Source organism: Paraplanobispora takensis, from assembly GCF_016863195.1.
GTDB classification, from domain to species: Bacteria; Actinomycetota; Actinomycetes; order Streptosporangiales; family Streptosporangiaceae; genus Planobispora; species Planobispora takensis.
This window is the reverse complement of sequence record NZ_BOOK01000035.1, coordinates 57,672-114,594: the sequence shown is the minus strand read 5'-3', so window position 1 is coordinate 114,594 and position 56,923 is coordinate 57,672. Positions and strand designations below refer to the sequence as shown.

At 72.7% G+C, this 56,923-nt stretch carries 50 protein-coding genes (2 of these 50 only partly in view); 28 read left to right on the top strand and 22 right to left on the bottom strand.

The window, feature by feature from the left end; genetic code table 11:
- The 4 genes from Pta02_RS23945 to Pta02_RS23930 all read left to right on the top strand — a co-directional run.
- Window positions 1-267 carry the final stretch of an MMPL family transporter gene (locus Pta02_RS23945; RefSeq protein WP_203877164.1) on the top strand. The gene continues 3,822 nt to the left of window position 1, outside the view, so 267 of the gene's 4,089 nt are visible here — the last part of the coding sequence; its start codon lies beyond the left edge, outside the window; its stop codon occupies window positions 265-267.
- Window positions 264-1,658 carry an MFS transporter gene (locus Pta02_RS23940; RefSeq protein ID WP_239131187.1) on the top strand — a complete coding sequence of 465 codons (1,395 nt, stop codon included), beginning with the start codon at window positions 264-266 and terminating at the stop codon, window positions 1,656-1,658. The genes Pta02_RS23945 and Pta02_RS23940 overlap by 4 nt, the downstream gene beginning before the upstream one ends.
- Window positions 1,655-2,872 (top strand): glycosyltransferase, encoded by a 1,218-nt coding sequence (locus tag Pta02_RS23935; RefSeq protein WP_203877162.1) that lies wholly within the window; start codon window positions 1,655-1,657, stop codon window positions 2,870-2,872. Before Pta02_RS23940 ends, Pta02_RS23935 begins: the two co-directional genes overlap by 4 nt.
- A 181-nt stretch (window positions 2,873-3,053) precedes the next feature.
- Window positions 3,054-4,418 (top strand): hypothetical protein, encoded by a 1,365-nt coding sequence (locus tag Pta02_RS23930; protein WP_203877161.1) that lies wholly within the window; start codon window positions 3,054-3,056, stop codon window positions 4,416-4,418.
- Between the two features lie 16 nt (window positions 4,419-4,434).
- On the opposite strand, the gene Pta02_RS23925 is transcribed toward Pta02_RS23930, so the two are convergent.
- Complete coding sequence (locus Pta02_RS23925) at window positions 4,435-5,547, bottom strand: alpha/beta hydrolase (RefSeq protein WP_203877160.1); 1,113 nt, start codon at window positions 5,545-5,547, stop codon at window positions 4,435-4,437.
- A 256-nt stretch (window positions 5,548-5,803) separates the two neighbouring features.
- Here Pta02_RS23925 and Pta02_RS41980 point away from each other — a divergent pair, with 256 nt between their 5' ends.
- Both Pta02_RS41980 and ccrA read left to right on the top strand, forming a co-directional pair.
- The gene (locus Pta02_RS41980; RefSeq protein WP_203877159.1) at window positions 5,804-12,151 is read left to right on the top strand and encodes a type I polyketide synthase; all 6,348 of its coding nucleotides are present in this window, start codon (window positions 5,804-5,806) and stop codon (window positions 12,149-12,151) included.
- Complete coding sequence (ccrA, locus tag Pta02_RS23915) at window positions 12,148-13,458, top strand: crotonyl-CoA carboxylase/reductase (RefSeq protein ID WP_203877158.1); 1,311 nt, start codon at window positions 12,148-12,150, stop codon at window positions 13,456-13,458. The genes Pta02_RS41980 and ccrA overlap by 4 nt, the downstream gene beginning before the upstream one ends.
- Window positions 13,459-13,542: 84 nt before the next feature.
- Here the strand turns inward: ccrA and Pta02_RS23910 are convergent, their stop codons facing one another.
- From Pta02_RS23910 to Pta02_RS23895, 4 genes are all read right to left on the bottom strand, one after another.
- Window positions 13,543-14,796 carry a PucR family transcriptional regulator gene (locus tag Pta02_RS23910; protein WP_203877157.1) on the bottom strand — a complete coding sequence of 418 codons (1,254 nt, stop codon included), beginning with the start codon at window positions 14,794-14,796 and terminating at the stop codon, window positions 13,543-13,545.
- Between the two features lie 116 nt (window positions 14,797-14,912).
- Window positions 14,913-15,155, bottom strand: coding sequence for an EF-hand domain-containing protein (locus tag Pta02_RS23905; protein ID WP_373872413.1), 243 nt, complete (start codon window positions 15,153-15,155; stop codon window positions 14,913-14,915).
- A 91-nt stretch (window positions 15,156-15,246) separates the two neighbouring features.
- Window positions 15,247-17,613, bottom strand: a complete 2,367-nt coding sequence (secD, locus tag Pta02_RS23900; RefSeq protein WP_203877155.1) for a protein translocase subunit SecD — start codon at window positions 17,611-17,613, stop codon at window positions 15,247-15,249.
- A gap of 69 nt (window positions 17,614-17,682) precedes the next feature.
- Entirely contained in the window at window positions 17,683-18,057 is a 375-nt protein-coding gene (locus tag Pta02_RS23895; RefSeq protein WP_203877154.1) for a hypothetical protein, read from the bottom strand.
- Between the two features lie 143 nt (window positions 18,058-18,200).
- Between Pta02_RS23895 and Pta02_RS23890 the strand changes: the two genes are divergently transcribed.
- From Pta02_RS23890 to Pta02_RS23880, 3 genes are all read left to right on the top strand, one after another.
- Window positions 18,201-19,859 (top strand): alpha-amylase family protein, encoded by a 1,659-nt coding sequence (locus Pta02_RS23890; protein ID WP_203877153.1) that lies wholly within the window; start codon window positions 18,201-18,203, stop codon window positions 19,857-19,859.
- Between the two features lie 79 nt (window positions 19,860-19,938).
- On the top strand, window positions 19,939-20,445 hold the full coding sequence (locus Pta02_RS23885; protein WP_203877152.1) for an SRPBCC domain-containing protein: 507 nt from the start codon (window positions 19,939-19,941) through the stop codon (window positions 20,443-20,445).
- A 40-nt stretch (window positions 20,446-20,485) separates the two neighbouring features.
- Complete coding sequence (locus Pta02_RS23880) at window positions 20,486-21,148, top strand: TetR/AcrR family transcriptional regulator (protein ID WP_203877151.1); 663 nt, start codon at window positions 20,486-20,488, stop codon at window positions 21,146-21,148.
- Here the strand turns inward: Pta02_RS23880 and Pta02_RS23875 are convergent.
- From Pta02_RS23875 to Pta02_RS23855, 5 genes are all read right to left on the bottom strand, one after another.
- Window positions 21,120-21,314: a VOC family protein gene (locus tag Pta02_RS23875; protein WP_203877150.1), complete on the bottom strand. Its 195-nt coding sequence runs from the start codon at window positions 21,312-21,314 to the stop codon at window positions 21,120-21,122. The genes Pta02_RS23880 and Pta02_RS23875 overlap by 29 nt on opposite strands.
- A 342-nt stretch (window positions 21,315-21,656) precedes the next feature.
- Entirely contained in the window at window positions 21,657-23,522 is a 1,866-nt protein-coding gene (locus tag Pta02_RS23870; protein WP_203877149.1) for a CASTOR/POLLUX-related putative ion channel, read from the bottom strand.
- 99 nt (window positions 23,523-23,621) lie between these two features.
- Complete coding sequence (locus tag Pta02_RS23865; RefSeq protein WP_239131186.1) at window positions 23,622-24,512, bottom strand: hypothetical protein; 891 nt, start codon at window positions 24,510-24,512, stop codon at window positions 23,622-23,624.
- A complete protein-coding gene (locus tag Pta02_RS23860) occupies window positions 24,509-25,051 on the bottom strand; it encodes a DUF4262 domain-containing protein (protein WP_203877148.1) in 543 nt (180 codons plus the stop codon). Before Pta02_RS23860 ends, Pta02_RS23865 begins: the two co-directional genes overlap by 4 nt.
- A 38-nt stretch (window positions 25,052-25,089) precedes the next feature.
- Complete coding sequence (locus Pta02_RS23855; protein ID WP_203877147.1) at window positions 25,090-26,031, bottom strand: LysR family transcriptional regulator; 942 nt, start codon at window positions 26,029-26,031, stop codon at window positions 25,090-25,092.
- 76 nt (window positions 26,032-26,107) lie between these two features.
- Between Pta02_RS23855 and Pta02_RS23850 the strand changes: the two genes are divergently transcribed.
- The gene (locus Pta02_RS23850) at window positions 26,108-26,845 is read left to right on the top strand and encodes an aspartate/glutamate racemase family protein (RefSeq protein ID WP_203877146.1); all 738 of its coding nucleotides are present in this window, start codon (window positions 26,108-26,110) and stop codon (window positions 26,843-26,845) included.
- Here the strand turns inward: Pta02_RS23850 and Pta02_RS23845 are convergent.
- A complete protein-coding gene (locus Pta02_RS23845; RefSeq protein ID WP_203877145.1) occupies window positions 26,826-27,197 on the bottom strand; it encodes a VOC family protein in 372 nt (123 codons plus the stop codon). The two genes, Pta02_RS23850 and Pta02_RS23845, sit on opposite strands and share 20 nt — an antisense overlap.
- A gap of 119 nt (window positions 27,198-27,316) precedes the next feature.
- A complete protein-coding gene (locus tag Pta02_RS23840; RefSeq protein WP_203877144.1) occupies window positions 27,317-28,291 on the bottom strand; it encodes an NAD-dependent epimerase/dehydratase family protein in 975 nt (324 codons plus the stop codon).
- A 38-nt stretch (window positions 28,292-28,329) separates the two neighbouring features.
- Between Pta02_RS23840 and Pta02_RS23835 the strand changes: the two genes are divergently transcribed.
- On the top strand, window positions 28,330-28,914 hold the full coding sequence (locus tag Pta02_RS23835) for a hypothetical protein (RefSeq protein ID WP_239131185.1): 585 nt from the start codon (window positions 28,330-28,332) through the stop codon (window positions 28,912-28,914).
- A 107-nt stretch (window positions 28,915-29,021) separates the two neighbouring features.
- Entirely contained in the window at window positions 29,022-30,026 is a 1,005-nt protein-coding gene (locus Pta02_RS23830) for an anti-sigma factor RsbA family regulatory protein (RefSeq protein WP_239131184.1), read from the top strand.
- A gap of 66 nt (window positions 30,027-30,092) precedes the next feature.
- On the opposite strand, the gene Pta02_RS23825 is transcribed toward Pta02_RS23830, so the two are convergent.
- From Pta02_RS23825 to Pta02_RS23815, 3 genes are read right to left on the bottom strand one after another with little or no spacing between them, the layout of a single operon-like run.
- On the bottom strand, window positions 30,093-31,421 hold the full coding sequence (locus Pta02_RS23825) for a sugar ABC transporter permease (protein WP_203877143.1): 1,329 nt from the start codon (window positions 31,419-31,421) through the stop codon (window positions 30,093-30,095).
- Window positions 31,414-32,214 carry an ATP-binding cassette domain-containing protein gene (locus Pta02_RS23820; protein WP_203877142.1) on the bottom strand — a complete coding sequence of 267 codons (801 nt, stop codon included), beginning with the start codon at window positions 32,212-32,214 and terminating at the stop codon, window positions 31,414-31,416. Before Pta02_RS23820 ends, Pta02_RS23825 begins: the two co-directional genes overlap by 8 nt.
- 5 nt (window positions 32,215-32,219) lie before the next feature.
- Window positions 32,220-33,368: a sugar ABC transporter substrate-binding protein gene (locus Pta02_RS23815; protein ID WP_239131183.1), complete on the bottom strand. Its 1,149-nt coding sequence runs from the start codon at window positions 33,366-33,368 to the stop codon at window positions 32,220-32,222.
- A 335-nt stretch (window positions 33,369-33,703) separates the two neighbouring features.
- Between Pta02_RS23815 and Pta02_RS23810 the strand changes: the two genes are divergently transcribed.
- The 4 genes from Pta02_RS23810 (at window position 33,704) to Pta02_RS23795 (ending at window position 36,874) form a co-directional block, all read left to right on the top strand.
- A complete protein-coding gene (locus tag Pta02_RS23810) occupies window positions 33,704-34,552 on the top strand; it encodes a hypothetical protein (RefSeq protein ID WP_203877141.1) in 849 nt (282 codons plus the stop codon).
- On the top strand, window positions 34,549-34,950 hold the full coding sequence (locus Pta02_RS23805; RefSeq protein WP_203877140.1) for a phage holin family protein: 402 nt from the start codon (window positions 34,549-34,551) through the stop codon (window positions 34,948-34,950). The genes Pta02_RS23810 and Pta02_RS23805 overlap by 4 nt, the downstream gene beginning before the upstream one ends.
- Window positions 34,926-35,699: a DUF3618 domain-containing protein gene (locus tag Pta02_RS23800; RefSeq protein ID WP_203877139.1), complete on the top strand. Its 774-nt coding sequence runs from the start codon at window positions 34,926-34,928 to the stop codon at window positions 35,697-35,699. The genes Pta02_RS23805 and Pta02_RS23800 overlap by 25 nt, the downstream gene beginning before the upstream one ends.
- 68 nt (window positions 35,700-35,767) lie before the next feature.
- Window positions 35,768-36,874, top strand: coding sequence for a YihY/virulence factor BrkB family protein (locus Pta02_RS23795; RefSeq protein ID WP_203877138.1), 1,107 nt, complete (start codon window positions 35,768-35,770; stop codon window positions 36,872-36,874).
- Here Pta02_RS23795 and Pta02_RS23790 read toward each other — a convergent pair whose 3' ends face one another.
- The 3 genes from Pta02_RS23790 to Pta02_RS23780 form a co-directional block, all read right to left on the bottom strand.
- A complete protein-coding gene (locus Pta02_RS23790; protein ID WP_203877137.1) occupies window positions 36,875-37,480 on the bottom strand; it encodes a TetR/AcrR family transcriptional regulator in 606 nt (201 codons plus the stop codon).
- 14 nt (window positions 37,481-37,494) lie between these two features.
- Entirely contained in the window at window positions 37,495-38,325 is an 831-nt protein-coding gene (locus Pta02_RS23785) for an oxygenase MpaB family protein (protein ID WP_203877136.1), read from the bottom strand.
- Window positions 38,326-38,472: 147 nt separating this feature from the next.
- Window positions 38,473-40,179 carry a histidine kinase N-terminal 7TM domain-containing diguanylate cyclase gene (locus tag Pta02_RS23780; RefSeq protein WP_203877135.1) on the bottom strand — a complete coding sequence of 569 codons (1,707 nt, stop codon included), beginning with the start codon at window positions 40,177-40,179 and terminating at the stop codon, window positions 38,473-38,475.
- Between the two features lie 223 nt (window positions 40,180-40,402).
- On the opposite strand from Pta02_RS23780, the gene Pta02_RS23775 reads away from it, so the two are divergent.
- On the top strand, window positions 40,403-41,764 hold the full coding sequence (locus Pta02_RS23775; protein ID WP_203877134.1) for an erythromycin esterase family protein: 1,362 nt from the start codon (window positions 40,403-40,405) through the stop codon (window positions 41,762-41,764).
- Between the two features lie 181 nt (window positions 41,765-41,945).
- A complete protein-coding gene (locus tag Pta02_RS23770; protein WP_203877133.1) occupies window positions 41,946-42,299 on the top strand; it encodes a DUF3140 domain-containing protein in 354 nt (117 codons plus the stop codon).
- A gap of 116 nt (window positions 42,300-42,415) precedes the next feature.
- On the opposite strand, the gene Pta02_RS23765 is transcribed toward Pta02_RS23770, so the two are convergent.
- Entirely contained in the window at window positions 42,416-42,772 is a 357-nt protein-coding gene (locus Pta02_RS23765) for an MmcQ/YjbR family DNA-binding protein (RefSeq protein WP_203877132.1), read from the bottom strand.
- Between the two features lie 132 nt (window positions 42,773-42,904).
- Between Pta02_RS23765 and Pta02_RS23760 the strand changes: the two genes are divergently transcribed.
- A complete protein-coding gene (locus Pta02_RS23760) occupies window positions 42,905-43,504 on the top strand; it encodes a TetR/AcrR family transcriptional regulator (RefSeq protein ID WP_203877131.1) in 600 nt (199 codons plus the stop codon).
- 86 nt (window positions 43,505-43,590) lie between these two features.
- Window positions 43,591-44,493, top strand: coding sequence for an HNH endonuclease (locus Pta02_RS23755; RefSeq protein WP_203877130.1), 903 nt, complete (start codon window positions 43,591-43,593; stop codon window positions 44,491-44,493).
- Between the two features lie 113 nt (window positions 44,494-44,606).
- Here Pta02_RS23755 and Pta02_RS23750 read toward each other — a convergent pair whose 3' ends face one another.
- Together Pta02_RS23750 and Pta02_RS23745 are read right to left on the bottom strand one after the other, a co-directional pair.
- The gene (locus tag Pta02_RS23750) at window positions 44,607-45,167 is read right to left on the bottom strand and encodes an LGFP repeat-containing protein (protein ID WP_203877129.1); all 561 of its coding nucleotides are present in this window, start codon (window positions 45,165-45,167) and stop codon (window positions 44,607-44,609) included.
- 139 nt (window positions 45,168-45,306) lie between these two features.
- The gene (locus Pta02_RS23745; RefSeq protein WP_203877128.1) at window positions 45,307-45,771 is read right to left on the bottom strand and encodes a MarR family winged helix-turn-helix transcriptional regulator; all 465 of its coding nucleotides are present in this window, start codon (window positions 45,769-45,771) and stop codon (window positions 45,307-45,309) included.
- Between the two features lie 122 nt (window positions 45,772-45,893).
- On the opposite strand from Pta02_RS23745, the gene Pta02_RS23740 reads away from it, so the two are divergent.
- Window positions 45,894-46,985, top strand: a complete 1,092-nt coding sequence (locus Pta02_RS23740; protein WP_203877127.1) for an SMP-30/gluconolactonase/LRE family protein — start codon at window positions 45,894-45,896, stop codon at window positions 46,983-46,985.
- Window positions 46,986-47,055: 70 nt separating this feature from the next.
- On the opposite strand, the gene Pta02_RS23735 is transcribed toward Pta02_RS23740, so the two are convergent.
- Window positions 47,056-47,481: a hypothetical protein gene (locus tag Pta02_RS23735; RefSeq protein ID WP_203877126.1), complete on the bottom strand. Its 426-nt coding sequence runs from the start codon at window positions 47,479-47,481 to the stop codon at window positions 47,056-47,058.
- 478 nt (window positions 47,482-47,959) lie between these two features.
- Here Pta02_RS23735 and Pta02_RS23730 point away from each other — a divergent pair, with 478 nt between their 5' ends.
- The 7 genes from Pta02_RS23730 to Pta02_RS23700 form a co-directional block, all read left to right on the top strand.
- On the top strand, window positions 47,960-48,316 hold the full coding sequence (locus tag Pta02_RS23730; RefSeq protein ID WP_203877125.1) for an ArsR/SmtB family transcription factor: 357 nt from the start codon (window positions 47,960-47,962) through the stop codon (window positions 48,314-48,316).
- Window positions 48,313-48,822, top strand: a complete 510-nt coding sequence (locus tag Pta02_RS23725) for an SRPBCC family protein (protein WP_203877124.1) — start codon at window positions 48,313-48,315, stop codon at window positions 48,820-48,822. Before Pta02_RS23730 ends, Pta02_RS23725 begins: the two co-directional genes overlap by 4 nt.
- The gene (locus Pta02_RS23720) at window positions 48,819-49,283 is read left to right on the top strand and encodes a VOC family protein (RefSeq protein WP_203877123.1); all 465 of its coding nucleotides are present in this window, start codon (window positions 48,819-48,821) and stop codon (window positions 49,281-49,283) included. Before Pta02_RS23725 ends, Pta02_RS23720 begins: the two co-directional genes overlap by 4 nt.
- A gap of 128 nt (window positions 49,284-49,411) precedes the next feature.
- Window positions 49,412-52,762: a DUF4132 domain-containing protein gene (locus tag Pta02_RS23715; protein ID WP_203877122.1), complete on the top strand. Its 3,351-nt coding sequence runs from the start codon at window positions 49,412-49,414 to the stop codon at window positions 52,760-52,762.
- The gene (locus tag Pta02_RS23710) at window positions 52,759-53,844 is read left to right on the top strand and encodes an ATP-binding protein (protein ID WP_203877121.1); all 1,086 of its coding nucleotides are present in this window, start codon (window positions 52,759-52,761) and stop codon (window positions 53,842-53,844) included. Before Pta02_RS23715 ends, Pta02_RS23710 begins: the two co-directional genes overlap by 4 nt.
- Before the next feature lie 2 nt (window positions 53,845-53,846).
- Window positions 53,847-56,138 (top strand): DUF5682 family protein, encoded by a 2,292-nt coding sequence (locus Pta02_RS23705; RefSeq protein ID WP_203877120.1) that lies wholly within the window; start codon window positions 53,847-53,849, stop codon window positions 56,136-56,138.
- 55 nt (window positions 56,139-56,193) lie between these two features.
- Window positions 56,194-56,923, top strand: the 5' portion of a protein-coding gene (locus Pta02_RS23700) for a VWA domain-containing protein (protein WP_203877119.1). 404 nt of this gene lie beyond the right edge of the window; only the first 730 of its 1,134 coding nucleotides appear in the window; the start codon lies at window positions 56,194-56,196; the stop codon falls past the right edge of the window.

Sequence of the window (56,923 nt, the reverse complement as noted above, 5' to 3'; positions counted from 1 at the left end):
GCTCCTGGGACGCCGCCTCCGGTGCGGCCGGTTCCCGAGCCGTTGCGGCCGCGGCGTGAACCCCCACGGCCGGAGAACCCGCCCGCTCCGCCTCCCGCGCCGGAGCCTGAGCCTGCTCCGCCGCCCGTGCCTGTTCCCAGGCAGGAACCGGAGCGGAAGCCGGGACGGGCCGCGGGATGGGTGGCCGTCGAACGGCGGACCACCAGGGTCGTACGGCCCAAGGCCGGTGGGGCCGGATGGGAATGGGTGGAGGTGGAGGAGGGGTGAGCGACCTCACCGCCCGGCCGTCCCCGCCCGGGGGAGCCGTCCTCTCCTCCCCGCCGCGCCCGGGGGACCGGCGGGGGCTGCTCCTGCTGGTCGTCGGGCTGGCCGGGTTCGTGACGACCCTGGACAACACGGTCGTCACAGTCGCTCTGCCCACCATCCAGAGTGAACTGCGTACGACGCTGGCGGCGCTGGAGTGGGTCGTCACCGGGTACGTTCTCACCTTCTCGGGGCTGATGCTCGCCGGGGGCAGGCTGGCCGACGTGTACGGCCGTCGCACGGTCCTGATCGCCGGGCTCGCGGTCTTCACGGCGGCCTCTCTCGGGGCGGGGCTGGCGACCTCGGCGGGTGGGCTGGTCGCGGCCCGGCTGGTGCAGGGGTGCGGGGCCGCGCTGATCCTGCCCGCGATGCTGGCCGTGGTGTCGGTCGGCGGCGACGACCGGCGGAGGTCGGTCGGCGTCGCGGTCTGGATGGCCTCCGGGGCGGCCGCCCTCGCGCTCGGGCCGGTCGTCGGCGGCTGGATCGCCCAGCATTTCCACTGGAGCTGGATCTTCCTGCTCAACGTCCCCCTCGGCGTATTGATGATCGCTCTCGCGATCGCCGCCGTGCCCGACTCCCGGGACGAGGCCGCCGCCCGCGTGGACGTCCCCGGGGTCGCGGCCTCGGTCGTCGCACTCTCGGCGGGCACGTTCGGGCTGACCTTCGGGCCCGAGCTGGGCTGGGCCTCGCCGGTGATCGTCGCCGCGCTGGCGGTCGCCGCGGTCGCCGCGGCCGTCTTCGTCACGGTGGAGAGGATGGGCCGGGAGCCCATGGTCGACCTGGCGCTGTTCCGGGCGCGGGCGTTCACCGGCGGGGTGATCGCCCAGGTGCTGTGGGGGCTCGGCGTCAACGGCGTGTTCTTCTTCACGGCGCTGTTCCTGCAGGGGGTGCTCGGCTTCAGCCCGGCGATGTCGGGCCTGGCCTTCGTGCCCCTGGCCCTGCTCGTCGTGGTGGTCACCCCGCTGGTCCCGGCGCTGGAGCGCCGTCTCGGCGCGGCCCGCACGGTCGCGCTGGGCCTGGTGCTCGTGGCGGCGGGCATGGTGGCGGTGGCCTTCCTGCGGCCGGGGGACGGCTGGGCCGGGCTGCTGCCCGCCGTGTGCGTGATCGGGATCGGCTCGGCGCTGACCATGCCGCTGGGCTCGGCGGTCCTGGGCGCCGTCCCGGAGGCGCGGGCGGGCGTCGCGGGAGGGGTGTTCAGCGTCGCGCGCGAGGTCTCCGGGCTGTTCGGCATCGCGGTCGTCGGTGTGATCGTCAACGGTTCCGCCAGCTTCACCCTCGGCTACTCCGCCGGTCTGCTCACCGCGGCCGGGCTCGTCACGGTGGGGGCCGTCGTCAGCCTGGTGACCCTCCGGTGAGGGTCGCGATCCTGGCCTTCGGATCGCGGGGGGACACTCAGCCGTGCGTGGCCCTCGGCGCGGGGCTCGCCGCGCGCGGGCACCGGGTGACGGTCGTCGCGGCCGGGCGGTACGGCGGGCTGGCCGGGGAGGCGGGGCTGGGATTCAGCCCGATCAGCGTGGATCCGCTGCGGATCGTGGAGTCCGAGGAGGGGCAGGCGTGGCTGCGCAGCGGGCCCGCCGGGTTCGTCCGGGGATTCCGCCGGGTCGTGGAGCCGCTGGCCGAACGGCTCGCCGCCGAGGTGGACGCGGCCTGCGCGGGCGCCGAACTGGTCCTGGCCCCGGCGCTGGGCGGGTTCGGGCACCACCTGTCGGAGCGGTACGGCATGCCGTACGCGCTCATGCACTTCCAGCCCAGCGAGCCCACCCGGGCCTTCCCCAACCCGCTGGTCCCCCTGCGCACGCTCGGGGCCTGGGGCAACAGGGGCAGCTACGCCCTGATCGAGGGGCTGAGCTGGCTGCTGCTCGGCCGCATGGTCAACCGGCTCAGGGGCCGGGTGCTCGCGCTGGACCCCATGCGCGACAGCCCGTTCCGGAGCGCGCGGGCCGGTGCGGTGCCGGTGCTGTGCGGGGTGAGCCCGGTGGTCGTCGGCCGCCCGGCGGACTGGCCGCCGTATGTGCACCTGACCGGCTACTGGCCGCTGGAGCGCCCGTGGAGCCCGCCGCCGGAGCTGGAGGTCTTCCTGAAGGACGGGCCGCCCGTCGTCTACGCGGGTTTCGGCAGCATGGCCCCGGCCGATCCGGGCGCGACCGCCGAGACGGTGGTGGCGGCGCTGCGCGCGGCCGGGGTGCGCGGGGTGCTGCAGGGCCTGCCGTACGGCGGGGCGGACGACATGTTCGTGATCGGCGAGGCGGACCACGCCTGGCTGTTCCCCCGGGTGGCGGCCGTGGTGCACCACGGGGGCGCGGGCACGACGGGGACCGCGTTGCGGGCCGGGGTGCCGGGTGTGATCTGCCCGTTCTTCTCCGACCAGCCGTTCTGGGGCGCGAGGGTGGCCGCGCTGGGAGCCGGGCCCGTCCCGCTGCCGGTGCGGCGGCTGACGGCGGAGGCGCTGGCCGCGCGGGTGGCGGCGGCCGTACGGGACGGGGGGATGCGGGCGGCGGCGGCGCGGCTGGGAGAGCGGCTGCGGGCCGAGGACGGGGTCGCGCGGGCGTGTGACGCGCTCGGTATGTGAAGGGCGCCGGGAGCGGCGGGGCGCGGGGCCGCGGGATGTGGGAAGGGCGGCGTGGCTGGGGCTGCGGGGGCCGGGGTGCCGGAAGTTTGACGAATCCCTTACCGGATCTGTTCGGACAGTGATGATCTGGATAGGGTTCAATGCGGTTGTTTTGACCGGCTTTCCCGGGGAGTTTCAGGACATGCGAATCACTCTGCGGCGGGCTGTCGCCGTCGGCTCGATGCTCACCCTGATCGGTGTCGTGACCCCCGCCGCGGCGGCCTCCTCACAGGACGACCCCCGCAGCTGCCGGGACCTGATGGGCGCCGACGCCCCGGCCTTCATCCAGTGCCGCTGGCTGGCCAAGCCGGAGGAGGCCTACGACGTCGTGAAGTTCTGGGCGGAGAACGACAACGCCCACCTCAAGGAGGCCAACCCGTACGAGGGCAAGTTCATCGACTGCTCGGCCCCCGGGAACTCCTGCCCCGAGCTGGAGGGCGACGGCGCCGTCGGCGACGAGAACTCCCCGATGCCCGAGGGCGGTGAGGACACCGGCGCTCCGCAGTGCGAGGTCGGTGAGAACTGCTGGGTCGATGGGCACGAGGAGGGCGGCGACGGCACGGTGAGCGCGCCGGAGCCGGGCAGTCCCGCCGACCCCTCCGCGCGGAGCCGGACGACGCCGACCGCGCAGCCCGCCGCCCCCGCCGTGCAGCCGGCGACGGCGCAGGAGATCGCCGCCGCCGCGCGGACCCCGGCCGGGCAGGCGGTCGCCGCGGCCGGGGCCAACGGGCTCCGGGTCTGGATCGACACCGAGCTGGCCGACGACTGGAAGGCGGGCACCGCGGCCTTCACCGCGGCCGTCAGGCGGATCGGCGCGCTGGCCGCGCGGCCCGAGGTGGCCGGGATCCGCTACACCTCGCAGCTCGGCTACAACACGACGTTCGCGACCCAGGAGGAGATCACCGCCTTCGTCTCCGCCGCCTCCGCCGCGCTGCGCCAGGCGGCCCCCGGCAAGCAGCTCGGGCTGCACACGGTCGTGCCCGTGTTCGCCTGCGGCGCGCAGGAGGAGTGCAAGGCCGAGATGGTCAAGCGCCACCCGCTGCTCGCGCCGGAGAAGGTCGAGTCGCACCTGATCGCCGGGTACGCCGACCAGATCACCCTCGACACCGGCCTGCTGTACGGGGGCTACGAGACCTGGAAGATCGACGCCGAGGCGGCCGGGAAGAACCAGTGGATCCAGGTCCGCGCCCGCGCCTGGGACGTGCTGGCCCAGGTCGCGGCCGAGGAGACCGGCCTGGCCGGTGACGTCACCGCCGAGCAGGTCGCCACCCGGGTCTCCGCGCCGGTCATGGACGGCGCCGCCCAGCAGGTCAACGTGTGGACCCGCGTGCCGGACGCCCAGGGCGCCGTGCAGAACCTGACCGCCTGGGACGCGCTGGAGAAGCTGGGCCCGATCCAGCGCCGCATGGCCGCCGTCTACAACCCGTCGGCGCCCATCACGGACGTGGCCGCCGACCTGAAGAAGGTCGGCGGAGTCTTCGGCCAGGTCTACCTGACCGCGTCCTGAGGGTCCTGAGGGCTCTTCACGGCTCCTGGTCCAGCAGGCCCCAGCCGGAGTCCTCGCCCGGCGCGGGGGCGGCCTTCAGCCCGAGGGCCTTCAGGATCATCGGGAAGGAGCGCTTGAACTCGCGTTCCCAGTAGGGCCAGGTGTGCGTGCCCTTCTTGTACAGGTGCACCACCGGCTTGATCCCGTACAGCCGGAGCTTGGCGACCAGGTGCCTGGCGGTGTAGGCCGAGACCGGCTCGCCCAGGTGGGCCGGGTGCCAGGGGGCGCCGGGCGGGTCGAGCTCGCCGTTGAGGCTGGTCGTGCCGCTGGAGATGTAGATGCTCGTGCCGCGCAGGTTCCCGGCCAGATGGGCCGGGTCGTTGGCCCGCCAGATGTCCCGGTTCCTGATCGGGTCGCCCCACAGCGCCTTCGGGTCCTGCCCCTCGGCGGCCTGGGCGTTCATGATGATGTCGGGGATGCCCGGCAGGCGGGTGGACATGACGCCGCTGTAGGAGCCGACGAAGCGGAACATGCCGGGGTGCCGCGCGCCGTACTTCATCGCCCCGTAGGCGCCCATCGACAGGCCCGCGACGGCTCTGCGGGTCCCGGCCCGGTAGCCCACCTCAAGAAGGCGGCGCACCTCGTAGGTGTGGAAGGTCTCCCACGCGGGCGGGCCGCCCTTGCCCTTGTTGTACCAGTTGCTGTAGTTGCCGGCCCGGCCGGCCTCGGGCATGACGATGATCGCGTCGACGTTCTCGGTCAGCTCCTCCACCCCGGTCATCCGGGTCCAGGAGGTGTAGTCGTCCGCGCCGCCGTGCAGCAGGTAGAGCACCGGCCAGGTCCGCTTGGCCCGCTTCGACCAGCCCTCGGGCAGCAGCAGCCGGACCGGCAGCATCGCGTTGACCGAGGGCGAGGAGATCGTGATGTCGAGCGTGCGCGAGTCGAGCCGGCGCTCCTTGACCACGCGCGCGCCACCGGGGTACGCGGCCTGCCACGGGCCCGACGGGCTCTTGCCCTTCGGGGCGGGCTCCGCCTGCCGGGTCCCGTCCGTCGCGGCCGGGTACGGCGGTGCGGCCGCGTGCGCCGCTCCCGGCAGGCCGACGGCCACCGCGGTCGCGAGCGCGAGGAGCCCGTGTCGAACAGCTCGCATCGTCTTTCCCTCCACCGGCCTGAAGACAGGGGCCGTGGCAGGCGACCCTAGACCCGGTGATCGAGGGTGCCTATACGTGCGCGCAACGAAACCGGGAGGGCACGTTGAGCCCCGCGCACAAATCGCCCCTCCCCTGTGGTCGTTATCACAACCGTGACAAAACGCCCTGGTGGATTGTGGGTTGACAGGTCTGCCTCACAACGAGGCCTCTCGCGTAAGTTGGCCGATCACTTCGGCTGTTCTGGGGAGTCGCCTCGTGGACCTGCTCGGTGAAGACGAGATCCGCCGCTTCCTGACGGAACGGATCGCCGCCCGCTGCCGCCTTCCTCTCACCGGCGTCGACCCCGACCGTCCCCTGGAGGAGTTCGGCCTGTCCTCGCGGGACGCGGTCGCCGTGGCGGGGGAGCTGGAGGGGCTGCTGGGCCGGGAGCTGGGGCCCACGCTGGTCTGGGAGTACCCGACGATCAACCGCCTCGCCCGGGGGCTCGCCTCCGGCGCGGCGCCCGCCCCCCAGGCCGTACGGAGCGCCGACCCCGACGAGCCGATCGCGGTGATCGGCGTCGGCTGCCGCCTGCCCGGCGGGGTGCGCGGGCCCGGCGACTTCTGGCGGCTGCTCATGGCGGGCGGCGACGCGGTGGGCGAGGTGCCCGAGGGACGCTGGGAGGCCTTCGACGACGGGTCCGCGCACACGGCCGAGGTGCTGGCCGGCACCACCCGGCACGGCGGTTTCCTCGACGACGTGACCGGGTTCGACGCCGACTTCTTCGGGATCGTGCCCGGTGAGGCCGAGACCATGGACCCGCAGCAGCGCCTGCTGCTGGAGACCGCCTGGGAGGCGCTGGAGCACGCCGGGCTCGCGCCCCGCTCGCTGCGCGGCAGCCGTACCGGGGCGTTCGTCGGCGTCTCCGGCAACGAGTACGCGTATCTGACCACCGCCGACCTCACGAAGGTGGACGCCTGGACGGCGACGGGGGCGGCCTTCAGCATCGCCGCCAACCGGCTGTCCTACGTGCTCGACCTGCGCGGGCCCAGCCTGGCGGTGGACACCGCCTGCTCCTCGTCCCTGGTGGCCGCGCATCTGGCGGTGCGGAGTCTGCGGTCGGGCGAGAGCGACCTGGCGCTGGCGGCCGGGGTCAACCTGCTGCTGTCACCGGTGGTCACCGTGGCCTTCGATCGGGGCGGGGGGACCGCGCCCGACGGGCGGTGCAAGGCCTTCGACGCCTCGGCCGACGGGATGGTCCGCGCCGAGGGGTGCGGGGTCGTGGTGCTCAAGCGGCTGTCGGACGCGCGGCGCGACGGGGATCGGGTGCTCGCGGTGGTCCGCGCCACGGCGGTGAACCAGGACGGCCGCTCCAACGGCCTGGTCGCCCCCAACCCCGAGGCGCAGGAGGAGCTCCTGCGCACCGCCTACGCCGGTCTGGAGCCGCCGGACTACATCGAGGCGCACGGCACCGGGACCTTCCTCGGCGACCCCATCGAGGCCCGCGCGATCGACGCGGCCCTGCCCCCGGGGCACCGGGTGCTCCTCGGGTCGGCCAAGAGCAACCTCGGCCACCTGGAGGCCGCCGCCGGGATCACCGGCCTGATCAAGACCGTGCTCGCGCTGCACCACGGGGTGATCCCGCCGAGCGTCCACTTCCGCGAGCCCAACCCGCACATCCCGTGGGACCGGCTGGAGGTCGTCACCGCCCCCACGCCGTGGCCGGGCGGGCGGGCCAGGGCGGGGGTGTCCTCCTTCGGCTTCGGCGGGACCAACGCCCACGTCGTGCTGGACCGCGCCGAGACCCCGCAGGCCCCGCAGGTCCCCGGCGGGCCTCGCTCCGGCGGAGAGCGGGAGCCGGACGCCGCGCGGGTGTTCCTGCTGACGGACGCCTCGGCGGAACGGGTGCGGGCGTACGCGGGGGTGCTGGCGGACCGGCTCGGACCCGGCGCCGGGCGCACCGCGGGCGGCGCCGGGGAAGACGCAGCCGATGACGGGCGCGCACCGGGCGACGCCGAGGATGCGCCCGCGCCGGACGACGTCGCGTACACGCTCGCGCGGCGGGCCGGCCGGGGCCGGATCGGGGCCGCCGTGGTGGCGCGGGACACCGGGGAGCTGGTGGCCGGTCTGCGGGCCGTACACGAGGGGCGGGTCCCTACGGGACCGGCCGCGGCGGGCGGGGGACCGGTGTGGGTGTTCTCGGGGTACGGCTCGCAGTGGACCGGGATGGGCGCCCGCCTGTACGCCGGCGAGCCGGTCTTCGCCGCGGCGATCGACGAGCTCGACCCGCTGTTCCTGGCGGAGGCGGGCATCCCGTTGCGGGAGATCGTCGCCGGAGGTCGCGAGGTCGAAGGCGTGGCCGTCGTCCAGCCGGTGATCTTCGCGGTGCAGGTGGCGCTGGCCCGGCTGTGGAGGGCCTGCGGGGTACGGCCCGCCGCGGTGATCGGCCACTCGATGGGCGAGGTCGCCGCGGCCGTGGTCGCGGGCGGGATCGGCCCGGCCGACGCGGTCCGGGTGATCTGCCGCAGGGCCCGCCTGCTGGGCACGCTGGGCGGCGGCGGCGCCATGGCCGTGCTGGAGGTGGCCGCCGAGGAGGTCCCGGACGACCTGCACGTGGCGGTCCACGCCTCGCCGCGGCAGTGCGTCGTCACCGGCGACCCCGGCCGGGTCGCGGCCTTCGCCGCCGAGGTGGAGGCGCGGGGCCTGCTGGCCCGGCTGCTGACCGCCGAGGGCGCCGGGCACTCGCCCCAGGTCAAGCCGCTCCTGCCGAAGCTGCGCGAGGCGCTGGAGGGCATCGCGGGCGGTAAGCCGGAGATCCCGTTCTACTCGACCGTCTTCGACGACCCCCGGGAGATCCCCACCTTCGAGCCCGCCTACTGGGCGGCGGGGGTGCGCCGCCCGGTCCGGCTGCTGGCCGCCGTCCGGGCCGCCGCCGAGGACGGCCACACCGTCTTCACCGAGATCAGCCCCCACCCGGTCCTGGCGGCGCCGCTGCGCGACACCCTCGGGCGCGACGCGGTCGTCACCCACTCCCTGCGCCGCGGCCACGACGAGGAGTTCCCCCTCCAGCTGGCCGCCGTCGCCGTCGCCGCGCCCTCCGCCGTGCTCGCCCGGCCCGGCGCGGTCGTCGACCTCCCCCCGTCACCCTGGCGGCACGAGCGCCACTGGGCCCCGGCCGCGCGCCGCTCCGCGCTCCCGCCGGGCGCCCACCCCCTGCTCGGCGTGCACGTCGAGGGGCCCGCCGGGCACGTGTGGAGCACCGTCGTGGAGGATCTGTCGGACGCCCCCTGGCGGCTGGACCCCGCGATCTGGCGCCCGCACGGCCTGCCGGTCCTGCCGCTGGCCGCGGTGGCCGCGCTCGCCCAGGCCGCCGCCGCCGAGGTGTACGGCGGAGCCGAGCTGACCGACGTCACCCTGGACGCCCTGCTGCCGCTGCCCGCCACGATCACCACCACCCTGACCCCCTCGGGCGGGGTCGAGATCGACGCCAGGAACGCCGCGGGGATCTGGGTCCGCCACGGCACCGCGACCGTCGCCGTCGACTCGCCCCCCGCGGACGCGCCTCCCCGCCCCGCGGAGCTGGCCGCGCGCCTGGGCGCCGCCTCCCCGGCCGACCCCGCCGAGATCCCCGTCGAGATCGAGCACCTCGCCGCGGACGGCACCCCCACGGGCGTGCAGACCCGGCGGATCCCGCCCACCGCCGTACCGGTCCCGCTGGCGGCCAAGCTCCTGAAGCGCGTGTGGGCGCAGAGCCCGCTCGCCCCGGAGGCGCGGCCGGGCCGGAGCTTGATGATCATCGCCGATGAGGGGGACACGCGGGCCGAACGACTGGTCCCGGCTCTCGGCGCCGCCGGGCACACCGTCCGGCGCGCCCCGCTGCCCCGGATCTCCGCGGCCCGCAACGTCTCCCAGCCGGTCCCCTCCCTCCTCGTCCCGGCCCAGCGTCCCGCGCCCGCCGCGCAGCCCGCTTCCCCCGGAACGGCGTCCCCCGTCTTCGACCCCGAAGAAGATGTGGTGATCATGGTCCCCGCCGGGCTCGATCCGGCCGGGGCGGAGAGGCTGCTGCTGGCCGTCGCGATGATCGTCGGTGACCTCCCGGGATCCGGCGGGACACGCCTGCGCCTGGTCACCGAGCGGGCGCAGGCCGTACGGGAGGGGGAGCGGGGCGACCCCGGCGCGGCGGCACTGCGCGGCCTGGTGCGGGTCCTGGCCTTCGAGCACCCCGGGCTGCGCGCCTGCCTGCTCGACGTCGACGGCCCCGAGGCGCTCGTGGCCGAGCTCACCGGGCCGGAGGACGAGGCCCCCGACGACGAGGTCGCCTGGCGCGACGGCGTCCGGTACGGCGCCCGCCTGGCCGTGCCGCCCCCGCCGGTCCGGCGGCCGGGCCGGCCCGTCGTGCGGCGCGGCGGCGGATACCTGATCACCGGTGGGTACGGCGGGCTGGGCCTGGTGGTCGCCCGGTGGCTGGCCGAGCGGGGAGCCGGGCGCATCGTGCTCGGCGGGCGTTCGGGGCCGTCCCGGGAGGGGGCCGCGGTCATCCGGCGGCTGCGGGAGTCAGGGACCGAGGTCCGGGTGGTGACCGGGGACCTGGCCGAGCCCGGCGTGGCCGCGCGCCTGGTGGAGGCCGTCACCGAGGGCGGCCTGCGGCTGCGCGGGGTCGTGCACGCGGCCGGTGTGCTGGAGGACCGCCTGCTCGCCGACATGGGGGCCGGGGATCTGCACCGGGTCTGGTCGGCCAAGGTCCACGGCGGCCTGGCCCTGCACGAGGCGACCCGGGAGGCCGATCCCGACTGGTGGGTGGCGTTCTCGTCCGCGGCGGCGTTGCTCGGGTCGCCGGGACAGGCCGCCTACGCGGCGGCCAACGCCTGGCTGGACGCGTTGTGCGCGCTGCGCCGGACGGAGGGGCTGCCCGCCACGACGATCAACTGGGGCACCTGGTCCGAGGTCGGCGGCGCGAGCGGGGCGGCGCTGCCCGCGGTCGCGCCGATCACCCCCGAGGAGGGGGTGGAGGCGCTGGAGGCCCTGCTGGGCGGGGACGCGGACGCGGCGGGCGTGGTCCGGCTGGACGCGGCCATGGCCGTGGCGGCCTTCCCCGGCATCGCGCGCATGCCGTACTTCGCCGAGCTGGCGGGCGGCGCGACCGGTGCGGAGTGGGGCGGGAGCGAGGCCCTGGGGGAGATGGACCCGGACGAGGCCCTGGCGGCGATCACGGCCAAGGTGCGGGAGCGCACGGCCGTGGTGCTGGGGTTCGAGGAGTCCTGGCTGGAGGACGGCACGGTGCTGACCGAGGCGGGGCTCGACTCGCTGGCGGCCACGCGGGTGCGCGGGACGATCGAGCACGACTTCGGGGTGGGCCTCCCGGCGGCTCTGCTGCTCCAGGGGGCGACGCTCGGCGACGTGGCCGCGGCCGTCGCGGCGGAGCTGGGCATCCGGGGGACCGGGCCCGCGGTCCGGCCGATCGAGCCCAGGGACGCGGCGGAACGCCAGGTCGTGACCGTCCTGACGCAGGTCCTGGGGCGCACGCCCGGGGTGAACGAGGAGATCCCGGCGGACGTCCTGCCCATCGTGCTGGGCGTCCTCAGCCGCGAGGCCGGCCGTGAGCTCGTCGCGGAGGGCGTCCTGACCGGCGCCCGGATCGCCGACCTCGTCCGGGCCGTCGACGAGGAGGAGGCCGCCCAAGGGGTCGTCCGTCCCCTGACCGAGGCCGCCCGCGCCTACCTGGCCGCCCGCCGTACCGAGGCGCCGGGCGCCGCCGCACTCCCGCCCGCCGTACCGGCGCCGGCAGAGGAGACGGACGCGCGAGCGCGGGGGGTGGCGGCATCGACCGGCGAGGCGTCGGGGGCGCCGTTGTTCCTGGGGCATCCGGCCGGGGGGACGACGGGGGTGTACGCGACGCTGGCCGGGCTGCTGGGGCGGGAGCGGGTGGTCTTCGGGCTGGAGCGGCTGGAGGAGGGCGCGGGGTCCGGGGGCGGGCCGGAGGTGACCGAGCGGGCGGCCCGGTACGTGGAGGAGATCAGGAAGGTGCAGCCGGAGGGCCCCTACCGGCTGGGGGGATGGTCGTTCGGGGGGGTCCTGGCCTTCGAGATCGCGCGGCAGCTGGGGGCGGAGGACGTCGAGCTGGTCGCCATGATCGACTCGGGGCTGCCGGACGAGACGGACCCGGGGGAACGGGCGGGGATCACCGCCCGCAGGTACGCGGACTTCGCCGCCTACCTGCGCGAGACCTACGGGGCGCGGATCGAGCTGTCCTACGACGAGCTGGCGGAGCTGGACGAGGCGGGACAGCTCGCGCTCGCCGGGGAGCGCGTCGCGGCCGCCGGGGTGCCGGACATGCTGGGCGAGGCGATCCTGCGCCACCAGATCAACTCCCACGAGGACACCCGGGCCCTGGAGCGCTATCGGCCGGGGACCTACGAGGGCCGCGTGGTGCTCTACCGCTCCACCGAGCCGACCCCGTGGGCGGTCGAAGACGCCCGCTACGCCCACGCCGACGACCCCACCAGGGGGTTCGGCCCCCACAGCCCGGGGCTGGAGATCGTCACGGTCCCCGGATCGCACCACCTCAACCTGCTCGACCCGCCCCACGTCGAAGTCATCGCCGTTCACCTTGGAGGCCAGCAATGACCCTCGCCCAGGCCGTCGTCGACGGTGCCGACCCCGAAGAGCTCGCCCGCCTGGAGGTCCCCTCGACCTTCAAGGCGGCCCACACCCGCAAGGACGAGGTCGGCATGTTCGGCCGCGTCCCGCACGGCGTCGACGGCGTGGACAAGGACATCACCAAGTCCATCCACGTGGACGAGGTACCGATGCCGGAACTCGCCCCCGACGAGGTGCTGATCGCCGTCATGGCCAGCGCCATCAACTTCAACACCGTGTGGACGGCCATGTTCGAGCCGATCCCCACCTTCGCCTTCCTGGAGCGCTTCGGCCGCACCGACCCCCGGCACGACCAGGACTTCCACGTCCTCGGCTCGGACGCCTCCGGCGTGATCGTCCGCATGGGCGAGGCCGTCCGGCACTGGAAGATCGGCGACCGGGTCGTCACCTCGCCCGCCTACGTGGACGAGCAGGACCCGATCACCCACTCCGACTCCATGCTCGGCGAGGACCTGCGCGCCTGGGGGTTCGAGACGAACTACGGCGGGCTGGCCGAGTTCGCGGTGGTCAAGGCCACCCAGCTGCTGCCCAAGCCCAGGCACCTGAGCTGGGAGGAGGCCGCCTGCAACATGCTGTGCGCCTCCACCGCCTACCGCATGCTCGTCGGGGAGCGCGGCTCCCGGATGAAGCAGGGGGACGTCGTGCTGATCTGGGGCGCCACCGGCGGTCTGGGCGCGTACGGCGTGCAGCTGGTGAGGAACGGCGGCGGCATCCCGGTCGGCGTGGTCAGCTCCCCGCAGAAGGCCGACCTGCTGCGCCGGATGGGCTGCGACCACATCGTCGACCGCTCGCAGTTCGACCACCTCGACGACGAGAAGTCCTGGCGCAAGTTCGGCGCCGAGATCCGCCGGCAGGTCGGCGAGGACCCGCACATCGTCTTCGAGCACACCGGCAAGGACACCTTCGGCGCGTCCGTCTACGTCGCCCGGCGCGGCGGCTCGGTGGTCACCTGCGGCTCCTCCAGCGGCTACGCCCACGCCTACGACAACCGGCACCTGTGGATGAAGCTCAAGAGCATCATCGGCTCGCACGGGGCGAACTACCAGGAGTGCCACGAGGTCAACCGGCTGCTCTCGCTGGGCATGCTGCAGCCCACCCTGTCGACGGTCTATCCGCTGGAGCGGACCGGCGACGCGGCCCGCGCCGTGCAGTGCAACGAGCACGTCGGCAAGGTGGGCGTGCTGGGCCTGGCCCCGGCCGAGGACCTCGGGATCGAGGACCACGCGCTCAGAGAGCGCGTCGGCGAGGACAGGATCAGGATGTTCCGGGGCTGAGGCCGGATGTCCGCGGACCCGGTCTCCCCGGTCTCCCCGGCGGACCGGCCCGGCGCACGGGCCGCCGGGCGGGCCGCCGACGGGTCAGGGGGTCTCGAACCCGGTGGAGCGCCGGGCCCGCAGCACGATCTCCAGCTCGAAGCGGATGTCGGGGTCGGCCAGCTGGTCGCCGTAGAGCTCCTCCAGCTGCCGCAGCCTGTAGCGCACGGTCTGCGGGTGGACGTGCAAGCGGGCGGCGACCTCCCCGGCGCCCCTTCCGTGCCGCAGCCACGCCAGCAGCGTCTCGGCCAGCCGGTCCTGCTGGCTGGGGCGCAGGTGGGCCAGGGGCGCGAGCCGTACCTCGGCCAGGGCGTTGACCAGCTCCTCGTCCTTGAACACGATCAGCGTGGCCATGTGGTCGGAGCAGCGCACCAGGCCCCGCTCCTCGGTGAGCACGCCGCGCCTGCTGAGCTCCAGTGCCTCACGGGCCCAGCGCAGCGAGGTGGCGGCGGCGGACAGCGGTACGGCGGGGCCGACGGCGGCCTTCCAGCCGCGCAGCCCCACCTCCAGCGTCTGCGCCTGGCCGGGGCCGTTGGGGTCCGGCACGATCAGGCAGGGGTTGGGCCGGTCGAGGCCGGAGAGCACGTCCGGCGGGAGCGAGGGCGGGCGGTAGGCCCCGGAGCGCTCGTCCAGCGCGACTCCGGCGACGGTCTTGGGCAGCCGCCACCCGGCCGCCTTGGCCAGGTCCACGATGGCCTCGGGGGAGGCGGGGGGCTGGCTGAGCAGCAGGTCCATCAGGCGGTGGCGGCGGCGCTCGATCTCCCCCGCCGCCCGGGCCCTGGCCTCGTCGAAGCCCTCGGCGGCGGCGTCGGCGAGCTGGTCGAGATAGACGAAGATGGCCTCACCCAGGTCGTAGAGGTGCTGCGGGGTGAGGCCGAGGTTCTCGGACTGCTCGGTCAGCCGCCGCCAGGCCACCCGGGCGCCGAGCCGCATCGCCGTCTGCAGCGGGTCGAGGTTGCGCCCCTCGTTGGCCTCGCCGCGCCCGATCGTGCGGAAGACGTCGGGCTCCCACGGCCGGCTCGGATTCTCGATCCTGTCCACGAACTGGCGCAGCGCCTCGTCCACGGCGAGACGGATGGCCTTGATGTAGATCTCGTCGGCCGGACGGGAGTACTCCGGGATGCGGACCGTGATCTCGTCGATCACCTGGTCGGCCACCTCGGACAGGCCGGGCCGGAGCAGCCGGGCCACGTCCGCGGGGGCCGACCCCCACAGGCGTTGGTCGGACAGATCGTGGGACCTCGCCTTGCGGCCACCGAAGCCCGTGGCAGCGACCCGGGTGTGTTCCTTCGTCGGCATAGACCCTCCCGTCGGAGCGCGTCTCATGTGTGACGGTCGACACTTCGAGTTAGTAGCAAACGCTTGTTCTTGTCTCAAAGGCAACACCTGGCGCGTCCACCGAAAGGGATTGAGACCTATCCGAGATAAGCGGCGAACTCCTCCAGCGAGATGAGCCCGTCGCCGTCCTTGTCCATGCGGGCGACGGCGGCGGTGGCGGCCTCCGGGGTGATGGGCTGTCCGAGCACCTCCATCAGACGCGTCAGTTCGGTGGCCGAGATCAGGCCGTCGTCGTCGGCGTCGACGATTCTGAAGGTCGTCGTGTAGTCGCTCACAGTGCAGCCGCCTTCCTGGTGCGGATATGACAAGACGGGAAGCACATTAGCGGCATAATCCGGGAATTCGGGGCCCCGGCCCGCTGTCGTTCCGGGGCCCCGGATTCCGCCGGGCCGGCTCACGGCCGGACCGTCGTCAGACCACCGCTCCCGAGCCCTCGCGGGGGCGGGTGACGCGCTGCTTCGGCCGCGGAGGCGTGCCGGGATGACGCCGCTCGAACACGATGGCCAGCGGTGTCGCGACGAACGCCGAGGACAGCGTGCCGACGACGATGCCGATCAGCAGCGCCACCGCGAAGTCGGTCAGCGAGGAACCGCCCAGCACGGCCAGGGCGGCCAGGATGAACAGCGCGCCCAGGCCCGTGTTCACGGTCCGCGGCACGGTCTGCAGGACCGCGGTGTTGGCCGCCCCGGCGAACGACCCCCCGGGGCGGGCGCCCCACAGCTCTCGGATCCGGTCGAAGACCACGACCTTGTCGTTGACCGAGTAGCCGATCACGGTGAGCATCGCGGCCAGGAACACCCCGTCGACCGGCTTGCCCGTCCAGGCGAACGCGCCGATCACGATCGCCGCGTCGGCCGCCAGGGTGAGCACGGCCGCCAGCCCGAACGTCCAGCGGAACCGGAAGGCCAGGTAGGCCAGCTGCGCGGCGAGCGCGACGGCCAGGGCGATCAGGGCGTTGCGCCGCAGCTCGTCGCCGAGGCTCGGGCCGATGAGCTCGTCGCGGACCTCGGTGGCCTGCCCGGCCCCCCGCTCCAGCGCCGTCTCGATCCGCGCCACCTCGGCGTCGCCGATCTGGCCGGTCCGCACGGAGATGCCCGCGTCCGAGGTCTGCACCACGGCGCTGGGGAACCCGGCCCCGCCGACCAGCTCCCGGGCCGCGTCCGCGGTGATCGGACGGCTCGTGGAGTACTCGACGATCCGGCCGCCGGTGAACTCCACGCCGAAGTTCAGCCCGCGCAGCGCGATCCCGGCCAGCGCCGCGGCCACCACCGCGCCGGTGACCGCGAGGTAGACCGTACGGCGGCGCATCAGGTCGGGATCGCGCTCGTTGAGCCACCTGCGGACCCGCCCGATGTCGGCCAGGCCGGTGATCCGGGGATGGGCGGCCACGGCCCGCCGGTTGACCGCCCACTGGGCCAGGACGCGGGTGACGACCATCGCGGTGACCAGCGAGGCGATCACACCGATGGACAGGGTCACGCCGAAGCCGCGCACCGGCCCGGAGGCCAGGAAGAACAGCAGCCCGGCGGCGAGCAGTGTGGTGATGTTGGAGTCGGCCACCGCGCTCCAGGCGTTGCGAAAGCCCTTCTCCAGCGCCTGGCGCAGCTTCGTGCCCCCGCCGGAGGCCGCGGCCCGGGAGGTCCCGGCTCCGCCCGCCGTACCGGGACCGCCCGCCCTGCCCGTGTCTGATCCGGCCCGCGCCGGTCGGCGGTCGGCGGCGTACTCCTCCCGGGCGCGTTCGAAGACCAGGACGTTGGCGTCCACGGCCATGCCGATCGCCAGGACGAACCCCGCCAGGCCCGGCAGCGTGAGCGTGGCGCCGAGCGCCACCAGCGCCGCGTAGGAGATGAGCGCGTAGCAGGCCAGCGCGAAGGCGGCGATGAGGCCCACCAGCCGGTAGGTGACGACGATGAACAGCGCGGTGAGCGCGACGCCGATGACGGCGGCCTCGGCGCTGGCGGAGATCGCGGCGGCGCCGAGGGTCGGGCCGACGGTCCGCTGCTCGATGATCTCGACGGGGACCGGCAGCGCGCCGCCCTTGATCAGCACGGCCAGGTCGCCGGCCTCCTCCGCGGTGAAGGAGCCGGTGATCTGGGTCGAGTTGCCGGGCAGGCCCACGTTGCAGGCCACCCCCTCGTTCACCTGTGGGGAGATGATCACCTTGTCGTCGAGGACGATGGCGACCCGCCGCTTCGGGTCGCCCGGCGCGTTGCAGGCGGCCTCGCCGGTCAGCTTCGCCCACGCCGCGCGGCCCGAGTCGCGGAAGTCGACGGTGACGAACCAGCCGGTGCCGGTCTGGGGGTCGAGACCGGGCTCGGCCCCGCTGACTCCGTCCCCGGTCAGCCGGGCCGGGCCGATGAGGAGCCGGTTGCCGTCCTCGTCGGCGATGACCTGCTCGCCCTCACCGGGCTCGGTGGCCTGGTCGGCCACGGCGAGGACCGGATGGAAGGTCAGCTGCGCGGTCCTGCCGATGACCTCGGCCGCCTTGGCCGGGTCCAGCACGCCGGGCAGCTCCACGATGATCCGGCGCTCGCCGGAGCGCGACAGCGGCGCGTCCGCCACCCCCAGCCCGTCGGCCCGGCGGCGCAGCACCTCCAGCGCGCGGTCGGTGGTCTCGGCGTCGGCCTTGACGGTCGGGGAGTCCCGGGTCTCCAGGACGATCTGGGTGCCGCCGCGCAGGTCGAGTCCCAGGCGCGGGGTCATGGTCAATGCGATGTAGAGAGAGGTCGCGATCACGGCGAACGCCGCTATCGCGCGCACCACGGGGGCGCGTGACATGAGAAGCCTCCACGGGCTCGAAGGGACGTTTCCGGGTACGGCGAAGCGCCCGGAGAGCGTCCGGGTGCCTCAGGCGTGCGTGGAGGGAGGGGCGCGGCCCGGCCTGACCAGCAGGGCGGCGAGGGGACGGGTGTCGTCGTCCCGCTCGGGGGCCGGGCGGAAGCCGGAGGAGAGCGGGGGATGACCGGCGCCGGGAGGCAGGGCCGCGGCGGGATGGGAGCCCGCGGCGCCGACGGCGGCCAGGACGGAGGCGAACGCGTGGTGGCGCTCGCTCACGGGGAGCTTGCGGGAGAGCGGGTGCTGGCCCTGCGCGGCCTCGGCGGTGGCCGGGGCGCCGGGGCGGGCGGCGGCCGTACCGGCCGCGGGGACGCCGGAGACGAACAGCGGGAACAGCAGGGCCAGGAGCCAGCCGAAGAGCGCCTCGCGCCTCGGCTGCCGCATCATGCCCCCCGGTGGATCGCAGATCACCTGAAGGTGACCTCCTCACCATACCCGCAGAGGTGCTCCACGCAGGGAGAACGGCGGGCGGCACGGCTTTCCCCGCCGACCGTCCTCATAAACGGCCCGTCAGGGGGTAGTGCGGGCGCATGCGACTGACCTACACCGCGGATCTGTGGTGGAAGAACGCAGTGGTCTACTGCCTCGACGTCGAGACCTACAAGGACGGCAACGGCGACGGCATCGGCGACTTCCGGGGTCTGACCCAGCAGGTCGACTATCTCGACCGGCTCGGGGTGACCTGCATCTGGCTGATGCCGTTCTTCCCCACCCCCGACCGCGACGACGGCTACGACATCACCGACTTCTACTCCGTGGACCCCCGCCTGGGCACGCTGGGCGACTTCGTGGAGTTCATGAGGACCGCCAGGGACCGCGGCATCCGGGTCATCGCCGACCTGGTGGTCAACCACACCTCCGACGAGCACCCCTGGTTCGAGGAGGCCCGCTCCAGCCGCGACTCGCCCAAGCGCGACTGGTACATCTGGCGGGACGAACCGCAGCCCTTCGACCCCGAGGCGATCGTCTTCCCGGACAAGGAGGACAGCCTGTGGGAGCTGGACGAGGGGACCGGGCAGTACTACTACCACAGCTTCTACCGGTTCCAGCCGGATCTGAACACCGCCAACCCCGAGGTCCGCGACGAGATCGTCCGCATCCTCGGGTTCTGGATGGAGCTGGGCCTGTCGGGCTTCCGGGTCGACGCGGTGCCGTTCCTGATCGAGGGCATCGACGGCGGCCCGCACGAGTTCCTGGCCGACCTGCGGGCGTTCATGAACCGCCGGGACGGCACCTCGATCCTGCTGGGCGAGGTCAACCTGCCCTACCCGGAGCTGATGGAGTACTTCGGCGACGGCAACGGCGACGAGGTCACCATGTGCTTCGACTTCATCGCCATGCAGCGTTTCCACCTGTCGATGGCCCGCCGCAACCCCGGGGCCCTGGCCGAGGCGCTGCGCGAGCGCCCCAAGGCGCCCGACGACGCCCAGTGGGCGATATTCGTCCGCAACCACGACGAGCTGACCCTCGACAAGCTCACCGACGCCGAACGCCAGGAGGTCTTCGACGCCTTCGGCCCGGAGAAGGACATGCAGGTGTTCGGGCGCGGCCTGCGCCGCAGGCTCCCGCCGATGCTCGACGGCGACCTGCGACGGCTCAAGCTGGCCTACAGCGTGATGTTCTCCCTGCCGGGCACGCCGGTGCTCTTCTACGGCGAGGAACTCGGCCTGGGCGAGAACCTCGACGCCGAGGGCCGGATGGCGGTGCGCGTCCCCATGCAGTGGGGGCCGAGCGGTGGTTTCTCGCCCGATCCGAAGGTCTCCGTCCCCTCGCCGTCCGGGCGGTTCGGCCCGGAGAACGTCAACATGGAGACCCAGCGCCGCGACCCCGACTCGCTGCTGCGGTGGGTGACCATGCTGATCGAGCGCTACCGGGAGTCCCCCGAGCTCGCCTGGGGCGAGTACGAGGTGCTGGACCCGGGCGACGAGGCCGTGCTGGCCCACCGGACCGACGCCGAGGGCGGCACCGTGGTCGCCGTCCACAACTTCGCCGACCGGGACGCGGAGGTGGAGCTCACCCTGAAGGGGGTCGACGATTCGCACATCCTGGTCGACCTGCTGGTGGACGGGACGTCGAAGGTCTCCGACGACGGGCGGGTGCGTTTCACGCTGGGTCCGTACGGCTGCCGCTGGTTCCGGGTCGCCGTGCCCGACGAGCTTCCGGAGGACGCCTCGGCCAAGAGCTCCTGAGCTTCCCCGCGCGGGCCGCTTGCGCAGCTAACGCTGTTAGCCTATCTTTGTGGCTAACAGCGTTAGCCGTGGAGGAAACATGTTCGCCTGGATCGTCAGCCCCCTCGCCGTCCTGCTCGTCGTGCCCGCCCTGGTGTACCTCTGGACCCTGATCAGGCCGCACCGCATCCGCACCGAGGCCGAGATCGACGCCTCTCCCGAGAAGGTGTGGCGGGTGCTGACCGACTTCGCCGCCTATCCGGAGTGGAACCCGTTCATCGTGAGCGCCCGGGGCGAGGCGCGGGTGGGCGCGCGGCTCACCAACGAGCTCTCCAATGACGGGAAGGTCATGACCTTCTCCCCGACGGTCCTGGCGGCCGCCCCCGGGCGGGAGTTGCGCTGGATCGGCCGGTTCGTGATGCCGGGCATCGTGGACGGCGAGCACTACTTCCTGATCGAGGATCTCGGCGGCGGCCGGAGCCGGCTGGTCCAGGGCGAGACCTTCACCGGCGCGCTCGTCCCGTTCGCCGGAAAGCTCCTGGACGTGGCCGGCAACTTCGCCGCGATGAACACGGCGCTGAAGGCCCGCGCCGAGAAGACGGCCTGACGGGTGCGGTGCCGAAGGTCCACGCTGAGAAGATGCCCCGATGAACGACCATCCCAAGCCGAGCCGTCTGACCCTGCGCGCAGCGCAGATCGTCTCCGCCGCGCGGGCGCTGCTGGAGGAGGAGGGCCGTGACGCGCTCACCATGCGGGCCCTGGCCGACCGGCTCGACATGCGGGCGCCCTCGCTCTACAAGCACTTCCCCGACAAGGCCGCCGTCGAGGCCGCCCTCATCGAACAGGGGCTCGCCGAGGTGGGCGCCGCTCTGTACGCGGCCCTCGGACACGCCGCCGCGAACGACGCCGGAGCGGACGGCACAGGCACAGACGGCACAGGCACGGACGGCACAGGCACGGACGGCCGGTCCGGCGAGGCCGGTGCGGACGGCACGGGAGTGATCGGGGCCCTGCTGCGGGCCTACCGGGCCGCCGCGCTCGCCCGCCCCAACCTCTACCGCCTGACGACCGCGGGGAGGCTGCCCCGCGAGCGGCTGGCCCCCGGCCTGGAGGAGTGGTCGGGCACGCCGTTCTTCCTGGCCGCCGGCGAGCCGTACCTCGCCCAGGCCCTGTGGTCCTTCGCCCACGGCATGGTGATCCTGGAGCTCGACGGCCGCTATCCGGAGGGCTCCGATCTCGACCTGACCTGGGAGGAGGGCGCCCGCGCCTTCGCGGCCCGGCTCAGTCCTCGCCGGGACCCGGCTCGGTGAAGAGGGTGAGCTGCAGGGTGGCCCGCCCGGCCTCCGGGATCGTCACCCGGCCGTCGGGTGAGGCGCAGGCGGCGCGCTCGGGCAGGCCGAGCGTGTCACGGTAGAAACGCAGGGCTTGCTCGTAGTCGGCGGCGGTGACGATCAGGCGCAGTTCTCGGACGGTCATGACGGCTCCTCGGGGAGGTGCGGCGGCTGCTGGGATCGCTGCTCGGATCACTACTGGGATCACTATCAGGATCACGGCGCCGCGGGAGCCGCCGGTGTTCCGCGGACGCGCGGACCGCCATGAGGATTTCGGCTTTCCCTCAACCCCTTATGCTACGGGTCGACATATATGTCGACATAGCACGCTCTAGAGGGAGAGAAGTTCACCATGTACAAGGAGTTCGCGATCGAGGCCGTGGTGTGGCTGATCCCCGTCGCCGTGCTTCTGGGCCTCGCCTACATGATCACTGCCTGACCGGGTCCGCCCGTATCCCGCCCGCCGCCCGTCCGGCGGGCGGGTTCGTCAGTGCTCGGCCAGCACGATCACGGAGTCGCCGGGGCCGAGGCGGAACAGACGGGACTTGTCGGGGTTGAGGACCACCCCGAAGTGGGGCGCCTCGTTGATCCGGTCGGCCAGGCGGTAGCCGATGGCGGTCTCGCCGCGGCGGCGGGCCGCCTCGATCACCGTGGCGAAGCTGATCGGCACCCCCGCGCGGACGTACTCGCCCGCGGGCCGCGGATAGATCTCCGAGCCCTTGGAGTCGAAGAGGTAGCCGAAGACGTCGGCCAGGTGCCGGTTCTCGGTGAGCTGGGCCAGCAGCAGGCCGATGACCGTGTCGCTGATCACGATGTCGTCGGCCCGGGTGACCTCGGCCAGGGAGCGGTTGTTCTCGTCGTGCATCTCGCTGACGATCGAGTAGCGCTCGCCCAGCGTGGTCTGGATGTCGCGGAGCTGGAGCAGCGTCATCAGGGTCCGGGTGTCGGCGTGCGCGGGGCTGTAGCGGTCGTCGGACAGCACGATCACGTGCTGGTAGACCCCCAGGCCCAGGGCCTCCAGCGCGTAGCGGTCGGCGGTGTCGCACTCCTTGACGTTGACCCGCAGGTTGACCAGGTCGTCGAAGCCGGCCGCGGCGTCGGGGTGGTCGGAGGCGATGTCCAGGACGGAGCCGGGGGCGGCGTAGCCGTCGAGGCAGCGGATGATGTGGTGGCCCCGCCCGTTCCAGTTGAGCACCAGGGTCCGCACCGGGCCCTGCGGGACCGGTTCGGCCGAGACGATCGCGTCCTCCTGGGCCTTCGGCATGCCCTCGGCCAGGTGGATCATCGAGTCGTCCTGGGCGATCATGATGATCTCGTCCCCGGCCTCGATCGCCGTGTCCGTCGGCGGGTTCAGCATGACGCGGCCGCGGCGGCGCAGGCCGACGACCGTGGCGGACTGGTAGGCGGGCAGCGCCTGGCCGTATGTCAGGCCCGCCAGGTCCGGATCGGCGCGCAGGTAGATCTCGCCGCCGGAGAAGTCCAGCAGGTCCATGCAGACCACCGAGGTGCCCGACTGGCGCGACGACTGCACGATGAGCCGGGAGGCGGTGTCGTCGGAGTCGACCAGGTGCACGTGGGGACCTCCGGCCAGCCGGGCGGCGGCCATGTTGGCCGTGCTCGCGATCGCCGCCACCACCGGCGGGTGGTCCCCGTCGCGCTTGTCCAGGGCCAGCAGCGTCTTGATGACGTGCGCGTCGGGGTCGTCGCCCTGCGGGGACAGGACCACGACCGATCGGGCGGAGTCGAGGTTCATCAGGTCGAGGTCGGCCGGTTCGACGGGCCGGCCGGTCCGGCAGACCACCTTCGTGCGCCCCGTGCCGCCGACGTGGGTCCGCAGCGCGTCCTCCATGGCGATCTTGTCCATGTCGGCGAGGATCGCGATGACCGACCCGCGCTGGCTGGCGTGCGCCTGCACCAGCTCCTTGACGATCGTGAAGACCTGGTCGGACCAGCCGAGGATCACGGTGTGCCGGTTCTCGATGACCCGTGACCGGCCCTTGCGGAGCTGCTCGAACTTGTCCTTGAGGCCGTTGGCCAGGACGCCGACCAGGGCGCTGACGATGAACAGCCCGCCCAGCGACGCCACGAACATCAGCGCGATGAACGGCGCGCTCCCGCTGTCGCTGGCGACCTTGCCCGGGCTGAGGGTGCGCATCAGCGTCATCCACAACACGCCGGCCACGCCGTGGTTCCCGGCGGCGTCGTCGGGCGTCAGCCACAGCACCAGCGCCGCCACCAGGGCGATGAGCCCCACCGAGATCGCCGCGAGCCATCCGATCAACGCCACGGTGCCCCGGGACATGGTGTTGTCGAACCAGTAGCGCAGCCGTTCCTGGCGTGTCGGCCTCGACACCGGTGTACCTCCCCGTTCGGTAAATCCCGCTCAACGATCGCACAAAAAGTACATGTCGCTCAGGTGTTCGCACATCCGGGGATGCCGGTTATGAGGGGATCAGGGGGTGGCTTCGAGCGCCTCGCAGGTGAAGCCCTCGGGGCGGTCGGGTTCGAGCTCGAAGTGGGACAGCGAGGTCGAGCCCACCGGCAGGCGGAAGGTCTCCCGCCGGAGGCAGTCGTAGAAGGAGTAGGCCCCCTCGCGCTCGCCGAGCAGGAGCACGGGCACGCCCCCGCGCCGGGGCTTTCCGGCGGTGTCGGCGACGGTCACCCACTGGTCCTGGAAGCCGACCATGCTGAGCACGACGCTGCCCCGGCCCGTGGCGGCCAGCTCCGCCGCGTCCGCCTCCATCTGCCCGATGAGCGCGAAGCCGAGGCCGATGCCGGTGAACATGGCGACCACGATCCGCATCCCGGCCCGGCCCACCGGGCGCGAGCGGAGCAGCCGGAACGGCACCAGGAAGGCGGCGGCCCCGATCACGGCCGAGACGACCACGACCGTGGCCGACCCCACACCCTCGCCCAGGCCGAGATAGCCGAGGAAGCCCCAGTAGCTCCCGCCGCACCACAGCGCGCCGAGGACGGCCGCCACCCAGGGCCTGCGCCGTACGGCACGGGCCAGCGCGGACATCCGGCCGAGGCTGGCCTTGTCCAGCAGCCACCAGAGCGCCACCAGCACGCCCAGCACCAGCGCACCGCCGATGACGAGCAGGATCAGCGCCCCGACCAGGCGGCCGAACATGGTGGCCTGGTCGATGCCCGCCTGCTCGGGCGTGAGGTTGAAGACGCCGTAGACCTGCTGGATGCCGAGATAGAGCAGGGCGTACAGGGCCACGCCCACCGGCAGGATCACCGAGCCGATCCGCTGGAGCAGGTCGATGGCGCTGCCCCGGTCGTCGTCGGCGCCGGGCGCGGCCGCCCGCGGCCGGACCAGTTCCTCCTGGAGGCTCACGGCAGCTTCGACCAGTAGCCGGGGGCGTGGTCGTCCTTGGGGATCCACAGGGCGGGCTGGCGCTCGGCGAGGCCGGGGACCGCCTCCCGCTCCCAGGGGAAGCGCCCCCGGGCGTCGGGCCACACGATCTCCGTGAAGGGCAGGGGCGGCCGCCGGTAGAAGTGCAGCGCCGTGCCGAACAGCGACCGGTACCAGCTCGCGTGCACGTCCCTGACCGCGACCGGGTAGTCCCTGATGACGTCGCGGCGCTCCTGCCCGGCGGCGACCGTACGGCCGGCCGCGATCTCGTCCGCCAGCGTGTTGAGGCAGGCGTGCATCACCTCGGTGCGCAGCCCGAACACGGCGATCTCCGGCGACCTGAGGGTGTGCCACAGCCCGACGGTGAACGCCCAGCCCGGCCCGTCCTCGTCCTGCGGGATGACCACGACCGCCCGCCCGTGCTCCAGGACGTTCCCGCGTATCGTGCGCAGGTCGAGGTCGTCGGGCTCCACGTCGTGCTCCTCGCACAGGAGGCAGTGGCAGACAGGCTGGTCGGACATGCCCTGAGAGTACTGGGACATTCGTCCCCTCATGTCCGTCATGAGGCGTCAGGGGCGGAGACGAGAGTGTCTCGGAGGGCCTGTACGGCGGCGCGGACCGCGGGGATCCGGTCGGCCTCGCGGGGATGGACCAGGAACAGGGTCCGGGGAGGCAGGCCGGGCACCGTGCGGACGGCGACGCCGGGGGCGGTGAAGGCGTCGAGGGCGAGGCGGGGCAGCAGCCCGATGCCCAGGCCCCGCGCGATCAGCGCCTGGGTGACCACGTAGTCGTCGGTGCCGTGGCGCACGTCGGGGACGAACCCGGCGTTCCGGCAGGCCTGGCGCAGGCTCGCGGTGCACCGCTCACAGCCGGCTATCCACCGCTCCGCGGCCAGCGACCGCAGGTCCACCGGCCGGTCGGCGGGCCCGGCCTGCGGGTGGGAGCGCGGCAGGACCAGCAGGACCGGGTCCTCGCCCACCGGCGTGCGCACCAGGCCCGGATGCTCCTCGCGGCCGGGAGGCTCCTGCGGTTCCCGCCCGCCGTGGGCGAACGTCACGGCCAGGTCGGCCTCCCCGGCGGCCAGCAGGCCCACGGCCTCGGGCGGCTCGGCCTCGCGCAACCGTACGTCCACCCCGGGATGCCGCTCGCCGAGCAGGCTCATGGCGGCCGGGACGATCGTGGCGCTGGCCGAGGGGAAGGCGGCCAGCCGTACGGTGCCCTCGCGCAGATGGGTCAGGGCGTCCAGGTCGTCGGCGGCGGCGCTCAGGCGGGTGGCGACGGCCTCTGCGTGGTCCAGCAGGATCCGGCCCGCCTCGGTGAGCTGGACGCCGCGCGGGCGGCGCAGCACCAGGGCCGTCCCGGCGCGCCGCTCCAGCAGGCGCAGGTGCTGGCTGACCGCGGGCTGGGTCCAGCCGAGGGCGCGGGCCGCGCCCGCGATCGAGCCGGCGTGGGCGATCTCCCGGAAGACCAGCAGCCGGTGGGGGTCCATGCCGTGTGCCATGCCATAAGTATTTCTTGGGTCTCACCCAATCAACACAGGTCTACCTAAGAGGTGGTGGACGCGTCACGATCTCCCCATGACGCGAACAATCGGATTGATCGGCGGGATGAGCTGGGAGTCCTCGGCGGAGTACTACCGCCTCCTCAACGAGGAGGTGCGCCGCCGCCTGGGCGGGCACCACTGCGCCCGGAGCCTCATGCTGACCGTCGACTTCGCCGAGATCGAGGCCATGCAGCGGGCCGGGGAGTGGGAGGCGGCCGGGCGGCTGCTGGCCGGGGCGGCGGGCACGCTCCAGCGCGGCGGGGCGGAGATGGTCCTGCTGTGCACCAACACCATGCACCGGGTCGCCGCAGAGATCGAGGCCGCGATCGAGGTGCCGTTCCTGCACATCGTCGACGCCACGGCGGAGCGGATCGCCGCGGCCGGGCTCACCGCCGTGGGGCTGCTCGGCACCCGCTTCACCATGGAGACGGACTTCTACCGCGACCGCATGCGCGGGCACGGGATCGAGCTCCTGGTCCCCGACGGGCCCGGCCGCACGCTGGTGCACGACGTCATCTATCAGGAACTGACCCGCAACCGGGTCGAGGAGGCCTCCCGCCAGGCCTATCGGCGGATCATCGGAGACCTGGCCGCGCGCGGCGCCCAGGGGGTGATCCTCGGCTGCACGGAGATCACCCTGCTGGTCGGCCCGGCCGACAGCCCGGTCCCGGTGTTCGACTCCACCCGCATCCACGTCGAGCGCGCCGTGGACCTGGCCCTGGCCGGCGCGCCGGAGCCCGGCGGACGCCGGCTCAGTGAGTCGGGTCGATGACGCAGAAGCGGTTGCCGTCGGGGTCGGCCAGGACGACGAAGTCGGGGTCGTCCGGGTAGAGGTCCCACTCGACCCGCTCGGCGCCGAGGGAGACCAGCCGCTCGACCTCGGCGGCCTGGTCGGCGGCGTCGCGGGCGTAGAGGTCGATGTGCACGCGCGGGTGCTCCTGGACGGGTGAACGGCTGAGCCCGAGCGCCAGCTGGATCCCGGGACCGCCGCCGGCCGGCACGAGCACGGCCCAGCCGTCGCGCGAGTCCTCCTGCCGCGGGACGTAGCCCAGCGCCCGGGTCCAGAACTCCGTCGCCCGCCGCATGTCGCCGACGCCGAGCACGACCGTCCGGATGTTCAGCATGATCCGATTCTGGCAGAACCCGGCCGGCGGGGCGGATCGGGAGCCGGGCGGCCGGGCCGGTGGAAGCCGGACGGCCGGGTCGGCGGGCGTGCCGGGCGGCCGGGTCGGCGGGAGCCGGGTCAGCGGGCGTGCCAGGCGGCCAGGATCTCGGCCTCCCGCTCGGGCGTGATCGTGGTCGCGACGGAGAAGTCCGCCTCCGCCTCGCGGATCTCGCGGACCGACCGGGCGAGCGGCCGGGGCTCCAGTCCCGCGTCGTAGGCCGCGGAGGGGTCGGCGGTGTTGATGGTGGTGCTGTCGTCGTCCTCGCCCCACAGCGGGAGCGTGCGCCCGTCCTGGCCCTCGGCGCGCAGGAAGTCCCCGGTGACCCAGGTCAGTGTGGTCCCGGGCGGGCCGACCTCGGCGAGGATCGCCTCCAGCATGTCGGCGAAGCCGAACGGCGGGCGCGGGCTGACGGCGTGGAAGGTCCCGCCGTCGCCCTTCTCGATCATCGCGATGATCCAGGCGGCCATGTCGCGCCCGTCGATCACCTGGATCGGGGCCGACGGGTCGCCGGGGGCCAGGACCTCGCCGCCGCGGGCGATGCGGTTGACCCAGTAGGTGAAACGGCCGGTGTAGTCGTGGGGGCCGATCACGTAGGTCGGCCGCACGACCAGCGTCCCGGGGCCGAACCGCTCGACCGCGGTCCGCTCGCACAGGACCTTCAGCGGGCCGTACGTCGCGCCGGTCACCGTGTCGGGGACGGGGCCGTCGAGCCCGGCCAGCGGCGCGTCCTCGGTGAAGTCCTCCTTCTTGCCGGGGGCGTCGTAGACGGCCGTGGTGGAGACGAAGACGTAGCGGCCGGTCGAGACGGCCTCGGCGAGGGACTCGATCTGGGCGGGCAGGTAGGCGCTGACGTCGATCGTCACGTCCCACTCCCGGCCCCGCAGGACCGGCAGGCCGCCGTTGCGGTCGGTGATCAGGTGCTCGGCCTCGGGGAACAGGCCCGGCCCCGTCTGCCCGCGGTGCAGGAGGGACACCTCGTGACCGGCCGCGAGGGCGGCCTCGGTGATGTGCCGGCCCACGAACCGGGTGCCGCCGATAATCAGGATTCGCATATCAGTCATCTTTCCGCATATGGGATAAGTTCGTGCCCGTGACCAGCTGGAAGGTCCTCCTGCTCGCGGGCGCGTCGGGAACGGGCAAGAGCCGGGTCGGCTATCCGCTGGCACGGCACTACGGGATCCCCCTCGTCGAGGTGGACGACATCGTCGAGGCGCTCCTGGCGATGACCACACCCGGGCAGCAGCCGCTGCTGCACCACTGGCGTACGCACCCCGAGGCCGCCGGCCTGCCGGTGGACGACATCGTCGAGCTGCAGATCGCCACCGCCCGGGCCCTCGTCCCGGCGGTGGACGCGGTCGTGTCCAACCACCTGGAGACCGACACCCCGGTGATCGTCGAGGGCGACTACCTCCTGCCCCACCTCGCCGTGCGGGAGGGCGTGGCCGGCATCGTCCTGCACGAGCCCGACCCCGGGCAACTGGTGGAGAACTACCTCCGCCGCGAGCCGGGCGCGGGGGAGCAGCGCAAGCGCGCCGAGGTGAGCGCCCGCTACGGGGACTGGCTCGCCGGGCGGGCGGTGGAGGCGGGCGTCCCCGTCGTGGCCGCGCGCCCGTGGGACGGCTCGGTGCGGCGGATCACCGGCCTCCTCGGCGGAGAGGCCTCCGCCGCCGTCTGAACGGACGCCGTGGACGCCATCGCCGCGGATGCCGCGGATGCCGATGCCGGAAAACGGGGCAGAGGGTACGTTGGAAGTATCGGTACACCTATCGTGGGACGGTCAGCGTGACGATCCAGCCAGACTCGGGGGAGACGCCTCCGTCGTGGGACTCCCCGGCCGGACCGTTCGAGCATCCGGCGCTCTTCTACCGGGAGGCCGACGATTATCTGGCCGGCACCCTGCCGTTCATCCGGGAAGGGCTGAACGCGGGTGAGCCGGTCGCCGTCGCCGTACCGGGGGAGAACCTGCGCCTGATCCGCGAGGGGCTGGGCGCGCAGGCCGCCGGGGTGAAGCTGCTCGACATGAACGAGGCCGGGCGCAACCCCGGGCGGATCATCTCCACGGTGCTGCGGGACTTCGCCGACCGGCATTCCGGTGGCCGCGTCCGCATCATCGGCGAGCCGGTGTGGCCGGGCCGCTCCCCGATGGAGTACCCCGCGTGCCTGCAGCACGAGGCGCTGATCAACCTCGCCTTCTCCGGCCGGGACGTCACGATCCTGTGCCCCTACGACGTGGTGCGCCTGGACCCCGAGAGGGTCAAGGACGCCGAGCGGACCCACCCGGTCCTCGTGGACACCTCCGGCTCCCGCGCCAGCGACGCCTACGCCCCCGAGCAGGTCGTGCAGGAGTGCAACCTGCCGCTGTCGGCTCCGCCCGGCGTCCCCCGGATGAGCTACGGCGACGGCTTCTGCAGCGACCCGCTGGCGCGCGCCCGCGCCTTCGCCGTCGAGCACGCCACCCGGATGGGGCTGCGCGGCGATCGCCTGGAGGACCTGCGGCTGGTCGTCAACGAGCTGGCCGCCAACAGCCTCGACCACGGCGGAGGGTCCGGAACGCTGCGGATCTGGGCGGAGGACGGCCGGGTGGTCTGCGCCGTCAGCGACGGGGGCCACATCACCGACCCGCTGGCCGGGCGCCACCCGGTCGGCCTGCGGGCGCTCGGCTCCCGGGGGCTGCTCATCACCCATCTCCTCGGTGACCTGGTGCGCACGCACACCGACGTGCAGGGCACCACCATCCGCGTCTACTTCGACGTGACCCGGCCGGACGACGCCTCGCCGGACCACTGATCGCCGCACGACTGATCGCCGGACGACGCCCCACCGGACGGCCGGGCCGCCCGCCCGGTGATGCGCTCACGCGCGCCCGGCGGCCTTCTGGCTGCGCCGCGAGACCGAGTCGATGACCACGGCGGCGAGCAGGACGGCACCGGTGACCATGAACTGGATCGAGTTGCTCACGCCCTGCAGCGCCATGCCGGAGGCGATCGACTGGATGACCAGCATGCCCAGCAGCGCCGAGTAGGCCGTGCCCCGGCCGCCGAACAGGCTCGTGCCGCCGATGACGGCCGCGGCGATGGCCATCATCAGCACGTTGCTCTGACCGGTCGCCTGGCTGGCCGAGGCGATGCGGGAGGCGGCGAAGATGCCGCCCACGGCGGCCATCGCACCGGAGATCATGAAGACCGAGATCCGGACCCAGGCCACGCTGATGCCCGCGCGCCTGGCCGCCTCGATGTTGCCGCCGACCGCGAAGACCTTGCGGCCGTAGCGGGTGCGGCGCTGGATGAAGTCGGCGACGACCACGACCACCAGGAAGATCAGCAGGGCCAGCGGGAGGCCCTTGTACTGGTTGAGGACGTAGGCCGCGCCGAACGCCATGACCGCCAGGACCGCGGTGCGCAGGATGATGTCGCCCGTCGTGCGGGTCGGGATCCCCGCGGTCCGGCGGCGGGCGTTCCCCGCGAACGAGATCGCGCAGAAGCCGGCCACCGCCACGCCCGCCAGGCCGTAGGCGGCGATGACCTGGTTGAAGTAGGTGCTGGTCAGGCTGGCCACCAGGCCCTCGTAGGGAAGGTTGACGGTCCCGTTGGGGCCCAGCACCCACAGCTGCAGGCCCGTCCAGGCCAGCATCCCGGCCAGGGTGACCACGAACGACGGCACGCCGACCTTGGCGAAGAACACCCCGTGGACGAAGCCGAGCAGCGTGGCGACCGCGACGGAGGCGAGCATCGCCGCCAGGGGGCTCCAGCCCTGGTTGACGTGGAGGACGGCCAGCACCGCGGCGGCGGCCCCGCTGAGCGCGCCGGCCGACAGGTCGATCTCGCCGAGCAGCAGCACGAAGACGATGCCGACCGAGATCAGGCCGGTCGCCACGATGTCGACGCTGAGGTTCGACAGGTTCTGCGGCGACAGGAACTGGCTGTTCAGGCTCTGGAAGACCGCCCAGATGATGATCAGGCCGACCACGACGGGCAGCGAGCCGAGCTCACCGCTGCGCATCCGGCGCTTGAACTCACCGAGGTATCCGGCCAGTCCCTGCTCGCGGACCAGCAGCCGCGGGTCGACCTGGGCCTGCGCGGCCGGGCCCGCCGGAGCCACCGGATCGTCGAAGCTCCCCGTCTTGGCGTGCCGCCCCGAACGTGTCGGGCCGGCCAGCGGGTCCTCACCCGTGGGGTCAGTCATCGGCGCCGTCCTTCAGCTGGTCGGTGCGGGCGCGCCGGCGCGAGACCGCGTTGTCGGTGGCGCCGGTGATCGCGGAGATGATCTCCTCCTGGGTGGTCCGCTTGGCGTCGAAGACGCCGTTGTTGCGGCCCAGCCGCAGGACGGCGACGCGGTCGGCCACCGCCTTGACGTCGACCATGTTGTGGCTGATCAGGATCACTCCGAGCCCCTGGGAGCGGAGCCGCTCCACCAGGTCGAGGACCTGGGCGGTCTGCTCCACGCCGAGGGCGGCGGTCGGCTCGTCCAGCATCACGATCTTGGGCTTGCCGAGCAGCGACCGGGAGATCGCCACGGTCTGCCGCTGGCCGCCCGAGAGCGAGGCCACCGGGATGCGGACGCTGGGGATCCTGATGGACAGGGTGTGCAGCAGGTCGCGCGAGCGCTTCTCCATCGCCACCTCGTCCAGGACCCCGAAGTGCCCCAGCTCCCTGCCGAGGAAGAGGTTGCCGACGACGTCGAGGTTGTCGCACAGCGCGAGGTCCTGGTAGACGGTCGCGATGCCCAGCGCCTGGGCCGCGCCCGGGCTGGGGATCGCGACCGCGCTGCCCTCCCAGCGGATCTCGCCGCTGTCGGGGGGCCCGACGCCCGCGATCACCTTGATGAGCGTCGACTTCCCGGCGCCGTTGTCCCCGACCAGGGCGACCACCTCGCCCGCGTGGACCTCCAGGTCGACCTCCGTCAGGGCCTGCACGGCGCCGAAGCGTTTGCTGATCCCCTCCAGCGCGAGTACGGGCGTTCTCGTGATGGTCGTCATGACCGTCAGGAGAGCCCGGCGGACTGGCAGGCGGCCTGGACGTCGGCGGTGCAGATCTCCTCGACCTTCCAGAAGCCGTCCTTGACCACGGTGTCCTTGATGTTGTCCTTGTTCACGACGATCGGCTGCATGATCTGGGCGGGGATCGGCGAGCCGCTCCCGTTGTCCACGGTCCCGGTGCCCTGCACGGTCTTGCCGGAGCCGAGGTCGAAGGCCATCTGCGCGGCGGCCTTCGCCTCGGGCCTGATCGGCTTGTAGATGGTCATCGTCTGGGTGCCGAGCAGGATGCGCTGGATGCCGGCGATCTCGGCGTCCTGGCCGGTCAGCGGCGTGTCCTTGGCCACTCCGGCGTTCTGCATCGCGCGGGCGATGCCGCCGGCCATGCCGTCGTTGGCGGAGTAGATCCCGATGACCTTGTCCGCGCCGAGCGCCGTGAACGCGCCCGCGGCCTGGGTGTTGGCCTGGTCGGGACTCCAGTCCGGGGTGTCGTACTCCTTGCCGATGGTCACCTGACCGTCGAGGACGGAGTGGGCGCCCTTCTTGAAGTCACCCGCGTTCGGGTCGGTGGGCGAGCCGTTGATCATCACGATCGGGCCGCGCTTGGGGTCGCCGCCCTTCTTGAGCTCGTCGAGCAGGGCCTGGCCCTGCATCTTGCCGACCTGCATGTTGTCGAAGGAGATGTAGCCGTCGACCGGGCCCGAGGCGAGGCGGTCGTAGGCGATCACCTTGACCCCCTGCTGCTTGGCCTTGGCCACCGACGAGGCGATCGCCTTGGCGTCCACCGCGTCGAGGATGAGGACCTTGACGTTGTTGGTGAGCATCGAGTCGACCTGCTGCTGCTGCTGGTTCGGGTCCTGGTTGGCGTTGTTGTAGACGACCTCGCAGGAGGGGCACAGCGCCGCGATCTCCTCGGTGATGTACGGGCGGTCGAACTTCTCGTACCGCGCGGTCTTCGACTCGGGCAGGAGCAGCCCGATCTTGAAGCCGGCGGCGTCGCCCGTCGCACCCGGGGTGTTGCTGGGAGCCACGGTCGCGGCGTCGTTGTCGGACCCGCCCGACTGCCCGGCGGTCCCGCACGCCGCCATCCCGAACGTCACCGCGAGCGCGACGCAACCCGTCGCCCATGCCTTCCTCTGCACGACGAACTTCTTCATGACGAACCCCCCGATACGTGGCCAACCATGCCATCGGAGGCAGGCGTACCCGGGGCCCGGAGCGGGACGCCGGACTGGGGCCGATCATGGTCAGGACTTGGTCCCGGCGGGATCCGGTGAGGGATTCCTTGGCCGGGCGATGAGCCGTGTCCGCCCGGCGGATCTCCCGCCGTTTTCTCCGCCCATGTCTTCGGGGACTCCAACCCGAGGTCGCGGCCGGAAAGTTCATCCACGGAAGGAAATCGTTGGGCCTGTTTTGGATGATTTATGAATGCCCAGGTCCGACGGGGGTAGCGGCGCTTTCGACCGAAGACGCACAACCGTTGGAGGCATCGGTGAACGAGTATCCAGCCGGGATGGGGGAGCACCCGGGACAGAGCGGGGAGCTGCACACAACGGCCCAACCGGCCGGGTCGGCCGTGGGCGGGACCGCTCAGCAGGCCAAGCACGCCGTGGGGGAGACGGCCCAGCAGGCCAAGCAGGCCGCGGGGGAGACGGCCCAGCAGGCCAAGCACGCTGTGGGAGACGTGGCCGGGACGGCCAAGGAGCAGACGCGGGTGGTGGCCGGAGAGGCCAAGGACCAGGCGCTGCGCGCCGTGGGCCAGCTGAAGGACCGCGCAGGGGCTCAGGTGCAGTACCAGAGCCAGCGCGCGGCCCAGGGCATCCGCCAGTGGGCCGACGACCTGGCCTCGATGGGTGAGGTCGCCAAGCCGGACTCCCCGGTGTCCGGGGTGGTCCAGCAGGTCGCCGACGGAGGACGGCGAGCGGCCGACTACTTGGAGCAGTACGGGCTCACCGGCGTCGTGGAGGACCTGCAGAACTTCGCGCGGCGCCGTCCGGGGGTGTTCCTGGCCGGGGCGCTGGCCGCGGGCTTCCTCGCCGGCCGGATCGCCAAGGCCGTCACGGATTCCTCGGGCTCCTCGGGCTCCTCGGGCCCCTCGGGTCAGGACGGCTCCGCCTACACGACCCCGTCCACCGGCGGCTCCGTGCAGACGGGCTACCCGGCTCCGGCGGTCGAGACGGGCTACCCGGTGCCGCCGGCCGAGACCGGCTATCCGCAGCAGCCCGTCCAGACGACCTACCCGGCCCCGCCGGTCCCGTCCGCGCAGCCGGGCTACCCGCAGGAGCGGCCGACCGGGACCCCCACGTCCCCGCCGACGGGCTGGGGTGGTGAGCCGCGATGAGCATGCCGGCTCAGCCTGACCAGCAGCCCTCTCTCGGGCAGCTGGTCAGTGAGATCGGGGACGACCTGTCCAAGCTGTTCCGCCAGGAGGTGGAACTGGCCAAGGCCGAGGTCCGCCAGGAGGCCGTCAAGGCCGGCAAGGCCGCCGGGATGCTCGGCGGCGCCGGGTTCGCCGGCTACATGGTCGCGCTGCTGGTGACGCTGGCCGTCATGTTCGGGCTGGGGGCCGTCATGCCCCTGGGCTGGGCGGCCCTCATCGTCGCCGCCGTGTGGGCCGGGATCGGCGCGGCGCTGTTCGTGACCGGACGCGCCCAGCTGAAGCGGGTGTCGCCCAAGCCGGAACAGACCATCGAAACGCTCAAGGAGGATGCGCAATGGGCGCGGGACCTGACGAAATAAGGGCTGAGATCAACGCCACCCGGGCCGAGCTGGCCGCCGACGTGGACCGGCTCGCCGAACGGACCAGCCCGACGCGGATCGTGCAGCGCCGTAAGGACCGGGTGCGTCAGAAGATGCGCACGGTGCGAGAGCGCGTGATGGGGACCCCGGTCCACGCCGCCCACCAGGTGCGGCAGCAGGCCGGGCAGGCCGCCCACAGTGTTCGCGACACCGCCGCGGGTGCCGCCGACACTGTGCGGGGCACCGCCTCCGACGCCGCCGACACCGTCAAGCACGGTGCCCAGCAGGCGGCCGAGACCGTCAAGCACGGCGCGCAGCAGGCCGCCACGGCGGTCAAGGAGGCGCCCGAGCAGGCCATGCGGAGCACGCAGGGCAACCCGATGGCGGCCGGTCTGATCGCCTTCGGCGCCGGCCTGCTCGCCGCGACCCTCATCCCCAGGACCGAGGCCGAGCAGCGGGCCGTCGAGCAGATCAAGGACCAGGCGGGCGACGTCATCGTGCCCGTCAAGGAGGCGCTGCAGGACTCGGCCCAGCATCTCGGCCAGGAGGCCAAGGGCATCGCCCAGGAGGCCGCCCAGAACGTGAAGGACACCGCCCAGGAGGCGGCCCAGAACGTCAAGGGCACCGCCCAGGACGCCGCCCAGAACGTCAAGGAGACGGCCACCGACGCGGCCAGGAGCACCGGTGAGCAGGCCAGGGAACAGGCTCACCAGGTGACCGACCAGACCCGTTCCCACTTCGGCTCCTAGCCGGCGAACCACGCCCGTGTCCCGCCGCGGCGGGACACGGGCGGCTCCGACTCACAGGCGGTGCACCCATGACCCATCACGACGTCCACCGGTCATCCGGCCACGACGTCCGTAACCGCTCCGACGGCCGGGCGCGTGGGACGGAGAACGGAACCCCGGAGAGCAGGACCCGTGCCGGCGCGAGCGGGCCGCGGGGCGAGAACTCTCCCGACAGCCCCACCGAGCTGCACAAGCGCTCGTGGTGGGGCGTCCTCAAGCGCACGGCCAAGGAGTTCCAGCAGGACAAGCTCACCGACTGGGCGGCGGCCCTGACCTACTACGCGGTGCTGTCGATCTTCCCGGCGCTGCTGGCGATGGTCTCCCTGCTGGGCCTGTTCAGCAAGGGGGCGACCCAGACGCTCATCGACAACCTGGGAACGCTGGCCCCCGGGCCCGCCCGCGACATCATCGAGTCCGTGCTCAACGGGCTGCAGAGCCCGGGCGCCGGGATCGCCGCGATCATCGGTATCGCCGTCGCGCTCTGGTCGGCCTCGGGATACGTGGCCGCGTTCATGCGCGTGGCCAACGTCGTATACGAGATGCCCGAAGGCCGGCCCATCTGGAAGACCCTGCCGCTGCGGCTGGCCATCACCACCGTCCTGGTGATCCTGACCGCGGCCGGAGCGGTCGCGGTGGTGTTCACCGGTGACCTGGCCCACAGGGCCGGAGATCTCATCGGTCTCGGCGACACCGCGGTGACCGTCTGGAGCATCGCCAAGTGGCCGGTCATGGTCATCGCCGTGATGCTGGTGCTGGCCCTGCTGTACTGGGCGGCGCCCAACGTCTCGCATCCGGGCTTCAAGTGGGTCACGCCGGGCAGCGTGCTGGCCGTCGTGGTATGGATCATCGCCTCCCTGGCGTTCGGGTTCTACGTGGCGAACTTCGCCTCCTACAGCAAGACCTACGCCGCCCTCGCGGGTGTCGTCGTCTTCCTGATCTGGCTGTGGATCACCAACATCGCGGTGCTGCTCGGAGTGGAGCTCGACGCCGAGCTCGCCCGCGCCCGCGCGATCGAGGAAGGTCTCCCGCCGGACCAGGAGCCCTACGTCGAGCCGCGCGACACCCGGAAGATGGACGAGGACGAGCTGCCGGAGCATCCGGTGGTGCGTGGCGACCGTCCGGAGGGACGCGGGTGATCAGGAGCGCTCGACGGCCGGGGCGATGTCCCTGACCAGGGTCAGGAGCGAACTGGCCAGCAGGGTGTGCGCCTGGGCGCGGTTCAGGGCCTTGTGCTGCAGCCACTCGCGGGTCGCGACCTCGGCCAGCCCGGAGTAGGCGCGCAGCACGGCGCGCAGGGTGTCCGTGGGCCCGGGGACGCGCAGGGCCTTCAGCAGGTGCTCGACGGTCAGGTCGCGCGTCCGGTTGACGATCCGCATCAGCTCGGGGTCCTGACCGAAGCCCTCGGCGTCGACCGCCGCGAACCAGGTCGTGGCGTTGGCGTCGGCGGCGTCCAGGAAGTGCGCCACGCACAGGTCGGCCATCTCCTCCAGGAGGAGGCCCTCCGGCAGCGGCGGCAGCTGGGTCGCCAGGGTCGCGGTGAGATGGCGCACGACCTGGAGGAACAGCTCCCTCTTGGCTCCGAAGTAATAGTGCACGAGGCCGCGCTGCACGCCCGCCTCCCGCGCGATCGCCGTGGTGGAGACCTCGGTGTAGGGCAGCTCGGTGAACATCCGGCGGGCGACGGCGAGGATCTGCTCCCGCCGCTCGTCACGGCCGAGCCGGCGGTAGCGGGGAGAGGCCATGCCGCCAGCCTAGGTCACCGGCGCGCGGCGGCGGTGAACAGTTTCAGCGGGCGTTCGCGCGCGACGAGATAGCCGGTCGACCACTGCCGCAGGCGGACGGGGACGGTCCGGGCCGCCAGCCGGTTGGCGGCGATGACGGCGGCGAACGCCCTCGCCCTGGCGGCGTTCCAGGGGATGCCGAGCTCACGGCGCAACTTCTCCGGAAGCAGCGCTCCCGCGACGAGCAGGTTGAGGTGGTGGGAGGCGGGCCCCAGCGGCCACGGTACCCGCAGCTGCCGCCCGGTCTCGATGACGATCCCGGCCATGTCCGTCGGCCGCAGCTCCTCATCGACCACGCGGTCGAAGTAGGCCGTGAAGTCGGCGTAGGTCGCCGGGCAGTGCCCCTCCGGCACCCCGCACGCGTAGGCGACGAGTTTCTGCTCCCGGTAGAAGCGTTCGAGCTCGCCGGGCGACAGCGCGCCGAAGATCCTGCCGTAGAGGTCGGCGCCGTTCTGCACGAGCGTCGCCCACACCCAGGTCAGCAGGTCGGGGTCCAGCGCGTGGTACGGCACGCCCTCGTCGCTGGTGCCGCCGACGCGCTCGTGCATGCGCCGCAGGATCGTCGACTGGCGGGCCGAGACCTCCGGCGTGCCGAAGGACAGCTTCAGCATGATGTCGGCCGTACGCCAGAGCCTGCGGAACGGGTCGGAACGGAAGCTGGAGTGGTCGCGCACACCCGCGGCGACCAGGGGGTGGGTCACCTGCAACAGCAGGGTCGGCGCCGACCCCAGGGCCAGGATCGGCTCACGCATGATCTTCCACGACAGGTCGCCGGGTCGGAAGGGAAGCGTTCGGGGCTCGTCCATGACTTCAGTGAAACACGTTATTGGCACATCGCCAATAGCTTGTTGGCGATGTGCCAATTGGATTCCGGGGTACGGCCCCGCCGCCGGCTGCGCCGTACGGCCTGCCGCGCGTGACAGCCGTACGGCGGGCCGGCCCCGCCGCGGGCGTCACGCCGCGGCGCTGGGCGCTCCGGGTTGCGGTGCCGCGGCCAGCTCGACCCGGTTGCGGCCGCCGTGCTTGGCGGCGTAGAGGGCCTCGTCGGCGGCGTGCAGCAGGTCGTCGGGGTTCTGGCCGGTGACGATGGCCGAGACGCCGGCGCTGAAGGTGACGTACAACTCCTGCCCGCCCACGGTGACGGGCTCGCCCGCCACCCGCTCGCGCAGCGTGTCCACCCTGGCCCTGGCCTGCTCGCCGGTGGCACCGGGGAACACGATCACGAACTCCTCGCCGCCGTGGCGCGCCACCGCGGTGCCCTCGCCGGCCGCGGCGGCCAGTGCGGTGAGCAGCCGCGCGAAGCGGACCAGGACCTCGTCCCCCGCGCGGTGGCCGTGGCGGTCGTTGACCTGCTTGAAGTGGTCGACGTCCAAGAGGGCCACACTGAGCGGAGAGCCCTCCGCCGCGGCCCGCGCCACCTCCCGCTGGAGCACCTCCATCAGGTGACGGCGGTTGTGCAGGCCGGTCAGCGCGTCCCGTACGGCCTGCTCGGCCAGGTCGGCGCGGAGCACCTCGATGGTGCGCAGCTGCTCGTGCAGGCGGGCGTTGGCCGACTCCAGCTCGTTGCGCTGCTCCTCCAGGCAGCCGTTGGCCCGCTCCAGTTCGCTGCGCTGCTCCTCCAGGCGGGCGTTGGCCGCCTCCAGCTCGCGGCGCTGCCGGTGGAGCGCGGTGACGTCACGGGCGACGATGGCCCAGCCGACGTGCCCGGCCCGGTCGTCGTGCAGGGCGCTGATGCGCAGGTTCAGCTCGATGCCGCCGTTCGCGACGATGGTCACGTCCGTCTCGCCGCGGTCGGGGAGCGGCAGCCTGCCGAGCGGCTCGGTGAAGGAGAACCCGATGAGCCGGGAGGGCAGGCCGGACGACATCCGGCGGATCATGCGGTCGGCCGCGGCGTTGAGGTCGAGGATGCGGTGCGAGAGGTCGACCGTCATCACCGCGTCGCCGATGACGTCGAAGACCTGTTCGCGCGCCACCGGGACGAGTTCGAGCAGGGAGCGGCGGACCAGTACCAGGTAGGTGATGGTCGTGGTGGCGCAGAAGCCGATCGGCGTGATGTCGGCGGCGCGTACGAGGCCCAGCAGGCCGATCGTGTTGCACACGGTCGAGGGGGTCAGGCTCAGCAGGGCGAAGCCGTACAGCGGGCGCTGGAAACGCGGGCCCCGCCCCCACGCCCGGACCAGCCGCGTCACGCCGACGCCGAGCAGGAGATAGCTGTAGCCGGCGTGCACCCAGAACAGCGGCCCGAAGTCGGGTATCCGCACCTCGGGTGCGCCGGCCAGCTCCGCCGAGGTGAAGAACAGGTAGTGCCAGGGATTGGTCACGATCGCGGCCGTGACGAGAGCGGGTTCGATCGTCAGCAGCAGCAGGGTCCGCCGCGGAACCCGCCAGGTACGGTCGACCACGGCCTTGGACAGGCAGAGGAAGCCCGCCATGCACCCGCACACGCCGAGGTACTTCACGACCGTCAGCAGCCGGATGACGCCGACGTCGAAGCTCAGGACGGTGAGCTCCTCCGTCGCCGACCACATGGCGATCGCCGAGGCGACGAGGGCGACGATGCCGAGCGCGGGTGTGGCGCGCCGGCGCCAGGCCGCGACGGCCACCCCGGTGGCCGTGACCGTCGCCAGCGTGAACAGCAGAATGAGGAACGGCAGTCCCATCCTCTGCTCCTTTCGCTGACGGCGGCGCCCGTTTCTTTGCGCTCCCATCGGACGGTTACCCTGTGATCTGAGATATTCACCGTCCGTATCATTTGTATCGCCCGTATCGTACGGCAGGCGGCATCTGGGCAGTTCAGTGCGGGAATGGGGGGAAACCCCCGGGGTAGGGGCCGGTGAGCGGCCCCGGAGCGGCCGGGGCGCGGGGAGTCCCCAGGGGGCGGAGATGTCGTCCGAGGAGATCAGCAGGTCGACCGGCGGGAACAGGCGGTCGACAGATGAGATCAGGCGCTCGGCCGACGAGCTCGGGCGGTCGGTGGGCGAGATCAGGGGGTCGGCTCTGCCGCTGGCCGCGCCGGAGGACCTCGACCCGCTGCTGGCCCGCATCGGGAACGCGCGCCACGTCCTGATAGGGGAGGCCAGCCACGGCACCCGCGACTTCTACTCCTGGCGGGCCGCGCTCACCCGCCGCCTGATCGAGGAGATGGACTTCCGGTTCATCGGCGTGGAGGGGGACTGGCCCGACTGCGACCGGGTGCACCGCGCCCTCACCCGCCCCGGGGCCGAGGACCCCTGCGACGCCCTGTACGCCTTCGCCCGCTGGCCCACCTTCATGTGGGCCAACGAGGAGGTCGTGGAGTTCTGCCGGTGGCTGCGCCGGTGGAACGAGGACCGGCCGGCCGGGCGGCGCTGCGGCTTCCACGGCCTGGACGTCTACAGCCTGTGGGACTCGCTGCACGCCGTACGCGGCTACGCCGCCCGGCATCTGCCCGAGCAGATGGAGACCGTGATGCGCGCGGTGCACTGCTTCGAGGCCTACGGGCACGACCCGCAGCAGTACGGGATGACGACCCGCCTGACACCCGAGTCCTGCGAGAAGGAGGTCGTCGGCCTGCTGGCGGCGGTGGACCGGGCGACACCCGACGACGAGACGGGTTTCGCCGCGCGGCAGAACGCCGAGGTGGTGGCCGGGGCGGAAGAGTACTACCGCGCCATGATCGGCGGAGGCCCGGAGTCGTGGAACGTCCGCGACATCCACATGGCCGACACCCTCGACCGGCTGGCGGACTTCTACGGCGACGGCGCCAGGGGGGTCGTCTGGGCCCACAACACCCACGTCGGGGACGCCCGCGCCACCGACATGGCCGCCGCCGGGATGACCAACCTCGGTCAGCTCGTCCGTGAGCGCCACGGTGAGGACGACGTGGTGCTCGTCGGCTTCGGCACGCACCGGGGCACGGTCGTCGCGGCCGACCGGTGGGGCGGCCGGGCCGAGGTCATGGAGGTGCCGCCCGCGCGCGCCGCGTCGCTGGAGTCCGTGCTGCACGACTCCGGGCTGGAGCGGGCGCTGTTCGTCGTGCCCGGGGCCGGGGACGACCGGCCCGCCTGGTACGACCGGCCGATGGGGCACCGGGCCGTCGGCGTGGTCTACCGCCCGGAGCACGAGCGGTGGGGGAACTACGTGCCGACGGTGCTCGGCCGCCGCTACGACGCGTTCATCTGGCTGGACCGCACCGAGGCGGTGCACCCGCTGCACGACGAGCCGTCGGGCGAGGAGGAGATGGAGACCTACCCGGCCGGGGTGTGAGGCGGGCACGGGGGCGAGGTACGGCGCCGACGTCGGGGCGATGGAAAAATACCGCCATTTGTCCGCATCTGGCGCGTCACCCGCCCGGTGAGGGGAACGGGAGGCTGAGTCCCCCCGTTCCCGCCGGCCGGGAGCACGGCCGTACCGGGCCTCTCATATGACAGTGACAGGGGGAAACACCATGACCGACCGTTCCGATCCGGAAGCCGACCGGCTGTGGCAGGAGTTCCACGAGTTCGTGAACATGACGTCGGGAGAACTGAGGGACTTCCTCATGGCCGCAGGCTCGGGGGAGGAGGCCTCGCCCGACAACCCCGGCCGCTGGATGCCCGAGCTCGGCCAGGAGGTTCTGAAGATCCTCGGCAAGCGCAAGGTCGATCTCACCTCGGATGACCTGGAGACGATGCGCCGCGTCGTCGGCATCGCCGAGGACGCCGAGGCTCACGCCGCCTCCGCCGCCCAGGACGATCGGCGGCGGCGGTCCCTGATGGCGGTCGGCCACGACCCGCTCAGGCCGGCCAGGACGGAGGACTGAGCGCGGGACGGGAGAGCGGAGCGCCCGCCCGCGTTCACCGCGGGCGGGCCGCTCACGTCATGGGGGTTCTGCCGCATGAGGGCTTCACCGCATGCGGGCGGTACTGCATGCGGGCCCTACTGCAGGAGGGCGGCCAGGCGGGCGGGCGCGACGACCCGGTAGGCCTCGGTGACGATCTCGGCGATCTCGTCCCAGTCCTGGGGGACGTCGAGATAGACCCCCAGCCAGCCGCGGTGACCGACGTACGGCGGGCGGAAGAAACGCTCGGGCTCCTGGGCGACGAGGGCCTCCTGCACGCCGGGCGGGGCGGCGCACCAGAAGGCGAGCCGGTCGTCATGATGATGGTCGGCGTACGTCACGAACGTCTTCCTGTCGCGGATGAACCAGGTCGGCTCACCGTGGCTGAGCCGTTCGGTGGTCTCCGGCAACGCCAGGCAGAGCCGCCGCAGCGACTCCAGCGGATCATCGGTCATGGCCCGACGGTACGTCGCGGCGAGGAGATCGTGAACCGCCGGGCGGAAGACGGGGCCGGGATCGTCCGGTCCCGTTGAGGACGGAGCGCAAAGACGGAACGTCTCGTCTTGGCACGTGCTAGCCTCACCGGCGTGTCCGCCGCCAAGGAGCCGAACCCCGCCCGCCGCAGCCAGCGATCACGCCGGGCCGTCCTGGAGGCCGCCCGCGAGCTGGTGCTGGAAGTGGGCTACGCCAAGCTCACCATCGAGGCCATCGCCGCGCGGGCGGGCGTGGGCAAGCAGACGATCTACCGGTGGTGGCGGTCGAAGGGGGCCGTGGTCTTCGACGCCTTCCTCGCACTGAGCCGGGGCGGCGAAGAGGAGCCGATCGCGCTGCCCGACACCGGCGACATCGAGGCCGACCTCAAGACCGTCATGCGGGCCACCGTCGCCGAGTTCGCCGACCCGCGCTTCGAGGCGCCGATCCGGGCGCTCACCACCGAGATCATCAACGACCCCGACCTCGCCGCGCAGTACCGCGAGAAGCTGGCCGGCCCGGTCGACGAGGCCAAGAAGGCCCGCCTGCGCAGCGCCCGGGACGCCGGCCAGATCGCCGTCGACGCCGACCTGGACCTGGCACTCGAACTGCTCTACGGGCCCCTCCACCAGCGCTGGCTGCACCGCTCGGGCCCGCTCACCCCCGAATACGCCGACGCCCTGGTCGACCTCACCCTCAAGGCCCTGCGCCCTTGAGCGCACGGTCTCCATCCTGCGCTCATTCGTGAATACCTGGCAGGGGAGCCGGCCACGGGTGTAGAACACGGAATGTGATCATGTCCTTGGGCGATGACCTCGACAGCCGTCTACGGGCGGCGGCCATGGCATGGCTTCGCCTGCGGTGCACGCCGGACGACCCCGTCGTCCGGCGTGGGGAACTGCTGGGCTTCCAGTTCGAGGGACGGACGTTCCCACTCATCGACAACCAGCTCGGCATCCGGAAGCCGCAGGGAATGACCGCCGCTTTGTCGATCTTGACGACCTACGCCTCCGACGGTGCCCGCGCGCCGTACGAGGACGCGGTGGGCCCCGATGGGCTGCTGCGGTACAAGTTCCAGGGCAATCCCCGCCATTACACCAACGTCGGGTTGCGGGCGGCCTTCGAGCTCGGGGTTCCGCTGATGTGGTTCTTCGGCGTCAGGCAGGGACTGTATCTACCGTTCTTCCCTGTATGGATCGTCGCTGTCGAGACGGAGCAGTCGCAGATCGCCGTCGCACTGGAGGAGGCCCAGCGCCATCTCCCGATCGACGCCCCGTTGAGCCCGATCGAGCGCCGCTATTCCGAACGGCTCACCGCCCAGCGCCTGCACCAGCCGGTGTTCCGGCAGCGGGTGATCCAGGCGTATGGGGCCAGCTGTGCGATGTGCCGCCTGCGGCACCGCTCGCTTCTGGACGCCGCCCACATCATCCCCGACCGTGACCCCCGTGGTGTTCCGGCCGTCTCCAACGGGCTGGCGCTCTGCAAGATCCACCATGCGGCGTACGACCAGAACATCCTCGGTGTCCGTCCCGACTGCGTCATCGAGGTGCGCGCTGACATCCTGGAGGAGATCGACGGGCCGATGCTCAAGCACGGTCTGCAGGAAATGCATGATCTCTCCCTCACGCTTCCCCGGCGACGCACCGACCGCCCGGACCGTGACCTCCTCGAAGAACGGTACGAACGGTTCCGAGCCGTAGGGTGAGATAGGCGACGTGATACCGGCTGGTATGACCGTCTCCAGCGGATGTCACCCCTGGAATCGGAAGGCCGGGTTCGGTGACGTGCAACTGCTCGACGCCGGACGGAAGGCGGACCTCATCCGGTGACCGAGATCGTCCAGCCCTGCTTGCAACTGGAGCCGAAGACGCCGGTGTCGCATCCCTCGACGTTCCAGCGGTAGCCGCTGTTGGTCCGGACGCGTGTCCACGTCCGGCCGCGGGTGCCCCCCGCGACGTCCCTCTGGGCCCCGTGCGGGTCCGCGGCGCTGGTCCAGCGGACGATGAACTCGTCGTAGCGGCGGGGGGCGGTGGTCTTCCAGTCGAAGTAGGCGTATCCGTTGCGGGACCAGGCGGCCACCACCATGTTCGGACCCTGCCGGGGCGACCAGGCGATCTGCCCGTTGGTGAAGCTCTGCCTGCGTCCCGCCTTGCCGACGTTGTCGAGCAGGATGTCGCTCTCGGGCGTGGTCGGGCAGCCGAACACGCTGTTCTCGCCGCCCAGTTCGGCCCAGCGGGCGCCGATCAGGCCGTACGGCCGGATGTCGCACCCGCTCGTCGTCGCCGTCACGGTGGTGCCGGCGTGGGCGGGCAGCCCGGCCGACAGCGTGGCGGCCAGCGCGAGCGCGGTGGTCATCGTGAAGGTCAGGCGACGGTTCATCGAGGGCACTCCCGGGGGTGAGGCCCGCCGCCCCTGCCGCCGCGGGCGCCATGTCCCAGTGATACAGAGCACCGCTTGCCACCGGCTTTATCGCCGCCTGCGAAAGCGTGCAAGGCGTGGGCACGGGACCGATCGGGGTTCAGCCGGGACGGCGCCGGGGTTCAGTCGGGCGGGCCGACTGGAGGAACGCGGTGCAGCGGCCCAGCAGGGCGATCAGCGTCTCCCGCTCCTGCGGGCTGAACTCGGCGGCGAGCGCCCGTTCGACCTCCACCGCGCGGACGTCCCCCTCGGCCAGCACCCGCTCGCCCTTCTCGGTGAGCCGGGTCTCCAGGATGTTCTTGTGCCACTCGTGCGGAGTGCGCTCGATCAGGCCGTTCTCCTGAAGGTTCTTGAGCACGGTGTTCATCGTCGGCGGGGTGACCGCGCACGCCCGGGCGAGCGCGGCGGCCGAGATGCCGGGACTCTGCGACAGATGCAGCAGCGCCGCGTACTGCGACACCGTCAGATGAGCCGGCTTCAGCGCGGCCTGCTTGGCCGCGCTCAGCGCCTGCTCGGCGCGCTTGAGGTGGGAGCCCAGGCGCTCCGGAAGCGGCATCGAGGTCATCTGTGCATGTTAACGGCCTGGAAGGTTCGTATGTTGACGAACATTAGAGCTCTAACTATTGTAAGGACTCATCTTCTCGATAGTTTCCTAACGAAATCCGAACGGTCGAACGGAGAAACAGCGTGTCCCGACTTCGCCGGCCTCTCGCCATGGCGACCGCGGCTCTCGCCGCAGGCCTGTCCCTCGCCCCGGCGGCCCACGCGGCTCCGGCCGCCCCGCTCGCCCGCACGGCCTCGGTCTCCCCGGCGGCCACGAGCATCGTGACCCCGTACGGCACGGCCTCGGCGGCCGGCCCCTTCACCCCGGCCGGCCTCCGCGCCCGCCTGCGGATCTCCACCGCGTACGAACTCCCGGGCGACCGGGTCTATCCCGAGGGGATCGCCGCCGACCCGCGTACCGGCGATCTGTACGCCGGATCGTTCACCGACGGAACGGTCTTCAAGATGACCCCGGGACGGCGCGTGGCCCGGGTCTTCCTCCCCGCGGGCGCGGACGGCCGGGACACCGCCAACGGGCTGAAGGTGGACCGGCACGGGCGCCTCTGGGTGACCGACTCCAGCACCGGGGTGTCGGTGTACGACACGCGCAGCCGCCGCCTGCTGGCCCGCTTCGAGGTCCCGGGCGAGGCCGCGCGCTTCGTCAACGACCTGGCCGTCACCCCGGACGGCACCGCCTACCTGACCGACAGCATCCGCGCCGTGGTCTACCGCGTCACCCCCGGGCAGTTGGCCGAGGCGGGCGGCGACCCGGTGGCGCTCACCCCCCGTTTCGACCTGAGCGGCGTCCTCGACCCCCGCGAGCCCGGCGCCTTCAGCCTGAACGGGATCGTCGCCGACCCCGCCGGGCGCTATCTCCTGGCCGTGGACATGGTCGGCGGCGACCTCTACCGTCTCGACCCCGCCTCGGGCGCGATCCGCCGGGTCGCCCTGCACGGCGGCGACATGCTCCACGCCGACGGCCTGGAACTGCGAGGCGGCAGGCTGTGGGTCGTGCACAACACCACCCACACGATCAGCCGCTGGTGGGTCTCCGGCGACGGCTCCACGGCCAGGATCGAGCGCACGGCGACCGACGAGGCGCTGCAGCTCCCGACGACCCTGGTCCGCGTCGGCGGCACCCTCTACGTGGTCCGCTCACAGTTCGACAAGGGCGGCCCGCTGGGAGAGGGCACCCCGCAGACCCCCTTCACCGTCGCCGCCGTCCGCGGCCTCTGACCCTCCGGTCCCCGGCACGGCCGCCTCGGCGGCTGAGGTCGTCAGCCGCCGGACGGTCGTGCCGGGGGTGTTAGGCCGTATTGAAACGCTGCACGTACGCGGCTGCCAGGTCGCGTATCTGCTGGCCTGTCAGCTGCTTGTTCTCGCCGGAACCGCACACGTTCGACTGCAGGCGCAGGATGTCGTCGATCATCCGGATGAATCCGAGAGTGGCGTTGGCGACGTCGATTCCCTGCAGCCTTTTCTGGTTCACCATGAGCACCCAGTCGAGAATGCGCGCCGAATCGGTCAGCCGCAGCAGCTCGAGTTCGTAGGCGTAGTGCCCGTCATTGTCGTACAGGAATAGGCGGAGAGTGTCGGGGGACAGGCGCCAGCCGTTCCACGCCGTGTCGGCGATGAGGCCCTTGTCGAAGGTGCGGCGCCGGGCACGGAAGGCGGCGGCTTCCTGCTGCAGCAACTCGGCCGCGCTGCGACCTTGCTGAGGGGACTCGCTCATGTGTCGTCCTCGGTGTAGGGCCCGGGACTCGAGCTTCTCGGGGATGGCGGAGGGCATGGCGCAGGCGCTCTCCGGGGGTCGGCCCCATAAACGATGCCCAGGCGAACGGCAGCGGTTGAGAGTATTCCGCTGGTGGGGCTGCAGCCGCTCACACCATAGAATCATTCCACGTGAACGTGAAGGTCGCTGGCCGTAAACGGACAATATCGAATGGCGGGCGATGGTGCGGTCGGGCCGCTTGGTGTTCCTGGGATTGAAGAATGCGAAAGCCGCGACGATTCGACGGAGGATGCGGTAGGTGAAAGGCCGGGAACCGCATTTCCCGGCTCGTCGCGGGAGCCGCCGATGCCCGCCCGCCGGATCGTCCCCCTGGAGCGCGGTCCGGACTCTGCGGCGTGGTCATCCGGTCCGAGTCCTTGACGGGCCGGACCCGGCACGGTAGAAAACCAACTGGTTATAAAACCGGAAGGTAATCAACATGGCCACCGACGTTCTCGACGCGACGTTCGCCGCCCTCGCCGATCCCACCCGGCGGGCGATCCTGGCCCGGCTGAAGGAGGGCGAGGCCACGGTGACCGAGCTGGCCGCGCCGTTCGCGATGAGCCAGCCGGGCATCTCCAAACACCTGCGCGTGCTGGAGCGGGCCGGACTGATCTCGCGCGGGCGCGACGCGCAGCGCAGACCCTGCCGCCTGGAGACCGCTCCGCTCAGGGACGCCATGGACTGGCTGGCGAACTACCGCTCCTACTGGGAGGAGAGCTACCAGCGACTGGACGCCCTGCTCGGCGAGCTCGATCACGACGGACCGGACGCCGCCGAACGGGAAACCCCGTGACGTCGCGGCAGGAACAGAGCCGGGGCCTGACGGTACGGGCGCTGTCCGACACCGATCTCCTGCTCACCCGGACCTTCGCCGCACCCCGCCGGCTCGTCTTCGGCGCCTTCACCCGGCCCGAACTGCTCCGGCGATGGCACGGCGCACGCGGCTGGCACCTCGTCGTCTGCGAGGTCGACCTGCGCCCGGGCGGCGCCTGGCGCTTCGTGTCGCGCGGGCCGGACGGCGCCGAGATGGGCCTCGGCGGGATCTTCCACGAGGTCGACGCACCCGGCCGGCTCGTCCAGAGCGAGATCCACGACGGCTGGGAGGAAGGCGAGGCCCTCGTCACGACCGTCTTCGACGAGCGGGACGGCCGGACCGTGATGACCACCACGGCGCGCTACCCCTCGCGGGAGATCCGCGACGGAGTGCTCCGCACCCCCATGGAGCACGGCGCGGGCGAGGCGTACGACCGCCTCGCCGAGATGCTCAACGAGATGACCACGAAAGGTGAACCGCGATGACCGACACCCGGCCCACGCAGACCGAGATCCCGGCCGACGTCACCGACGTCCCGGCCGACCACACCGCGCCGCCCGTCCTCCCCGGTGCGTTCCTCCTCGAACTCGTCCCGGTGCCCGTCACGGACATCGACCGGGCCAAAGCCTTCTACACCGACTGTCTCGGCTTCCACGCGGACGTCGACGTACGGCCCGCGGAGGGGGTCCGCGTCGTCCAGCTCACCCCGCCGGGCTCGGCCTGCTCGATCACTCTGACCGAGGGCATCGAGTCCCTCGACATGCCGCCCGGCACGCTGCGCGGCCTGCACCTGGTGGTCGGCGACATCGAGAAGGCGCGCGCGGAACTCATCGAGCGCGGCACGGACGTGGAGCCGGTCGAGGACCTGGGCGGTGTCTACTACGCCCGCTTCGCCGACCCGGACGGCAACACCTGGACCCTCCAGCACATGCCCTGGCGCGTCTGAGGAGCTTCTCCGGCCGGTGGGTTTGTCAGTACGGGTGGCTAGCTTGTCCCTACTCCTGAGCGTGCGAGGGACGGCGGAGCTGTGACTATCCTGCACGCGTACTGCGTGAACCCCTGTGAGGTACCGGCATGACCACGGAACGGAAGCTGACCTGCGTCGGCGGCGGTTCGGCGAAAGTCCCGGCTCAGCCGTCCGGTACGGCGGCCGCCGGGGCCGCCGACGAGGACCTCTTCGTCATGCCGGCCGGCTGGGTGCGCAGCCTCCATCCGCGGCGGGGCGGCGTGCAGGTCCCCGCCAAGGGGCCGGACGCGGACGCACCGGCGAAGGTCGCCGCGACGCTGGCCCAGTACCGGCAGGTGATCCTCGACTCCCTGGAGCTGTGCTCCGATCCGGAGATCGCCGGAGCGGGCGCGGCATACCTGGCCGGGGACACGACCCCGCTGGGCGCCGCGGTGGCCGCCGAAGTGGTGGGCGCGCACGTGGAATGGCAGGACACGACGACGCTGCCCGCGTTCGCCGACGCCTGGCTGCTGGAGCACGGCCCGGTGTTCGCGGCGGCGGCGGTGGCCGAGCTGAGCTCGCTGAAATACGGCGACGACCACTACCACCACTACTACCGCAGGACGGGGCCCGCCCTGCCGATCCGGCGGATGAGCGCGACCGACCAGCCCGGCCGCTGGTGGGGCTGGAACCGGCCGGAGCTGCCCCTGCGGGTCCGCGCCGCCGTCGCGGCGACGTCGGATGCCGAATACGCCGAGGTGGTGGCCGCGCTGGCCCTGTGCCGTGAGGCGGGGCCGCACCATCGGGCGGCCGCGTCCTACCTGGTGCCGACCGAGACCGACTGGGTGGACGCGGACTGCGCCGAAGCCGTCGCCGTCAACTCCAACCTCGCCGCCTGCCTGGTCGCCGCGATCAGCACCCCGGACCAGGCGGCACTGATCGCGAGCCACGTGCCGAGTTTCCAGGTGGCCTACGCTCTCGCCACACCGGCCACGCTCGTCGACGGCATGGGCACCGCGGCCGCGCCGGTCCTGGCCGGATGGCTCGACGACGCCCAGACCACGGAGGAGCGGCAGCGTCTGCTGACGGTGATCGTCGAGCTGCCGACCGACGAGGCGATGCGGGCGCTGATCGACCGGATCGAGCACAAGCACGTCCAGCCGGCGCTCCTGCGGGCGGCGGCCCGCTTCCCGCGCCGGGCGATGCGGATGCTGGCCGCCTCCGGCGGCAAGGTCGCGGGTGAACTGCTCCGTGCCCACGTGCTGGCCCACCTCGACCTGGTGGACGAGGTGCCGGCGGAGGTGGGCGACGCCGCCGCGCAGCGCATCAGCGCGATCTCGGCCGCCGCCACGGCCGCCACCGCTCCGCCCGAGGCCCTGCCCGAGGTGCTGGTCAGCCCGCCGTGGACACGCCGGCGTACGGCCCGCAAGCCGGTGGTGGTGAGCGGCCTGGTGTGCGCGGACGAGCCGGCGGTGGTGTGGGCACCGGGCGAACGAGACTCCTGGCGCTCTGTCGGATCGTGGTGGAGCGAGGACTACCACCGGAACTGGAGGAAGATCGCCGCCGACATCGCTGCCCGGCGGGGTCATAGCGGCTGGCACGGGGAGGTGTCCCTGTTCGTGGCCGGGCCGGAGGAACTGGCCAGGCCGTTGATCGAGACGTGGCGCCCGGCCGACCTGTGGGGCGTCTCCGACTGGATCCGGGCGGTGGTCGCCCGCTTCGAGCTGGACGCGCTGCCCATGGCGGTCGACAGCGCCCGGAAGAACCCCGGACAGGTCGCCCCGGCGCTGCTCCCGTTCGCCGGCCCGGAGATCGCCGTGCTGATGGCCGAGTGGCTGGCCCGGCTGAAGTCGGTGCGGGCCACCGCCCTGGCCTGGCTGGCGCGGCACCCCGACGCCGCCGCCCGGGCACTGGTCCCGGCGGCCCTGGGCAAGCCGGGTGCGGCCCGCCGGCAGGCCGAGCAGGCCCTGCTGGCGCTGGCCGCGGGCGGCGACCGCGACGCGGTGGCCCGAGCCGCCGCGGGGTACGGCCCGGCCGCCGAAGCCGCGATCGCCGACCTGCTGGCGGTGGACCCGCTCGACGTGCTCCCCGCCAAGATCCCGGCGGTGCCCGGCTGGGCCGATCCGGCGATCCTGACCCGCATCCAGCTGCGCGGCGGCGCCGGGGCGCTGCCGGTCGAGGCGGCCCGCCACGTGATGACGATGCTGGCGATCTCCCGGCCCGGTGACCCGTACCCCGGCATCTCCCTGGTCAAGGAGGCCTGCGACGGCCGGAGCCTCGCGGACTTCGCCTGGGCGCTCTTCCAGCGCTGGCAGGCGGCCGGACATCCGTCCAAGGAGAGCTGGATGATGGACGCTCTCGCGGTGCTCGGCGACGACGAGACCGTCCGCAGGCTGACCCCGCTGATCCGGACCTGGCCCGGCGAGGGCGGGCACAGCCGGGCCGTCGCCGGCCTGGACATCCTGGCCGCCCTCGGGTCCGAGGTCGCGCTGATGCACCTGCACGGCATCGCCGAGAAGGTCAAGTTCGGCGGGCTCAAGAACCGGGCCCGGCAGAAGATGGCCGAGGTCGCCGCCCAGCTGGGCCTGGAGCCCCAGGAGCTGGCCGACCGGCTGGTGCCGGACTTCGGCCTGGCCGCCGACGGCAGCCTGACCCTCGACTACGGCCCCAGGACGTTCGTCGTCGGCTTCGACGAGCAGCTCAAGCCGTACGTGGCCGACTCCGCGGGCAAGAGGCTGAAGAGCCTGCCCAAGCCGGGCGTCAAGGACGACGCGGAGCTGGCGCCCGCGGCATACCGGCGTTTCACCGGGCTGAAGAAGGACGTCCGCACCGCGGCCGCCGACAACATCCGCAGGCTGGAGCAGGCCATGGTGGACCGGCGGCGCTGGAGCGCCGAGGACTTCACCCGGCTGCTCGCCGGCCACCCGCTGCTGTGGCACATCGTGCGGCGGCTGGTCTGGGGATACTACGACTCCTCGGGCGCGCTGCTCGGCGCGCTGCGTGTGGCCGAGGACCGCAGCTTCGCCGACGTCGAGGACGAGACGCTGACCCTGCCGGACGACGTGGTCATCGGGGTCGCGCACCCGCTGGAGCTGGGCGGGACCCTCGGCGACTGGGCGGAGGTGTTCGCCGACTACGAGATCCTGCAGCCGTTCCCGCAGCTGGGCCGGGAGGTCTACACCTCGGCCGAGGACCTCGACCCGGACGCGTTCACCGAGATCCCGACCGGCCGGGTGCTCGGTCTGGAGCGGCGGGCCTGGCGGCGCGGCGATCCGCAGGACGCCGGCTGGCAGGGGTGGATCGAGCGGGATCTGCCCGGCGGCGGGACCTTCACGGTCGGTCTCGAACCCGGTGTCGCCGTCGGCTACATCGAGATGGAGCCGGAGCAGACCCTGCACGTCTCCAGGCAGGACTTCGACGGCCTCGACCCCGTCACCGCCTCCGAGATCATGCGCGACCTGCGGGAGCTCATCCGATGAACGACCACATCCAGCGGCCCCCGGCCGAGGTGCGCTACGCCGACGAACTGGCCCGGCTGCGGGAGAGCGACGACGGCGACCGGCCGCCCGGCTGGGCGCTGAGCCTGCGGGCCGCCCGGCGCTTCGTCATCGGCGAGGAGAAGCTCGGCGTCAGCCGCAAGTTCGTCGGCGACCCGTCGCTGATCGACCGGGCCCTGGTGACGCTCGCGACCAACCGGGGACTCATGCTGGTCGGTGAGCCGGGCACCGCGAAGTCGCTGCTGTCGGAGCTGCTCGCCGCGGCGGTCAGCGGCACCTCGACGCTCACCGTCCAGGGCGGCGCGGCCACCACCGAGGACCAGATCAAATACTCGTGGAACTACGCGCTGCTGGTCGCCGAGGGCCCGTCGACCCGGTCGCTGGTGCCCGCTCCGCTGCTGCGCGGCATGGCCGAGGGCAAGGTGGTGCGCTTCGAGGAGATCACCCGGTGCCCGCTGGAGGTGCAGGACTGCCTGCTGTCGCCGCTGTCGGACCGCGTGCTCGCCGTACCCGAGCTGACCGGCCCCGAGTCGATGGTGTTCGCGAAGGAGGGCTTCACCGTCATCGCCACCGCCAACACCCGCGACCGCGGCGTCAACGAGATGAGCGCCGCGCTCAAGCGGCGCTTCAACTTCGAGACCGTCTTCCCCATCCCCGACCTCGCCACCGAGCTGTCGCTGGTGGAGGCGGAGGCCACGGCGCTCCTGCGGCGCTCGGGAGTCGGCGCGCCGCCCCGGCGCGACGTGCTGGAGGTCCTGGTCACCGCCTTCCGCGAGCTGCGCGAGGGACAGACCGGGCGGGGTGACGCCACCGACCGGCTGTCCGGGGTGATGAGCACCGCCGAGGCCGTCTCGGTCGCGCACGCCGTCGGGTTGCGCGGCTGGTTCCTGCGCGGCGAGCCCGGTACGGCGGCCGACCTGGTGTCCTGCCTGGCGGGGACCGCGGCCAAGGACAGCCCGGAGGATCTGGCGACGCTGCGCAGATATCTGGAGCAGCAGGCCGGCGGGTGGCGCGGCGACCAGTGGCGGGCCCTGTACGAGGCCCGTCACCTGCTGCCGGGCTGACGATGACCGTGACGTCCGTCTCACCTGCTGCCGGGCCGGTGACGGCCGCGACGTTCATCGGCGTCCGGCACCACAGTCCCGCCTGCGCCCGGCTGGTCGCCGACACCGTCTCGGCGTTGCGGCCGGCGTACGTGCTGGTCGAGGGCCCGGCCGACATGAACCACCGGCTCGGGGAACTGCTGCTCGGGCACGAGCTGCCGATCGCGGTCTACACCGGCTACCGCGACGCGCAGCGCCGGCACGGCTCGTGGGCGCCGCTGTGCGACTACTCCCCTGAATGGACGGCGCTGACAGCGGGCCGCGCCGTCGGCGCCGAGCTGCGCTTCATCGACCTGCCCGCCTGGCACCCGGCGCTGGCCGAGGTCCGCAACCGCTACGCCGACGCCGAGGCCCGCTACGCCGAGGTGGTCGAGCGGCTGTGCCGTACCTTCGCGGTCGACAACGTGGACGCGCTGTGGGACCACCTGTTCGAGATCGAGCCCGCCGACGGGCTGGCCGAACGCCTGGCCGCCTACTTCGACCTGGTGCGCGGCGACGCCGAGCCCGGCGCCGGAGACATCGCCCGCGAGGCCTACATGGCGCGGTGGGTCCGGGCCGCCGTCGCCGACGCAGGTGGGCGGCCGGTCGTCGTGGTCACCGGCGGCTTCCACCGCCCCGCGCTGGTCCGGCTGGCCGAGCAGGGTGAGCGGACCTGGCCGGAGCTGCCGGAACCGCCCGATGACGCGGTCGTCGGCAGCTATCTGGTGCCCTACTCCTTCCGGCGGCTGGACGCCTTCGACGGCTACCAGTCGGGCATGCCGTCGCCGGGCTACTACCAGCGGCTGTGGGAGTCGGGCCCGGCGCAGGCCGCCCGCGGGCTCACCGAGGCGGTGACGGTACGGCTGCGCGCACGGGGCCGGCAGGTGTCCACCGCGGACCTGATCGCCGCCCGGGCCACCGCGGACGGGCTGGCGCTGGTGCGCGGCCACCGGCATCCGGCCCGGGTCGACGTGCTCGACGGCCTGGCGAGCGCCCTGGTCGGCGAGGCGCTCGACGTTCCGCTGCCGTGGGCGACCCGCGGGCGGCTGCAGGCGGGCAACCACCCCGCGATCGTGGAGATGGTCGCGGCGCTCAGCGGTGACCGGACCGGCCGGCTGCACCCGTCGACCCCGCTGCCGCCGCTGGTGCACGCCGTCACCGAACAACTGCTCCGCCACGGTCTGGACGGCTCCGGCGAGGTGCGCCTCGACCTCGGCCAGGAGATCGACCGGGAGCGCAGCAGGCTGCTGCACCGCTTGCGGGTGCTGGCGATCCCCGGCCTGGTGCGCGAGTCCGGGCCGCACCTGGCGGGCCCTGCGGTGCTGGTCGAACGGTGGACGCTGACCGACGCCGACGACCGGCTGCCCGCCCTGATCGAGGCCGGCGGCTACGGCGTGGACCCGCAGGAGGCGGCCGCCGCCGCCCTCGCGGAGAAGGCCGCGGCCGCGGACCCCGATCAGCTGGCCGGCCTGCTGTTCGACGCGGCGCTGTGCGGCGTCGGCGAGCTGACCGGGCGGGTGCTGGAGGACCTGTCCCGGGCCGTCGGCGCGGCGGCCGACCTGGGATCGCTGGGCCGTACGCTCACCGTCGTCCTGGCGATGTGGCGGCACGGCGACCTGTTCCGGATCAGCCGCAGCACCACACTGGGCACGGTCATCGCGGCCGCCACCCGCCGGGCCCTGTGGCTGGCCGAGGGGGTGCGGGGCGGTGCGGCACCGGCCGACCCCGGGCGGATCGACGCCATGATCGCGATCCGCGACGCCCTGACCCACGCCGCGACACCGCTCGAACTGGACACCCGGGCGGCCCTGGGGGTCGCCGACCGGATCGCCGCCTGCCACGAGGCGCCGCCCGACCTGCGGGGCGCGTCGTTCGGCCTGGGCTGGTCACTGCGCGGTACGGCCGTCGCCGACCCCGAGCGGGCGGTACGCGGCGCGTTCGCCCCGGCCTCGGCGGGCGACTGGCTGGCCGGGCTGTTCGCGCTCGCCCGTGAGGAGGTGCTGCACGCCCCCGGGATGCTGGAGCTGCTCGACGAGCTGGTGGGGGCGATGACCGGCCACGACTTCCTGGTGGCGCTGCCGGCGCTGCGTCAGGCGTTCGGCTACTTCCCGCCCCGGGAACGGCACATCATCGCCACCCGCCTGGTCCGGTGGCGCACCGGCTCCGGCCGGGACCTGATGCGGCTCGACGCGGCACCGGAGCTGGTGGCGGCCGGGATGGCACTGGACGAGCGGGTCGACGCGGCGCTGCGCCGGGAGGGACTGATCACATCATGACCATGCTTGTCCCGGTCACGCCGGTCCGGCCGGTCACGAGGCCGGAGGAAGTCTCATGATCGACCCCACCCTCGAACGCTGGCGCCTGCTGCTCGGCGAACCCGGCGGCGCCTGCCTCGGCGGGCAGCGGCTCGACGCGCAGGCCGCCGCCCGCGACGCGGCCATGGACTGGCTCTACGGCCGTGACGACGACCTGCGTAAGCGAGGCGTACGGCGCGGCGGTCCACGGCACGGCGGCACGGAGGAGTCGGTGCCGACCACCGTCGACTGGCTCGACGACATCACCCGGCTGTTCCCGAAGGAGACGGTCGAGCGGCTGCAACGCGACGCGGTCGAACGCTACGAGATCCACGACGTGGTGACCGACCCGGCCGTGCTGGAGCGCATCGAACCCAACCCGGCGCTGCTCAAGGCGGTGCTGCGCACCAAGCACCTGATGAACCCGCGGGTGCTGCGGCTGGCCCGGCGGATCGTGGAGACGGTCGTCCGGCAGCTGACGGAGAAGCTCGCCACCGAGGTGCGCACCGCGTTCTCCGGCACGAAGGCGCGCCGTCCCGGCCGGCTGCGGCAGGCCCGCAACTTCGACGTCACCCGGACCATGCGCGCCAACCTGGGCCGCTATCAGCCCGACACCGGCAAGGTGGTGATCGAGACTCCGTACTTCTTCACCCGCACCCGCCGCCACCTCGAACAGTGGCAGGTGATCCTGCTCGTCGACCAGTCCGGGTCCATGCTCGACTCGGTGATCCACTCGGCGGTCACCGCGGCGTGCCTGTGGGGGCTGC

Bases quoted from the DNA above. Each gene is read 5' to 3' on its own strand.
- Pta02_RS23825 (WP_203877143.1), bottom strand. From the start codon at position 31,421: ATGACTGACCCCACGGGTGAGGACCCGCTGGCCGGCCCGACACGTTCG.
- Pta02_RS23735 (WP_203877126.1), bottom strand. From the start codon at position 47,481: ATGAGCGAGTCCCCTCAGCAAGGTCGCAGCGCGGCCGAGTTGCTGCAG.
- Pta02_RS23910 (WP_203877157.1), bottom strand. From the start codon at position 14,796: ATGCCGACGAAGGAACACACCCGGGTCGCTGCCACGGGCTTCGGTGGC.
- Pta02_RS23730 (WP_203877125.1), top strand. From the start codon at position 47,960: ATGGCCACCGACGTTCTCGACGCGACGTTCGCCGCCCTCGCCGATCCC.
- Pta02_RS23845 (WP_203877145.1), bottom strand. From the start codon at position 27,197: ATGCTGAACATCCGGACGGTCGTGCTCGGCGTCGGCGACATGCGGCGG.
- Pta02_RS23885 (WP_203877152.1), top strand. From the start codon at position 19,939: ATGTTCGCCTGGATCGTCAGCCCCCTCGCCGTCCTGCTCGTCGTGCCC.
- Pta02_RS23780 (WP_203877135.1), bottom strand. From the start codon at position 40,179: ATGGGACTGCCGTTCCTCATTCTGCTGTTCACGCTGGCGACGGTCACG.
- Pta02_RS23705 (WP_203877120.1), top strand. From the start codon at position 53,847: ATGACCGTGACGTCCGTCTCACCTGCTGCCGGGCCGGTGACGGCCGCG.
- Pta02_RS23930 (WP_203877161.1), top strand. From the start codon at position 3,054: ATGCGAATCACTCTGCGGCGGGCTGTCGCCGTCGGCTCGATGCTCACC.
- Pta02_RS23820 (WP_203877142.1), bottom strand. From the start codon at position 32,214: ATGACGACCATCACGAGAACGCCCGTACTCGCGCTGGAGGGGATCAGC.
- Pta02_RS23895 (WP_203877154.1), bottom strand. From the start codon at position 18,057: ATGATGCGGCAGCCGAGGCGCGAGGCGCTCTTCGGCTGGCTCCTGGCC.
- Pta02_RS23925 (WP_203877160.1), bottom strand. From the start codon at position 5,547: ATGCGAGCTGTTCGACACGGGCTCCTCGCGCTCGCGACCGCGGTGGCC.
- Pta02_RS23880 (WP_203877151.1), top strand. From the start codon at position 20,486: ATGAACGACCATCCCAAGCCGAGCCGTCTGACCCTGCGCGCAGCGCAG.
- Pta02_RS23720 (WP_203877123.1), top strand. From the start codon at position 48,819: ATGACCGACACCCGGCCCACGCAGACCGAGATCCCGGCCGACGTCACC.
- Pta02_RS23715 (WP_203877122.1), top strand. From the start codon at position 49,412: ATGACCACGGAACGGAAGCTGACCTGCGTCGGCGGCGGTTCGGCGAAA.
- Pta02_RS23855 (WP_203877147.1), bottom strand. From the start codon at position 26,031: ATGGCACACGGCATGGACCCCCACCGGCTGCTGGTCTTCCGGGAGATC.
- Pta02_RS23850 (WP_203877146.1), top strand. From the start codon at position 26,108: ATGACGCGAACAATCGGATTGATCGGCGGGATGAGCTGGGAGTCCTCG.
- Pta02_RS23790 (WP_203877137.1), bottom strand. From the start codon at position 37,480: ATGGCCTCTCCCCGCTACCGCCGGCTCGGCCGTGACGAGCGGCGGGAG.
- Pta02_RS23785 (WP_203877136.1), bottom strand. From the start codon at position 38,325: ATGGACGAGCCCCGAACGCTTCCCTTCCGACCCGGCGACCTGTCGTGG.
- Pta02_RS23815 (WP_239131183.1), bottom strand. From the start codon at position 33,368: ATGAAGAAGTTCGTCGTGCAGAGGAAGGCATGGGCGACGGGTTGCGTC.
- Pta02_RS23775 (WP_203877134.1), top strand. From the start codon at position 40,403: ATGTCGTCCGAGGAGATCAGCAGGTCGACCGGCGGGAACAGGCGGTCG.
- Pta02_RS23840 (WP_203877144.1), bottom strand. From the start codon at position 28,291: ATGCGAATCCTGATTATCGGCGGCACCCGGTTCGTGGGCCGGCACATC.
- ccrA (WP_203877158.1), top strand. From the start codon at position 12,148: ATGACCCTCGCCCAGGCCGTCGTCGACGGTGCCGACCCCGAAGAGCTC.
- Pta02_RS23875 (WP_203877150.1), bottom strand. From the start codon at position 21,314: ATGACCGTCCGAGAACTGCGCCTGATCGTCACCGCCGCCGACTACGAG.
- Pta02_RS23805 (WP_203877140.1), top strand. From the start codon at position 34,549: ATGAGCATGCCGGCTCAGCCTGACCAGCAGCCCTCTCTCGGGCAGCTG.
- Pta02_RS23795 (WP_203877138.1), top strand. From the start codon at position 35,768: ATGACCCATCACGACGTCCACCGGTCATCCGGCCACGACGTCCGTAAC.
- Pta02_RS23770 (WP_203877133.1), top strand. From the start codon at position 41,946: ATGACCGACCGTTCCGATCCGGAAGCCGACCGGCTGTGGCAGGAGTTC.
- Pta02_RS23710 (WP_203877121.1), top strand. From the start codon at position 52,759: ATGAACGACCACATCCAGCGGCCCCCGGCCGAGGTGCGCTACGCCGAC.
- Pta02_RS23890 (WP_203877153.1), top strand. From the start codon at position 18,201: ATGCGACTGACCTACACCGCGGATCTGTGGTGGAAGAACGCAGTGGTC.
- secD (WP_203877155.1), bottom strand. From the start codon at position 17,613: ATGTCACGCGCCCCCGTGGTGCGCGCGATAGCGGCGTTCGCCGTGATC.
- Pta02_RS23860 (WP_203877148.1), bottom strand. From the start codon at position 25,051: ATGTCCGACCAGCCTGTCTGCCACTGCCTCCTGTGCGAGGAGCACGAC.
- Pta02_RS23750 (WP_203877129.1), bottom strand. From the start codon at position 45,167: ATGAACCGTCGCCTGACCTTCACGATGACCACCGCGCTCGCGCTGGCC.
- Pta02_RS23745 (WP_203877128.1), bottom strand. From the start codon at position 45,771: ATGACCTCGATGCCGCTTCCGGAGCGCCTGGGCTCCCACCTCAAGCGC.
- Pta02_RS23800 (WP_203877139.1), top strand. From the start codon at position 34,926: ATGGGCGCGGGACCTGACGAAATAAGGGCTGAGATCAACGCCACCCGG.
- Pta02_RS23765 (WP_203877132.1), bottom strand. From the start codon at position 42,772: ATGACCGATGATCCGCTGGAGTCGCTGCGGCGGCTCTGCCTGGCGTTG.